This is a genomic window from Streptomyces sp. NPDC004788, from assembly GCF_053601115.1.
Map to the genome: position 1 here is coordinate 1 of NZ_JBSGBF010000041.1, position 55,968 is coordinate 55,968.

The 55,968-nt window shown below is 73.3% G+C and carries 52 protein-coding genes and 1 pseudogene (1 of these 53 only partly in view); 28 read left to right on the forward strand and 25 right to left on the reverse strand.

Translation table 11 applies throughout. From position 1 onward, the window contains the following. Positions 1-248: 248 nt before the first annotated feature. Positions 249-1,829 carry an amidohydrolase gene (locus tag ACWEJX_RS19575; protein WP_451608682.1) on the reverse strand — a complete coding sequence of 527 codons (1,581 nt, stop codon included), beginning with the start codon at positions 1,827-1,829 and terminating at the stop codon, positions 249-251. Beyond that, positions 1,739-3,299, reverse strand: a pseudogene (locus ACWEJX_RS19580) (APC family permease). Before ACWEJX_RS19580 ends, ACWEJX_RS19575 begins: the two are co-directional and overlap by 91 nt. Before the next feature lie 126 nt (positions 3,300-3,425). On the opposite strand from ACWEJX_RS19580, the gene ACWEJX_RS19585 reads away from it, so the two are divergent. After that, the gene (locus tag ACWEJX_RS19585; protein ID WP_451608683.1) at positions 3,426-4,061 is read left to right on the forward strand and encodes a TetR/AcrR family transcriptional regulator C-terminal domain-containing protein; all 636 of its coding nucleotides are present in this window, start codon (positions 3,426-3,428) and stop codon (positions 4,059-4,061) included. Here the strand turns inward: ACWEJX_RS19585 and ACWEJX_RS19590 are convergent. The 4 genes from ACWEJX_RS19590 to ACWEJX_RS19605 all read right to left on the reverse strand — a co-directional run bounded on the left by ACWEJX_RS19590 (position 4,058) and on the right by ACWEJX_RS19605 (position 9,586). Then, the gene (locus ACWEJX_RS19590) at positions 4,058-5,161 is read right to left on the reverse strand and encodes a sensor histidine kinase (RefSeq protein ID WP_451608684.1); all 1,104 of its coding nucleotides are present in this window, start codon (positions 5,159-5,161) and stop codon (positions 4,058-4,060) included. The genes ACWEJX_RS19585 and ACWEJX_RS19590 overlap by 4 nt on opposite strands. Then, positions 5,158-5,841, reverse strand: coding sequence for a response regulator transcription factor (locus ACWEJX_RS19595; protein WP_451608685.1), 684 nt, complete (start codon positions 5,839-5,841; stop codon positions 5,158-5,160). Before ACWEJX_RS19595 ends, ACWEJX_RS19590 begins: the two co-directional genes overlap by 4 nt. Positions 5,842-5,850: 9 nt before the next feature. Next, positions 5,851-6,534, reverse strand: a complete 684-nt coding sequence (locus ACWEJX_RS19600) for a VanZ family protein (RefSeq protein ID WP_451608686.1) — start codon at positions 6,532-6,534, stop codon at positions 5,851-5,853. Positions 6,535-6,598: 64 nt separating this feature from the next. Continuing rightward, entirely contained in the window at positions 6,599-9,586 is a 2,988-nt protein-coding gene (locus ACWEJX_RS19605) for a bifunctional [glutamine synthetase] adenylyltransferase/[glutamine synthetase]-adenylyl-L-tyrosine phosphorylase (RefSeq protein ID WP_451608687.1), read from the reverse strand. A 110-nt stretch (positions 9,587-9,696) separates the two neighbouring features. On the opposite strand from ACWEJX_RS19605, the gene ACWEJX_RS19610 reads away from it, so the two are divergent. Next, on the forward strand, positions 9,697-10,128 hold the full coding sequence (locus ACWEJX_RS19610; RefSeq protein ID WP_451608688.1) for a VOC family protein: 432 nt from the start codon (positions 9,697-9,699) through the stop codon (positions 10,126-10,128). Positions 10,129-10,236: 108 nt separating this feature from the next. Then, positions 10,237-13,788 (forward strand): LamG-like jellyroll fold domain-containing protein, encoded by a 3,552-nt coding sequence (locus ACWEJX_RS19615; RefSeq protein WP_451608689.1) that lies wholly within the window; start codon positions 10,237-10,239, stop codon positions 13,786-13,788. A 16-nt stretch (positions 13,789-13,804) separates the two neighbouring features. Here the strand turns inward: ACWEJX_RS19615 and ACWEJX_RS19620 are convergent, their stop codons facing one another. Both ACWEJX_RS19620 and ACWEJX_RS19625 read right to left on the reverse strand, forming a co-directional pair. Next, complete coding sequence (locus tag ACWEJX_RS19620) at positions 13,805-14,302, reverse strand: GNAT family N-acetyltransferase (protein ID WP_451608690.1); 498 nt, start codon at positions 14,300-14,302, stop codon at positions 13,805-13,807. Between the two features lie 58 nt (positions 14,303-14,360). Beyond that, positions 14,361-14,834, reverse strand: a complete 474-nt coding sequence (locus ACWEJX_RS19625; RefSeq protein ID WP_451608691.1) for a MarR family winged helix-turn-helix transcriptional regulator — start codon at positions 14,832-14,834, stop codon at positions 14,361-14,363. Positions 14,835-14,927: 93 nt separating this feature from the next. Here ACWEJX_RS19625 and ACWEJX_RS19630 point away from each other — a divergent pair, with 93 nt between their 5' ends. Next, positions 14,928-15,434, forward strand: a complete 507-nt coding sequence (locus tag ACWEJX_RS19630; RefSeq protein ID WP_451608692.1) for an SgcJ/EcaC family oxidoreductase — start codon at positions 14,928-14,930, stop codon at positions 15,432-15,434. Here the strand turns inward: ACWEJX_RS19630 and ACWEJX_RS19635 are convergent. Then, the gene (locus tag ACWEJX_RS19635) at positions 15,431-16,792 is read right to left on the reverse strand and encodes a glutamine synthetase family protein (RefSeq protein WP_451608693.1); all 1,362 of its coding nucleotides are present in this window, start codon (positions 16,790-16,792) and stop codon (positions 15,431-15,433) included. The two genes, ACWEJX_RS19630 and ACWEJX_RS19635, sit on opposite strands and share 4 nt — an antisense overlap. Positions 16,793-16,972: 180 nt before the next feature. On the opposite strand from ACWEJX_RS19635, the gene ACWEJX_RS19640 reads away from it, so the two are divergent. The 7 genes from ACWEJX_RS19640 to ACWEJX_RS19670 all read left to right on the forward strand — a co-directional run bounded on the left by ACWEJX_RS19640 (position 16,973) and on the right by ACWEJX_RS19670 (position 23,319). Then, entirely contained in the window at positions 16,973-17,371 is a 399-nt protein-coding gene (locus tag ACWEJX_RS19640; protein ID WP_451608694.1) for a hypothetical protein, read from the forward strand. Between the two features lie 72 nt (positions 17,372-17,443). After that, the gene (locus ACWEJX_RS19645) at positions 17,444-18,121 is read left to right on the forward strand and encodes a DUF3105 domain-containing protein (protein ID WP_451608695.1); all 678 of its coding nucleotides are present in this window, start codon (positions 17,444-17,446) and stop codon (positions 18,119-18,121) included. After that, on the forward strand, positions 18,118-18,753 hold the full coding sequence (locus tag ACWEJX_RS19650) for a DUF305 domain-containing protein (RefSeq protein WP_451608696.1): 636 nt from the start codon (positions 18,118-18,120) through the stop codon (positions 18,751-18,753). The genes ACWEJX_RS19645 and ACWEJX_RS19650 overlap by 4 nt, the downstream gene beginning before the upstream one ends. A gap of 145 nt (positions 18,754-18,898) precedes the next feature. Next, positions 18,899-19,315 carry a CBS domain-containing protein gene (locus tag ACWEJX_RS19655; RefSeq protein WP_451608697.1) on the forward strand — a complete coding sequence of 139 codons (417 nt, stop codon included), beginning with the start codon at positions 18,899-18,901 and terminating at the stop codon, positions 19,313-19,315. 81 nt (positions 19,316-19,396) lie between these two features. After that, complete coding sequence (locus ACWEJX_RS19660) at positions 19,397-19,903, forward strand: hypothetical protein (RefSeq protein WP_451608698.1); 507 nt, start codon at positions 19,397-19,399, stop codon at positions 19,901-19,903. 60 nt (positions 19,904-19,963) lie between these two features. Beyond that, positions 19,964-21,529: a multicopper oxidase family protein gene (locus tag ACWEJX_RS19665; protein ID WP_451608699.1), complete on the forward strand. Its 1,566-nt coding sequence runs from the start codon at positions 19,964-19,966 to the stop codon at positions 21,527-21,529. A gap of 26 nt (positions 21,530-21,555) precedes the next feature. Continuing rightward, positions 21,556-23,319: an NAD+ synthase gene (locus ACWEJX_RS19670; RefSeq protein WP_451608700.1), complete on the forward strand. Its 1,764-nt coding sequence runs from the start codon at positions 21,556-21,558 to the stop codon at positions 23,317-23,319. Between the two features lie 6 nt (positions 23,320-23,325). Here the strand turns inward: ACWEJX_RS19670 and ACWEJX_RS19675 are convergent, their stop codons facing one another. From ACWEJX_RS19675 to ACWEJX_RS19685, 3 genes are all read right to left on the reverse strand, one after another. Continuing rightward, complete coding sequence (locus tag ACWEJX_RS19675) at positions 23,326-24,369, reverse strand: endonuclease/exonuclease/phosphatase family protein (protein ID WP_451608701.1); 1,044 nt, start codon at positions 24,367-24,369, stop codon at positions 23,326-23,328. A 168-nt stretch (positions 24,370-24,537) separates the two neighbouring features. Beyond that, positions 24,538-25,164, reverse strand: coding sequence for a TetR/AcrR family transcriptional regulator (locus tag ACWEJX_RS19680; protein WP_451608702.1), 627 nt, complete (start codon positions 25,162-25,164; stop codon positions 24,538-24,540). A gap of 34 nt (positions 25,165-25,198) precedes the next feature. After that, positions 25,199-26,833 carry an MFS transporter gene (locus ACWEJX_RS19685; RefSeq protein WP_451608703.1) on the reverse strand — a complete coding sequence of 545 codons (1,635 nt, stop codon included), beginning with the start codon at positions 26,831-26,833 and terminating at the stop codon, positions 25,199-25,201. Between the two features lie 229 nt (positions 26,834-27,062). Between ACWEJX_RS19685 and panB the strand changes: the two genes are divergently transcribed. The 3 genes from panB to ACWEJX_RS19700 all read left to right on the forward strand — a co-directional run bounded on the left by panB (position 27,063) and on the right by ACWEJX_RS19700 (position 29,953). Continuing rightward, the gene (panB, locus tag ACWEJX_RS19690; RefSeq protein ID WP_451608704.1) at positions 27,063-27,926 is read left to right on the forward strand and encodes a 3-methyl-2-oxobutanoate hydroxymethyltransferase; all 864 of its coding nucleotides are present in this window, start codon (positions 27,063-27,065) and stop codon (positions 27,924-27,926) included. Between the two features lie 180 nt (positions 27,927-28,106). After that, positions 28,107-29,108, forward strand: coding sequence for an ATP-binding cassette domain-containing protein (locus ACWEJX_RS19695; protein WP_451608705.1), 1,002 nt, complete (start codon positions 28,107-28,109; stop codon positions 29,106-29,108). Then, entirely contained in the window at positions 29,105-29,953 is an 849-nt protein-coding gene (locus ACWEJX_RS19700) for an ABC transporter permease (RefSeq protein ID WP_451608706.1), read from the forward strand. The genes ACWEJX_RS19695 and ACWEJX_RS19700 overlap by 4 nt, the downstream gene beginning before the upstream one ends. A gap of 33 nt (positions 29,954-29,986) precedes the next feature. Here the strand turns inward: ACWEJX_RS19700 and ACWEJX_RS19705 are convergent, their stop codons facing one another. Further along, positions 29,987-33,346: a BTAD domain-containing putative transcriptional regulator gene (locus ACWEJX_RS19705; protein WP_451608707.1), complete on the reverse strand. Its 3,360-nt coding sequence runs from the start codon at positions 33,344-33,346 to the stop codon at positions 29,987-29,989. A 147-nt stretch (positions 33,347-33,493) separates the two neighbouring features. On the opposite strand from ACWEJX_RS19705, the gene ACWEJX_RS19710 reads away from it, so the two are divergent. After that, entirely contained in the window at positions 33,494-34,288 is a 795-nt protein-coding gene (locus tag ACWEJX_RS19710; RefSeq protein ID WP_451608708.1) for a site-2 protease family protein, read from the forward strand. On the opposite strand, the gene ACWEJX_RS19715 is transcribed toward ACWEJX_RS19710, so the two are convergent. After that, on the reverse strand, positions 34,285-34,458 hold the full coding sequence (locus ACWEJX_RS19715) for a hypothetical protein (RefSeq protein WP_451608709.1): 174 nt from the start codon (positions 34,456-34,458) through the stop codon (positions 34,285-34,287). The genes ACWEJX_RS19710 and ACWEJX_RS19715 overlap by 4 nt on opposite strands. A gap of 137 nt (positions 34,459-34,595) precedes the next feature. Beyond that, a complete protein-coding gene (gene npdG / locus ACWEJX_RS19720) occupies positions 34,596-35,297 on the reverse strand; it encodes an NADPH-dependent F420 reductase (RefSeq protein ID WP_403793482.1) in 702 nt (233 codons plus the stop codon). A gap of 101 nt (positions 35,298-35,398) precedes the next feature. On the opposite strand from npdG, the gene ACWEJX_RS19725 reads away from it, so the two are divergent. Together ACWEJX_RS19725 and ACWEJX_RS19730 are read left to right on the forward strand one after the other, a co-directional pair. Continuing rightward, positions 35,399-36,004 (forward strand): hypothetical protein, encoded by a 606-nt coding sequence (locus ACWEJX_RS19725; RefSeq protein WP_451608710.1) that lies wholly within the window; start codon positions 35,399-35,401, stop codon positions 36,002-36,004. Between the two features lie 151 nt (positions 36,005-36,155). Further along, positions 36,156-37,427: an MFS transporter gene (locus tag ACWEJX_RS19730; RefSeq protein ID WP_451608735.1), complete on the forward strand. Its 1,272-nt coding sequence runs from the start codon at positions 36,156-36,158 to the stop codon at positions 37,425-37,427. Here ACWEJX_RS19730 and ACWEJX_RS19735 read toward each other — a convergent pair. Beyond that, a complete protein-coding gene (locus tag ACWEJX_RS19735) occupies positions 37,424-37,891 on the reverse strand; it encodes a hypothetical protein (protein ID WP_451608711.1) in 468 nt (155 codons plus the stop codon). The two genes, ACWEJX_RS19730 and ACWEJX_RS19735, sit on opposite strands and share 4 nt — an antisense overlap. Before the next feature lie 16 nt (positions 37,892-37,907). After that, a complete protein-coding gene (locus ACWEJX_RS19740) occupies positions 37,908-38,411 on the reverse strand; it encodes a plastocyanin/azurin family copper-binding protein (RefSeq protein ID WP_451608712.1) in 504 nt (167 codons plus the stop codon). 171 nt (positions 38,412-38,582) lie between these two features. Here ACWEJX_RS19740 and ACWEJX_RS19745 point away from each other — a divergent pair, with 171 nt between their 5' ends. Beyond that, positions 38,583-39,158 carry an RNA polymerase sigma factor gene (locus ACWEJX_RS19745; protein WP_451608713.1) on the forward strand — a complete coding sequence of 192 codons (576 nt, stop codon included), beginning with the start codon at positions 38,583-38,585 and terminating at the stop codon, positions 39,156-39,158. A 5-nt stretch (positions 39,159-39,163) separates the two neighbouring features. After that, positions 39,164-39,925, forward strand: a complete 762-nt coding sequence (locus ACWEJX_RS19750; protein WP_451608714.1) for a zf-HC2 domain-containing protein — start codon at positions 39,164-39,166, stop codon at positions 39,923-39,925. 136 nt (positions 39,926-40,061) lie between these two features. Here the strand turns inward: ACWEJX_RS19750 and ACWEJX_RS19755 are convergent, their stop codons facing one another. Then, a complete protein-coding gene (locus ACWEJX_RS19755; RefSeq protein WP_451608715.1) occupies positions 40,062-40,292 on the reverse strand; it encodes a hypothetical protein in 231 nt (76 codons plus the stop codon). 58 nt (positions 40,293-40,350) lie between these two features. Between ACWEJX_RS19755 and map the strand changes: the two genes are divergently transcribed. Both map and ACWEJX_RS19765 read left to right on the forward strand, forming a co-directional pair. Continuing rightward, the gene (map, locus tag ACWEJX_RS19760; protein WP_403793468.1) at positions 40,351-41,208 is read left to right on the forward strand and encodes a type I methionyl aminopeptidase; all 858 of its coding nucleotides are present in this window, start codon (positions 40,351-40,353) and stop codon (positions 41,206-41,208) included. A 68-nt stretch (positions 41,209-41,276) separates the two neighbouring features. Then, positions 41,277-41,927, forward strand: coding sequence for a biliverdin-producing heme oxygenase (locus tag ACWEJX_RS19765; RefSeq protein WP_451608716.1), 651 nt, complete (start codon positions 41,277-41,279; stop codon positions 41,925-41,927). A 47-nt stretch (positions 41,928-41,974) separates the two neighbouring features. Here the strand turns inward: ACWEJX_RS19765 and ACWEJX_RS19770 are convergent, their stop codons facing one another. Both ACWEJX_RS19770 and ACWEJX_RS19775 read right to left on the reverse strand, forming a co-directional pair. Next, on the reverse strand, positions 41,975-42,637 hold the full coding sequence (locus ACWEJX_RS19770; protein WP_451608717.1) for a PhzF family phenazine biosynthesis protein: 663 nt from the start codon (positions 42,635-42,637) through the stop codon (positions 41,975-41,977). A gap of 8 nt (positions 42,638-42,645) precedes the next feature. Continuing rightward, positions 42,646-43,458 (reverse strand): hypothetical protein, encoded by an 813-nt coding sequence (locus tag ACWEJX_RS19775; protein WP_451608718.1) that lies wholly within the window; start codon positions 43,456-43,458, stop codon positions 42,646-42,648. A 284-nt stretch (positions 43,459-43,742) separates the two neighbouring features. Between ACWEJX_RS19775 and efeO the strand changes: the two genes are divergently transcribed. From efeO to ACWEJX_RS19795, 4 genes are read left to right on the forward strand one after another with little or no spacing between them, the layout of a single operon-like run. Next, complete coding sequence (gene efeO, locus ACWEJX_RS19780; RefSeq protein ID WP_451608719.1) at positions 43,743-44,894, forward strand: iron uptake system protein EfeO; 1,152 nt, start codon at positions 43,743-43,745, stop codon at positions 44,892-44,894. An 18-nt stretch (positions 44,895-44,912) separates the two neighbouring features. Then, entirely contained in the window at positions 44,913-46,190 is a 1,278-nt protein-coding gene (gene efeB, locus ACWEJX_RS19785; protein WP_451608720.1) for an iron uptake transporter deferrochelatase/peroxidase subunit, read from the forward strand. 35 nt (positions 46,191-46,225) lie between these two features. After that, a complete protein-coding gene (efeU, locus tag ACWEJX_RS19790; protein ID WP_451608721.1) occupies positions 46,226-47,113 on the forward strand; it encodes an iron uptake transporter permease EfeU in 888 nt (295 codons plus the stop codon). After that, positions 47,073-48,116, forward strand: coding sequence for a hypothetical protein (locus ACWEJX_RS19795; RefSeq protein ID WP_451608722.1), 1,044 nt, complete (start codon positions 47,073-47,075; stop codon positions 48,114-48,116). The genes efeU and ACWEJX_RS19795 overlap by 41 nt, the downstream gene beginning before the upstream one ends. 251 nt (positions 48,117-48,367) lie before the next feature. Here the strand turns inward: ACWEJX_RS19795 and ACWEJX_RS19800 are convergent, their stop codons facing one another. Next, complete coding sequence (locus ACWEJX_RS19800) at positions 48,368-49,147, reverse strand: bifunctional DNA primase/polymerase (protein ID WP_451608723.1); 780 nt, start codon at positions 49,145-49,147, stop codon at positions 48,368-48,370. Between the two features lie 350 nt (positions 49,148-49,497). Between ACWEJX_RS19800 and ddaH the strand changes: the two genes are divergently transcribed. Next, a complete protein-coding gene (gene ddaH / locus ACWEJX_RS19805) occupies positions 49,498-50,334 on the forward strand; it encodes a dimethylargininase (RefSeq protein ID WP_451608724.1) in 837 nt (278 codons plus the stop codon). Positions 50,335-50,343: 9 nt separating this feature from the next. Here ddaH and ACWEJX_RS19810 read toward each other — a convergent pair whose 3' ends face one another. The 3 genes from ACWEJX_RS19810 to ACWEJX_RS19820 are packed head-to-tail and all read right to left on the reverse strand — an operon-like array spanning position 50,344 to position 54,278. Then, positions 50,344-51,321, reverse strand: a complete 978-nt coding sequence (locus tag ACWEJX_RS19810) for a small ribosomal subunit Rsm22 family protein (protein ID WP_451608725.1) — start codon at positions 51,319-51,321, stop codon at positions 50,344-50,346. 9 nt (positions 51,322-51,330) lie between these two features. Further along, positions 51,331-52,611 carry a Bcr/CflA family multidrug efflux MFS transporter gene (locus ACWEJX_RS19815; RefSeq protein WP_451608726.1) on the reverse strand — a complete coding sequence of 427 codons (1,281 nt, stop codon included), beginning with the start codon at positions 52,609-52,611 and terminating at the stop codon, positions 51,331-51,333. Between the two features lie 32 nt (positions 52,612-52,643). Then, on the reverse strand, positions 52,644-54,278 hold the full coding sequence (locus ACWEJX_RS19820; RefSeq protein WP_451608727.1) for an alkaline phosphatase D family protein: 1,635 nt from the start codon (positions 54,276-54,278) through the stop codon (positions 52,644-52,646). A 135-nt stretch (positions 54,279-54,413) separates the two neighbouring features. Between ACWEJX_RS19820 and ACWEJX_RS19825 the strand changes: the two genes are divergently transcribed. Continuing rightward, complete coding sequence (locus tag ACWEJX_RS19825) at positions 54,414-55,166, forward strand: SDR family oxidoreductase (RefSeq protein WP_451608728.1); 753 nt, start codon at positions 54,414-54,416, stop codon at positions 55,164-55,166. Positions 55,167-55,300: 134 nt separating this feature from the next. Here ACWEJX_RS19825 and ACWEJX_RS19830 read toward each other — a convergent pair whose 3' ends face one another. Beyond that, positions 55,301-55,633, reverse strand: coding sequence for a nuclear transport factor 2 family protein (locus tag ACWEJX_RS19830; RefSeq protein ID WP_451608729.1), 333 nt, complete (start codon positions 55,631-55,633; stop codon positions 55,301-55,303). 178 nt (positions 55,634-55,811) lie between these two features. On the opposite strand from ACWEJX_RS19830, the gene ACWEJX_RS19835 reads away from it, so the two are divergent. After that, on the forward strand, positions 55,812-55,968 hold the 5' end (the start) of the coding sequence (locus tag ACWEJX_RS19835; RefSeq protein ID WP_403793443.1) for a MazG-like family protein. 158 nt of this gene lie beyond the right edge of the window; only the first 157 of its 315 coding nucleotides appear in the window; it begins with the start codon at positions 55,812-55,814; its stop codon lies beyond the right edge, outside the window.

A 55,968-nucleotide genomic window follows, 5' to 3' on the forward strand; every position in this document is an offset into this window, starting at 1 on the left:
CGACGGGGGTGCCGCCGCCCCCCCCGGCCCGGCTGGGCGGGCCGCGGGGGGGTCCGCCCCCGGCGGAGGGGGCGGACCGGGACCCGGCGGGCGCCGGGGCCCAGGACTCCCCGGAGCGCGTCGGCTCCGGAAGGTGATCCTCCCGGAGTGGGTCAGCTCCGGTAGGTGATCCTCCTGGAGCGCGTCGGCTCCGGAAGGTGATCCTCCCGAGGTGCGTCAGCTCCGGTACGTGATCCTCCCGAGGTGCGTCAGCTCCGGTACGTGATCCTCCCGCCCGCGACCGTGAGCCGGATCGGCGCGGTCGCGGTCTCGTCGGCCGCGGCCAGGACCGGGTCGACGGTGAAGGCGGTGAGGTCGGCCCGGTAGCCGGGCGCGATGCGGCCCGCGATCCGCTCCTCCCCCGCGGCGAGCGCCGCGTGCGTGGTCATGCCCTCCAGGGCCATCCGCCCGGTGAGCCCGGCGCGGACCGAGGCCGCGCCGCGCGGGGCCCGGGCGGTCGCGAGGACCTGGCGGGCGTCGTGGTGGGCGATCGGCCAGTCCGAGCCGAGCGCGAGCGTGGCGCCCGCGTCGCGCAGGTCCCGGCAGCGCCAGGCCCGGGCGGCCCGTTCCTCGCCGAGCCGCTTCGACCACTCGTCGGTGCGGTCGGCGCGGGTGTACGCGGTGTGCGGGGGCTGCATGGAGGCGGCGACACCGAGCGCGGCGAACCGGGGGAGCTGGTCGTCGGGCACGGTCTCGATGTGCTCGATCCGGTGCCGGGGACCGGTCCGGGGGCCGGCTGTGCCCAGGGCTTCGACGGTGTCGAGCACATGGCGCACCGCCGCGTCGCCGATGGCGTGGGTGGCGGTGCCGACGCCCGCGCGGTGCAGGTGCCGTACGGCCGCGGAGTAGGCGGCCGGGTCGGGCCAGAAGGCGTCGGTGCCCTGGCCGTGGCAGTCGGCGTGCTCCAGCCAGGCGGTGCCGCCCTCGACGGTGCCGTCCATGAAGAACTTCACCCCGCCGACCCGCCAGAGCCGCCCGGCCCGCTCCTGGAGCCGTACGAGCGCGTCGAGCTCATCGGCGCCGGCCCCGGGCATGCACCAGGGCGCGAGGCGGAGCCGCAGCGGCAGGTCGCCGTCCGCCTCGATGGCGGTGAGCAGGCCGGGCACGTCATGGCCGCCGAGGTCCATGACGTGGGCGCCGGTCAGTCCGGTGGCGGCCATCTCCGCGAGCAGTGCGACGAGCCGGTCGCGGCGCTCCGCGTACGGCTGGGCGGGCAGCACCGGGGCCATCAGCTCCATGGCGGCGTGCTCGACCAGGTGCCCGGTGGGGCGTCCCGCGGCGTCGCAGACGATCTCGGAGCGCTGGGTGAAGGCACGCGGTCCGTCGATGCCGGCGGCCTTGAGGGCGGTGGCGCTGACGAGGACGGAGTGGCCGTCGTAGAGGCGGAGGTGGGCGGGGGCGCCGTCGAGGACGTCGTCGATCAGCTCGTGGTGGACCGGCCGGCCGGCGAAGACGTTGTGGTCGAGGCCGAAGCCGAGGACCCAGCCGGCCTGCCGCTCGGCGGTCCGCAGCGCGGCGCGCAGTCCGTCGAGGTCGGTGACGGCGGAGAGGTCGGTGCCGGTGTACATCTCCAGGCCCCACACGGGATGGCTGTGGGAGTCGGTGAGGCCGGGGGTGAGGGTGGCGCCGCCGAGGTCGACGACCTCGGTGCCGGGGCCGGGCCAGTCGCGGGCGTCGGTGTCGTCGCCGAGGGCGGTGATCAGTCCGTCGTGGACGGCGACAGCGGTGTGGTGGGAGGGGTCGGGGGTGCGCAGACGGGCGTTGCGGAGGACGAGGTCGGGTGCGGACACGGGGCTTCTCCGGATGCGTCGGGGTCGGTGGGCGGCTCGGCGGCGAAGCGGGCGTAGACCTCGGGGCGGGTGCGGCGCAGCCGGTACGCGAGGAGGAGCCCGAGGACGAGGACGGCCGGGACGACGGCCACGAGGACCGCGTTGACGGTGCTGGAGGCGCCGGTGAACAGGGCCACCTTGGAGGCGACCAGCCAGAGCGCGACGGCCAGCAGGACGGCGGCGGTGACCGGTGCGACGAGGGTGCGCAGGGCGCCCTCCTGGTGCGGGACGCGGCGGAAGTAGCGCACGACGGCGACGGCGGCGAGCAGCATCATCGCCATGAGTCCGAGCATGCCGGGCGTGTTCACCCACAGCAGCAGCTGGGTGTACGGGTCGGCGCCGGCGGCCGCGAAGCCGAGGACGATCACGGCGCCGAGCACGGTCTGGACGACGCCCGCGAGGTACGGGGAGCGGTGACGGGGGTGGATCCGGCCGAGCGCGGCGGGCAGCACGCCCTCCTCGGCGAGGGCGAGGCCGTAGCGGTTGATCGCGTTGTGGAAGGCGAGAAGCGAGGCGATGATGCTGGTCACGATGAAGAGGTGCATCAGGTCGGCGGCCCAGGCGCCCACGTAGGTGGTGATGGCGGTGAAGAAGAGCCCGCCGGTGTCGCCGGCGGCGGCCGCGACGACCTTGTCGTCGCCGAAGGCCTGGATCACGGTCCACACGACGAAGGCGTAGAAGAGGCCGAGGAAGCCGACCGCGATGTAGGTGGCGCGCGGGATGGTGCGGGCCGGGTCGCGGGCCTCGCGGCGGTAGATCACGGTGGACTCGAAGCCGGTGAAGGCCGAGAACGCGAAGGCGAGCACGGGCGGCGGTGCCGGGGACGAGCACATGGCCGGGGGCGAAGGAGGCGAGCGAGAGCCCGTGCGCGCCGCCCTTGAGCAGCACCCCGCCGGCGAGGAGCACGAGGATGCCGGTCTCGGCGACGAGCAGGACGCCGAGGACCTTGGCGCCGAAGTCGATGGAGCGGTAGCCGCCGTACCAGATGAGCAGCAGGCCGGCGAGGGCGATCGGCAGCCAGGGCAGGTCGACGCCCCACAGGGCGTGCGCGGTGTCGGCGGTGGCGGAGCCGAGGAGTCCGTAGACGCCGATCTCCATGCCGTTGTAGCCGACCATGGCGATGAGCGCGGCGGCGATGCCGAGGGGTTTGCCGAGGCCCTGGGCGATGTACGCGTAGAAGGCGCCGGCGCTGCGGACGTGGCGGCTCATGGTGGTGAAGCCGACGGCGAAGACCGCGAGGGTGATGCCGGCGACGAGGTAGCCGGCGGGGGCGCCGATGCCGCCGAGGACGAGGGCGATGGGGGCGACGCCGGCCATCACGGTGAGCGGGGCGGCGGCGGAGACGACGAAGAAGGAGATGTCGGCGGTGGTGAGGGTGCCGGTTCTCAGTCCGGGTGCGCCGGGTGGCGTGTCGGAGGTGCTGGAGGACATGGCTGGGGAGGCCCTTCCGCGACAGGTGCAGGCTGGGACACGAGCGAAAACCTAAAGCCTTTCGGTTGGCGCAATGTAGCCTCGGGTCCGACGATTCGGGAAGACCTGAACTGGGGGAAAACCTTCATGGGCCGGCCGCGCACGCCCCTCCTCGACCGGGAGCGCATCACCACCACGGCGCTCGAACTCGTCGACGAGCAGGGGGACTTCAGCGTCCCGCAGATCGCTCGGCGGCTCGGGGTGCAGACGGCGTCGGTGTACCACCATGTGGACGGCCGGGACGGCATCGTGGAGCTGCTGCGGGAGCGGGTCTGCGACGCCATCGACGACGGCGCCCTGGACCGTGAGCCCTGGGACGCGGCCGTGGCCGCCTACGCCCGCTCCTACCGGGCCGCCTTCGCCGCCCACCGGCGCGCGATCTCGCTCCTGACGACGTCGCCGGTCCGCGCGCCGAAGGTGCTCCTGCAGTACGAGAAGGTCGTCGCCCGGCTGCTCGACGCGGGCTTCCCGCTGCGGGACGTGATGCCGGTGCTCATCGGCATGGAGAACCTGGTCCTCGGCTCGGCCCTCGACATGACGGCCCCGGCCTCGATGTGGGAGCTCCCCGACGAGACGACGACCCCGCTGCTCGCCCGCGCGCTCACGGAGATGACGGAGGACCGGGCGGACGAGGCATTCGAGCTGGCGCTCGCCGGGTACCTGGAGCACTGCCGGCGGCGGCTGCTGGAGGCGGACCGGGAGGCCCCGGGCAACCGGGCCTAAGAGCCTCCCGCCAACCGGACCCAGGAGCCTCCCGGCAACCGGACCGTGACGCGCAGACCGCCGGCCGGACGCGGGACGAGGTCGAGGGTCCCCTCGTGGGCGCGGACGATGCTGTGCACGAGGGCGAGGCCGAGGCCGACACCGGCGTGCTCGTCGGTGCGTACGCGTTCCGCTCCGCGCTGGAAGGGTTCGGTGAGGGTCGGCACCAGGTCCGGTGGGACGGTTCGGCCCGTGTTCTCGACCCGCAGCACGCTCCCGCCGTCCCGCGCCTCGGTGTGGACGGTCACGGTGCCGCCGGCGGGCAGGTTGTGGACGATCGCGTTCTGGACGAGATTCGTCACCAGCCGCAGCAGCAGCTCCGCAGAGCCGCTGGTCAGGGCCGCTCCCCCGGTGACGACGAGGGTGAGCCCGCGCCGCTCGGCGAGCGGCAGCAGGGTCTCGGCGGCCTCCTCGGCGAGGAGGGAGAGGTCGACGGACTCGCGGCCGAAGGTGCCGCGGTCGCTGCGGCTGAGCAGCAGCAGGGCCTCGGTGAGGTCGATCGCGCGCGTGTTGGCGGCCTGGAGGCGGGCGAGGACCTCCTCGCGGTCGCGGGTCGGATCCTTGCGGGCGACGTCGAGCAGCGCCTGCGAGACGGCGAGCGGGGTGCGCAGTTCGTGGGAGGCGTTCGCCGCGAAGCGCCGCTGCTCGGCGACGTGCGCCTCCAGCTGGTCCAGCATGGTGTCGAAGGTGTCGGCGAGCTCCCGGAACTCGTCCCGGCGGCCCGGCATCCGGATGCGGTGGGACAGCGATCCCTCGCCGGCCAGCCGGGCCGCGGCCGTGATCCGGTCGAGCGGCGCGAGCATCCGCCCGGCCAGGAGCCAGCCGCCGAGGAGGCCGAAGACGAGCAGGAGGCCCAGGGCGACGGCCGCGGCGGGCGCGAAGGTGTGCACGAGCAGGTAGCGGTTGGGCGAGATCCCGAGCAGGCCCTGCTCGTTGTCGGGCACGTACCGCAGCAGGTAGGCCCACACGACGGCGAGGAGCAGACCGCCGGTGACGGCGAGAAAGCCGGCGTAACTGAGGGTGAGCTTGAGCCGGGCGCTGAGCCCGGGACGTCTGGTCACGCCTCGCCCGTACGGTCGGGGCACGCGTCGATGCGGTAGCCGACGCCCGGCACCGTGGCGATGAGCCAGGGTTCGCCGAGTCGTTTGCGCAGGGCGGAGACGGTGATGCGGACGGCGTTGGTGAAGGGGTCGGCGTTCTCGTCCCAGGCCCGTTCGAGCAGCTCCTCGGCGCTGACGACCCCGCCCTCGGCCGCGACGAGGACGTCGAGGACGGCGAACTGCTTGCGGGTGAGCGCGACCCGGCTCCCGTCGCGGAAGACCTCCCGGCGGAAGGGGTCGAGGCGCAGGCCCGCGATCTCGCGGACCGGGGGCCGGGCGTACGCCCGCCTGCGGTCGAGCGCCCGGAGCCGCAGGACGAGCTCCCGCAGCTCGAACGGTTTCGTCAGGTAGTCGTCGGCGCCCAGCTCGAAACCGGAGGCCTTGTCGTCGATCCGGTCGGCGGCGGTGAGCATGAGGATCGGGATGCCGCTGCCGGAGGCGACGAGGTGCCGGGCGATCTCGTCGCCGGACGGGCCGGGGATGTCACGGTCGAGCACCGCGAGGTCGTAGGAGTGGACGCCGAGGAGCGCCAGGGCGGTGTCCCCGTCACCCGCGATGTCGGCGGCGATCGCCTCCAGCCGGAGGCCGTCCCGGACGGCCTCCGCCAGATGCGGCTCGTCCTCCACGATCAGTACGCGCATGCCCGCAGCCTAGGCAACGGGACATATCGGCGGCGTATGCGCCGGAGCCGCCTCCGTCGTGCGCCACCAGCGGCGCGAGGCGAGCCCGGCCAGGACCGCGCCGGTGGCGTTGACCAGGACGTCGTCCACGGAGGTGACCCGGTCGAGGCGCAGCACGTACTGTGCGGTCTCGACCAGGGCCGAGCAGCCCGCGCCGAGCGCCAGGATCCGCGGCAGGGACGCCATCGCCGTCCACCGCATCGGCGCGAAGAAGCCGAGCGACGCGAAGACCAGGAGGTTGCCGACGATCCCGAGCGTCCCCATGGTGGCCAGGTCCCGCAGCGGTACGAGGCTCACCCGGGCGGGTGCGACGCCGGGCGCCGCGCCCGGCATCAGGGTCATCCCCAGGAACGGCACCGTCCCGTGGACCATGCCCACCTCGGCCAGCGACAGCCGCCACGGCGACGCGACACCGGCGGCCCGGCGGCGCCACGCGAGGGCCCACGCCACCAGTACGGCGAGCGGCAAGGCGACCAGCGTCATGAGCACCACGCCGTTGAAGGTGTCGTAGCAGCCGTGCCACCGCCCGGCCAGGCACCTCGGCGCGGCCATCATGAGCGGACCGCGCAGGGCGTAACCGGCGCCCGCGAGGCCGAGGAGCGCCAGACCGGGGATCACGAGACGGCGGGCGTTCAGGGGTGCGTAGTGGTTCATGCGCCCATCGGACACGAGGGGGTGTTGCGCCGGCGTATGCGTTTTCCGCCCGTCCACACCCTGCCTACGCGCCGTAGAACAGCTCCTCCATCACCGCCCGCGCCCGCCGGGTGATCCGGCGGTAGTCGTCGACCATCTCACCGACATGGCCGGGGGCGTAACCCAGGAAGCGGCCGACGGCGGCCAGTTCGCGCGGCTCGGAGGGGAAGGTGTCGCCGGCGCGGCCGCGGACCAGCATCACCGCGTTGCGCACCCGGGTGGCGAGCACCCAGGCCTCGTCCAGGGTCTGCGCCTCGTCCGTGCCGATGAGCCCGGCCGCGTGGGCGGCGGCGAGGGCCTCGCGGGTACGGGTGGTGCGCAGGCCGGGTTCGGCCCAGCCGTGCCGCATCTGGAGCAGCTGGACGGTCCACTCGACGTCGCTGAGGCCGCCGCGGCCCAGCTTGGCGTGCAGCGTCGGGTCGGCGCCGCGCGGCAGGCGTTCGGTCTCCATGCGGGCCTTGAGGCGGCGGATCTCGCGGACCGCGTCCTCGCCGAGCCCCTCCATGGGGTAGCGCAGCGGGTCGACGAGCTCGATGAAGCGCTGCCCGAGCTCCCGGTCGCCGGCCATCGGCTCGGCCCGCAGCAGCGCCTGGGCCTCCCAGACGAGCGACCAGCGGCGGTAGTAGGCCTCGTAGGACTTCAGGGTGCGCACCATCGGGCCGCTCTTGCCCTCCGGGCGCAGGTCGGCGTCGATGAGCAGCGGCGGGTCGGCGGTGGGCAGCTGGAGCAGCCGGCGCATCTCGGTGACGACCCGGTTGGCGGCCTTCGCCGCCTCCTGCTCGTCGACGCCCTCGCGCGGCTCGTGCACGAAGAGGACGTCGGCGTCGGAGCCGTAGCCGAGTTCGTGGCCGCCGAAGCGGCCGACGCCGATGACGGCGAACCTGGTCGGCAGCTCGTCGCCCCATTCGGCGCGCACGGCGGCTCTGAGCGCGCCCGAGATCGTCGCCGCGTTGAGGTCGGTGACGGCGCGGCCGACGCGGTCGACGAGGGCGCCGGGGTCGGCCTCGCGGGGGTTGTCCTCGGTGCCGTAGGAGGCGATGAGGTCGGCCGCGGCGGTACGGAACAGCTCCCGGCGGCGCACGCCGCGGGCCGCGGCCACCGCCTGCTCGGGGCCGTCGGCGCGGCCGACGGCGGCGAGCACCTCCTGCTCCAGGTGGTCCCGGCCACGCGGCTTCAGGCCCTCCGGGTCGCCGAGGATGGCGACCGCCTCGGGGGCGCGGAGCAGCAGGTCGGGGGCGAGCCGGCCGGCGGAGAGGACCCGGGCGAGGTTCTCGGCGGCGGCGCCCTCGTCGCGCAGCAGGCGCAGGTACCAGGGCGTCCTGCCGAGCGCGTCGGACACCTTGCGGAAGCCGAGCAGGCCCGCGTCCGGGTCGGCCGAGTCGGCGAACCAGCCGAGCAGCACCGGCAGCAGCGTGCGCTGAATGGCGGCCTTGCGGCTGACGCCGGAGGACAGCGCCTCCAGATGGCGCAGGGCGGCGGCGGGGTCCGCGTACCCGAGCGCTTCGAGCCGCTGCCCGGCCGCCTTCGGACTGAGCCGGATCTCGCCGGGGGCGAGCTGGGCGACGGCGTCGAGCAGCGGCCGGTAGAACAGCTTCTCGTGCAGCCGGCGCACCACCGCCGCGTGCCGCTTCCACTCCCGGTTGAGCTCGGTGACCGGGTCGGTGCGCAGGCCGAGCGAGCGGCCGAGGCGGCGCAGATCGGCCTCGCCCTCGGGGACGAGGTGGGTGCGGCGCAGCCGGTGGAGCTGGATGCGGTGCTCCATGGCGCGCAGGAAGCGGTAGGCGTCGTCGAGCTGGGCGGCGTCCGCGCGGCCCACGTAGCCGCCCGCGGCGAGGGCGGCGAGCGCGTCGAGGGTGGTGCCGCTGTGCAGCGTGGCGTCGCTGCGGCCGTGCACCAACTGCAGGAGCTGGACGGCGAACTCGACGTCCCTGAGGCCGCCGGGGCCGAGCTTCAGCTCGCGGTCGACGTGGCCGGCCGGGATGTTGTCGACGACCCTGCGGCGCATCTTCTGCACGTCGGGCACGAAGTTCTCGCGCTCTGCGGCCTGCCACACCAGCGGGGAGACGGCGTCGACGTACGCGGCGCCGAGCTCGGCGTCGCCGGCCACCGGACGCGCCTTCAGCAGGGCCTGGAACTCCCAGGTCTTGGCCCAGCGCTGGTAGTAGGCGAGGTGCGAGGAGAGGGTGCGGACCAGTGGCCCGTTGCGGCCCTCGGGGCGCAGGTTGGCGTCGACGGGCCAGATGCTGCCCTCGACCGTGGTCTCCGAGCAGATCCGCATGAGGTGGGAGGCGAGCCGGGTCGCGGCCTGCAGTGCCTTGGACTCGTCGGCGCCGTCCGCCGCCTCGCCGACGAAGATGACGTCGACGTCGGAGACGTAGTTCAGTTCGTGGCCGCCGCACTTGCCCATGGCGATCACGGCGAGCCGGCACTGCGCCGCGTCCTCGGGCGCGGCGGCCCTGGCGATGCGGAGCGCGGCGCGCAGGGTGGCGGTGGCGAGGTCGGCGAGTTCGGCGGCGGTCTGGGCGACGTGGGTGGTGCCGCACACGTCACGGGCCGCGATGGCGAGCAGACAGCGCCGGTAGGCGACCCGCAGCGTCACCGGGTCGACGGCCTCGGCGAGCCCGCGCTCGAACTCGGCGACGCCCGGGTGCAGGTCGGCCGCCTCGTACGTGACGAGCGCCTGCCAGTCGTGCGGATGACGGGCCAGGTGGTCGGCGAGCGCCTCGGACGCGCCGAGCACCCCGAGCAGCCGGTCCCGGAACGGCTTCGCGGACAGCAGCGTGGTGGTGAGGGCCGGCCGCTCGGCCGGCGGCTGCGCCTCGACGAGCCGGACCAGGCCGCGCAGCGCGAGGTCGGGGTCGGCGGTGGCGCCGAGGGCGTCGAGCAGCACGGAGTCGCCGCGCAGCGGGGCCAGGTCGTCCAGGTCGAGCAGCCGCTCGGCGGCGGACGGGTCGGTGAACCCGTGCCGCAGCAGCCGGGTGAACGTACTGCTCCTGCGTCCCGGCGCCGTCATCCCGCCGCTCCCTCCACCGGTCGATTGAGTGCCCGGTCGAGCCTATCCCCGGCGGGGCGCCGGGTCGCCCCGGGGAGCGCGCGGCGGGGCGCGGCGGCAGAATCGGGGGCATGAACTGGACACTGGAAGTGGTCCCCGTACCCGTCAGCGACCTGGACCGGGCGAAGGAGTTCTACGGAGGGCGGCTCGGCTTCAAGGTCGACCTGGACCAGGAGGTCGCCCCGGGCGTCCGCGTCATCCAGATCACCCCACCGGGCTCGCGCTGCTCGCTCTCCCTCGTCCAGGGCATGCCGCCCTTCCCCGGCGCCCGCCAGATGGAACCCGGCACCCTGCACGGGCTCCAGCTGTGCGTCACCGACATCGACGGGGCGCGCGCCACGCTCGCCGCCGCGGGCGTGGAGATCTCGCCGGTGGTGCACGTGGGCGCGTCGGGCTGGGAGGAGGGCCGGGGTCAGCCGTGGAACTCGTTCCTGACCTTCTCCGACCCGGACGGCAATGGGTGGGTGGTGCAGGAGGCGCCGTCGGAGCTGTCCGAGCGCTGACCTCCGGGCGAACGCCCGGCGTCGCCATTTCGGCCCGAAGCATGGCAGAGCGGATGCGCCAAGGGGCCTGTAGCCACGGGGATCTGACGGCTGGTTAGCGTCCGGTGCATGTGGAGAACACGATCACGGCCCCGGTCGCGCACCGGGGCGTTCCTGGCCTCGCTCACGTCCCTCGCCTCCCTCGCCGCCCTCGTCGGCCTCGCCGCCGCCCCGCCCGCCGCGGCGAGCGGCACCGCCCTGTCCGGCGCGAACCGCATCGGCACCCAGCAGGCGCTCTTCCGCTCCGGAACGGCCGGATACGGCTGCTTCCGCATCCCCACCCTGGTGCGGACGAAGTCCGGAGCGCTGCTCGCCTTCGCAGAGGCGCGCACCTCGCCGTCCTGCGCCGATCGCGGCCCCATCGACACGGTCGTGCGCCGCTCGACCAACGACGGGCGCACCTGGGGCCCGATACGGGTGGTGCTCTCGGGCAGCGAGACCGATCCCGAGGCACCGTACGTCCGGGGCAACGCCTCCCCGGTCGCCGACCTGGTCACCGGTGACGTCTTCCTGCTCTCCAACGCCGAGGACGCGGTCGCCACCACCGGCGACGCCCGCACGTCGTGGGTGCAGAAGAGCACCGACGACGGCCTGACCTGGGGTGCTCCGCAGCCGGCTCCGAGGCTGACCGCGACCGGCACCGGCTGGTTCGGCACCGGCCCGGGCCACGGCATCCAGCTGAAGGAGGGCCCGCACGCCGGGCGGCTGCTCGTCGGCGCGTACGAGCGGGTCAGCGGGACCGACGCCCGCGCCGGCGTGCTCTACAGCGACGACCACGGGGCGACGTGGCAGGCCGGCGCCACCGTCAACTCGTACGCCGAGGACGCCGGCGGCACCCCGGTCGCCAAGCCCGGCGAGCCGACCGTCGCCGAGCTGCCCGGCGGCCGGGTGTACGTCAGCGCCCGCAGCCCGTACGACGCCGGGCACCGGATGCACGCCGTCAGCGAGGACGGCGGCACGACCGTGCCGAAGCTGTCCCTCACCGCCGGCTGGACCGGCCCGGACGTCGACGCCTCGGTGCTCGCACCGGCCCGCACCTACCGCTCGGTGCCGGGCGACCTGCTGCTGATGTCCGCCCCGGCCCATCCCACCAACCGCCAGGAGATGCGGATCCGCTACTCCACGGACGACGGCGCCACCTGGACGAACGCGACCGGCGGCCTGCTGAGCGCCGCGGCCACCGACCGGGCCGGCTACTCCGACCTCGCCGAACTGTCCGAGGGCGAGTTCGGGCTGCTCTACGAGGGCGGGCCCAGCTTCTCCGCCGAGTACATCTACTTCAACCGCTTCCGCGCCGCCGACCTGCAGCTGCCGGCGTCCGTCACCCATCTCGGCTCCGCGCTCCCCCAGCCCACCCCGGCCGCCGGGCGCACCACCCCGGACCTGACCGCCGAGGCCAACGACGGCTATCTCTCCTCCGGCGCCTCCCTCGGCTCCGGCGCCGTCTACCCGCCGACCGGCACCACGACCTCCTTCGGCCAGGGCCTGGCCCTCGACGGCGTCGACGGCCACGCCGACCTGCCGTACACCCCGTCCCTCGACCCGGGCGCCGGAGACGTCACGTACTCGCTGTTCTTCAAGTACGACGCGACGACGAGCACCCCGCAGCAGGCGCTGTTCTGGGCGTACGGGGTGGGCTCGGCCAAGCCGCAGGTGTGGGTGCGGGCGCAGCCCGGCCAGAACCGGGTCTACGCCTGGGTGCAGGGCACCGGCGGCACCGCGACGGCCACGCTCCTCGGCCCGGACCCGGCGCGACCCGCCTTCGGCGACGGCCAGTGGCACCACCTCACCCTGGTCCGCGCCGGCGGCACGGTCACCCTGGACGTCGACGGGCGGACCGGCACCCAGCAGGGCACCGTCTCGGGCGCGCTCGCCGGCCCGCGCACCGACAACACCACCGGGCTCGGCGTCGAGATCGGCGACAAGCCGGTCGTGGACCCGGCGGGCGCGCCCGCCGACGGCTTCACCGGCGTCGTCGACGAGTTCCGGCTCTACCAGGCCGCGCTCCCCGCGGACCAGCGCGCCCTGCTGCGCGGCTCCGGCGCCGCCGCGGTGGCGCCGGACCGGCTCGCCGCGCACCTGCCGTTCCAGGTCGTCGACACCGCCGACCCTGCGGCGCTGCGCACCGTCCGGATCCAGGACGACGTGTCCGGCCACTGCGCCGACGGCACCCTGCTCGGCACGACGTCCTCCGAGAGCGCCCAGACCGGCGGGCGGATCGGGAGCGGCGCGCTGGTCGTGAACAGCGGCCTGCCGGGCGTGGAGGTGCCGTACCTGCCCGCGCTCGACACCGGCGCCGGCGACTTCACCTTCACCCTGTGGTTCCGCTACGCCGCCACCACGAGCACCCCGGACGCGGCGCTGATGTGGGCGTACGGCTCCACCTCGGGCAAGCCGTCGCTGTGGGTGCGCGCGAAACCCTCGCTCGACCGGCTGACCGTACGGGCCGAGACGGCGGCCGGCGCGGTCACGCTCGACCTGCCGGACAGCCAGGCGGCCGGCGAGAGCGACCGGCGGGCCTTCGGCGACGACCGGTGGCACCTGCTCACCGTGACCCGGAGCGCCGGCCAGGCGCCCGGCTCCCGACTGACCGTGGGCGTCGACGGCGTCGACCCGGCCGCGCCGGGCGCCCGCGTCGCCACGGCGGACGGCCTGGCCGGTTCCTTCACGGACGGCATCGCCACGCCCGAGGGCTTCCGGATCGGTTCGAAGCCGACCGGCACGGACGTCCTGACCGGCGCCCTCGACGACTTCCGCTTCTACGGGCGGGCGCTGTCCGCCGCGGACGTCGCCGACCTGGCCGACACGCCCGTGGGCGGCTGGGCCCCGCCGAAGGACCCGGCCCTGTGGTGGTCCATGGAACCGGGCAACACCGAACAGCACCTGGTGATGCGGCCCGTCGACGACGCGACGACCCGGGCCACGCCCGACGCCGGCGCGCACTGCTCGCACGGGTACGTACGGGGCGGGGCGACGGTCTCGGCCACGGGCGCCAAGTACGGGCGGGCGCTCGACTTCGACGGCGTCGACGACGCCGTCGAGCTGCCGTACGGCGACGCGAAGGCGCTCGGCGCGGGCGACTTCACGCTGGCGGCGTGGGTGCGCTACCAGGACGGGCTCAACACCACTCCGGTGCTCGCCTGGGCGTACGGCGTCGGTGGCGGCGAGCGCCAGGTGTGGCTGCGGGCGGTGCCCGCGCAGAACAAGGTCACGGCCCTGCTCCAGACGGACGCGGCGACCACCACGCTCGACGTCGTCGCCCCGTCGGGCACGGTCTTCGGCGACGACACCTGGCGCCTGGTGGTGCTGCGCCGCCAGGGCGGCGCGCTGACCCTGTCGGTCGACGGCACGAGCGCCACGAAGCAGGCGCCGGCGGGCGCGGTGACGTACGACGACGGCTTCGACGTCCGCGGCTTCCTGCTCGGCGCCCGGCCCGACGGCGCCTCGGCGGACCGCTTCCACGGCTCGATGGACGACTTCCGGCTGGTCCGCCGGGCCCTGTCGGACGCCGAACTGACCGCGCTGCGATCGGCGGACACGCCGGTCCCGGCGGACTCGGCCACCGCGGTCCGGCTGCCGTTCGACACGTTGACGGCGGCGGGCGCGTACGCCCGGATGTGACGGCCCCGGACGGGCCTCAGAGGACCAGGCGGTAGTTCCGCACCTTCTCGTCCTCGCCCTCGTACGCCATCCCCGCCGCCTCCATCACCCGCTGCGAGGCGATGTTGTCGAGGTCGGCGTCGCCGCGCACGGCGGTGGCGCCGGCCTCGCGGGCCCGGGCGATCAGGGCGCGCAGCGACTCGGAGGCGTAGCCCTTGCCGCGGGCGCCGGGCACGAGGCCGTAGCCGATGGTCACGACACCGTCGGCGTCCGGCGGCCCGTGGAAGCCGATACCGCCGACGGTGGTGCCGTCCGCGAGCAGCCGTATCGCGTACGGCCGGTAGGCCCCCGGGTCGCCGCGCTCGGCGACCCCGTTGAGGAAGCCCTGCGCGCTTCGCCCGTCGCCCGCGCTCGGGTACTCTTCGGCCCAGCGGTCGCCGGGGGCGGGCCGGGCGTCGACGATGCGCCGGGCGTCGTCGACGGAGAGCGGGTGGAGGAGCAGCCGCTCCGTCTCGATGATCTTCACGTTGGTCACGGGCGGCAGTCTCGGCCCCGCCGCGGGCGGGCCGCAACGGGTTTCTCGGCCCGGTCGGTCAGCCCTCCTGCTGGAGCTCCTCGGCGGACTCGCGGTACGCCTCGGCGGCGCGGGTGAAGTAGTCGAAGAGGACGGCGAGTTGCTCGGGCGGGTAGCCGACGAGGAGCTCGGCGATCCGGCGCCGGGCGGGGGCGAGGGCCTGATCGAGGTCGGCGGGGCGGTCGACCGGTTCGACGATGACCTTGCGCCGGTCGCCGGGGTCGGCGGCCCGGCGGACGTACCCGGCCTTCTCCAGGCGGTCGACGAGCCGGGTGGTCGGGCCGGTGGTGAGCCCGGTGCGGGCGCCGAGTTCGCCGGGGGTCATGGGTCCGGCCAGGTCGAGGATGTTCAGCGCGTAGAGGTCGGTGGCGCCGAGGTCGACGGCGCGGGCGCCGGCGTGGCCGTGCAGCATCACGGCACTCAGGTAACGGCGATAGATCGCGCTCGCGTCGTGCGGCATCGACGCCTTCGAGGGCTGCGCGGGCGTTGACACGGGGTGCCTCCCGACCTAATCTCTTCCTCAAAGAAGAGAGTTCCTGGACGAAGCTACTTCCTTACGGAAGATACCACTGAAAGGAGCACCGCCATGGACACCACCATGAACACCGGAGTCCCCGGGGACACCGCCGCGATCCACACCCTCCTGCAGTCCAGCGCCGACGCCTGGGGCCGCGGCGACGGCGCCGCCTACGGCGCGCACTTCACGGACGACGCCACCGACGTCACCTTCGTCGGCACCACCTATCACGGCGGCCACGAGATCGGCCGCGCCCACCAGGCGCTCTTCGACGGCTTCCTCAAGGGCACCAGGCTCGTCGTCGACATCGTCGACCTGCGCTTCTACGGCCCCGACACGGCCGTCGCCGTCACCCACGGCGAGGTCACCAAGGGCGCCGCCCGCCCCCGCCGCCTCGGCAAGCGCGCCACGTACACCCTGGTCCGCACGTCCGGCGACGGCAGCAGCAACGACGGCGGCGGCGGCGGCGAATGGCGCATCGCCGCCGTCCAGAAGACCAAGCATGCCCGCCTCATGGAGGCGTTCTCCTTCCGCGCCCAGCCGAAGACCGTCCCGGCGGCGCGACCGGCCGCCTAGAGAACCGGCAGGTTCTTCCTCAGCTCGAAGGCCGTGACCTCCGAGCGGTACTCCTCCCACTCCTGCTTCTTGTTGCGCAGGAAGAAGTCGAAGACGTGCTCGCCGAGCGTCTCCGCCACCAGCTCGCTGCGCTCCATCAGGGTGATCGCCTCGCCCAGGTTCTGCGGCAGCGGCTCGATGCCCATCGCGCGGCGCTCGGCGTCGCTGAGGGCCCAGACGTCGTCGTCGGCGCCGGCCGGGAGCTCGTAGCCCTCCTCGATGCCCTTGAGGCCGGCGGCGAGGAGGACGGCGTAGGTCAGGTACGGGTTGGCGCCGGAGTCGATGGAGCGGACCTCGACCCGGGAGGAGCCCATCTTGCCCGGCTTGTACATGGGCACGCGGATCAGCGCGGAGCGGTTGTTGTGGCCCCAGCAGATGTACGCGGGGGCCTCGCCGCCGGAGCCCGCGGTGCGGCCGGAGCCGCCCCAGATGCGCTTGTACGAGTTGACCCACTGGTTCGTGACGGCCGAGATCTCGCCCGCGTGCTTGAGCAGGCCCGCGATGAAGGAACGTCCCACCTTGGAGAGCTGGTACTCGGCGCCCGACTCGTAGAACGCGTTCCGGTCGCCCTCGAAGAGCGAGAGGTGGGTGTGCATGCCGGAGCCCGGGAACTCGGAGAACGGCTTCGGCATGAACGTGGCCTGCACGCCCTGTTCGAGCGCCACCTGCTTCATGACCAGGCGGAAGGTCATGATGTTGTCGGCCGTGGAGAGCGCGTCCGCGTAGCGCAGGTCGATCTCCTGCTGGCCCGGCGCGCCCTCGTGGTGCGAGAACTCGACCGAGATGCCCATCGACTCCAGCATCGTGATGGCCTGGCGCCGGAAGTCCATGCCCACGTTCTGCGGGGTGTGGTCGAAGTAGCCGGACTCGTCGGCCGGGGTGGGCCGGGAGCCGTCCAGCGGCTTGTCCTTGAGCAGGAAGAACTCGATCTCGGGGTGGGTGTAGAAGGTGAAGCCCAGGTCCGAGGTCTTGGCGAGGGCCCGCTTGAGGACGTAGCGCGGGTCGGCGAAGGACGGCGAGCCGTCCGGCATCAGGATGTCGCAGAACATCCGGGCGGTGCCCGGGGCCTCGGCGCGCCAGGGCAGGATCTGGAAGGTGCCCGGGTCCGGCTTGGCGATCATGTCGGACTCGTAGACCCGGGCGAAGCCCTCGATCGCGGAGCCGTCGAAGCCGATGCCCTCGTCGAAGGCCTGCTCCAGCTCGGCGGGGGCGACCGCGACCGACTTCAGGAAGCCGAGCACGTCGGTGAACCACAGACGCACGAAGCGGATGTCGCGCTCCTCGAGCGTACGGAGCACAAATTCCTGCTGCTTGTCCATTTCCACACCCATCCTCGCCGGTCAGGCCGCCTGCTCCCGGACCCGAGCATCCCACCACATGGTTTCGTTCACGTTGCACACCCATACTGCCTGCTCGGCTGTGACTCAGGTAACGGGGGACGGCCGGCTTCGTACCCCGTTCGGCCCACGGGGCCCCTTCTGCCACTACGATCTGCGCCCATGGGAGCCTCCCGGCTCGACGGCCCGCCGCGACACGCGCGTCCCCTGGCACTGGCGAGTGCCGTGGCGACGCTCCTCGGCGCGCTCTTCCTCTGCCTCGCGGTGACCGCCGAACCCGGCGACCCGGACCCGCACGACCGGCACCCGGCCGCGCGGACCGTGCAGGCCGCCGACGGGATCACGGGCGACCGGTACGGCTGCCCGTACGAGCCGGGCGGCTGCTCGCTCTTCCCGGCCCTCTCGCCGGCCGTGCTCAGCGCGCCGCCGATGGATCCGCCGCTGCACGCGGCCGGCCGGCTCCCGCACATCGGCGTCCCGCACCGCTCGGGCCGGGCGCCCCGCACCGACGCACGGCCTCGTGCGCCGGACCTCCACGTCCTTCAAGTACTGCGGACGTAAGCCGCCGGTTCTTCCGACGCGATCCCCCTCCGTACACCTTTTTCTCTCACTTCACGAAGGACGACATTCCACATGGCCGCGAACCGCACCGCCACCGCCGAACGCCGCGCCCGAATAGAGGAGATGCGCCGCGCCGAGCAGGCCCGTGAGCGTCGCAACCGCTTCCTGACGATCGGCGTCTCCGCCGTCGTCGTGCTCGGCCTCGTCGGCTTCGGCGGCTGGGTGATCAACAAGCAGAGCAACGAGAAGGACCAGGCGGCGGCCGCCGCCAAGGCCCCCATCAAGGGCGAGAAGGACTGGGACGCCAAGAAGCTCGGCCGGAACCACGTCACCACCCCGGTGAAGTACCCGATGAACCCGCCGGTCGGCGGCGACCACAACCCGGTCTGGCAGAACTGCAACGGCGACGTCTACGACAAGCCGGTCGCCGACGTGAACGCCGTGCACTCCCTGGAGCACGGCGCCGTCTGGGTGACGTACAACAAGAAGGCCGCCCAGGGCGACCTCGACAAGCTCCGCGCCAAGGTCAAGAAGACCCCGTACTCGCTGATGAGCCCCATCGACAGCCAGTCCGGCGCGATCATGCTGAGCGCCTGGGGCAAGCAGGTGACCGTGGACGGCGCCGACGACCCGCGCGTCGACGCCTTCTTCACCAAGTACGTCAACGGCCCGCAGACCCCGGAGCCGGGCGCCGCCTGCACCGGTGGCATCGACGCGAGCGGCCAGGGCGGCGCCGGGATGGGCCAGTGAGGCTGAACCGGACGCAGTGGGCGTCCGTCACCGCCGTCGCCCTCGCGGTGCTCTTCGCCGGCGGCGCGGTCACCGTCGCCTCGGCGGACCGCGACGAGGCGCCGCGGACGCCGACCGCCGAGTCGGCGGACGCCGGTTTCGCCCGTGACATGGCGGTCCATCACCAGCAGGCCGTCGAGATGTCGTTCATCGTCCGCGACCGGACGAAGGACGAGGCGGTGCGCCGCCTCGCCTACGACATCGCCAACACGCAGGCCAACCAGCGCGGCATGATGCTGGGCTGGCTGGACATGTGGGGGCTGCCGAAGGTGCAGTCCGGTGTGGCGCCGATGACCTGGATGGGCATGGGTGACATGCCCGGCATGGACATGGGCGGCGAGGACGGCGAGCTGATGCCGGGCATGGCCACCCGCGCCGAGCTCGACCAGCTGCGCAAGGCGTCCGGCCGGGACGCCGAGGTGCTCTATCTGAAGCTGATGACGAAGCACCACAAGGGCGGCATCCACATGGCCCAGGGCTGTGTGGAGAAGTGCACGCCCGGCGTCGAGCGGGACCTGGCGCAGGGCATGGTCGACGCCCAGACGTCCGAGATCAAGCTGATGTCCGACATGCTGAAGGCGCGGGGAGCGTAGCTCTCCGTCACGGCCACGCCGGCCCCCGTGACCGCTGCGGTCGCGGGGGCCGCGTCGTGCCGGGACAATTGAGGGTGCTCGGGGACGCACGTGTGCAAGGCAGTACGCAGGAGTACGACGACGTTCTACGAAAGGCACGCACCCCATGACCACGGCGAAGGACATCATGCACCCCGGGGCCAAGTGGATCCCGGAACACGAGACGCTCGACCGCGCCGCCCAGATGATGCGCAACGAAAACGTGGGCGCGCTGCCCGTCGCCGACGAGAACGAACGGCTCTGCGGGATCATCACGGACCGCGACATAGTCGTCGGCTGTGTGGCGCTGGGTCACGACCCCGCGCAGGTCACCTGCGGGGACATGGCCAAGGGCACCCCTCGCTGGATCAAGACCGACGCGGACGTCGACGAGGTCCTCACGGAGATGGAGGGCCACCAGATCCGGCGGCTGCCCGTCATCGACAACGACAAGCGGCTGGTCGGCATGATCAGTGAGGCCGATCTGGCCAAGCACCTGACGGACGAGCAGCTGAAGGAGTTCTGCGCGAACGTCTACGCCTGATCCCCCTCGCGCGAAACGGCACCGCCCGGACCACCCGTGTCCGGGCGGTCCGCTATACGGGGCGGGGGTATGCTGCCCGGTATGGCGGAGACCAGGCGGGTGCGGAGGGGCGCGGAGCGGCTGCTGCTGCTCGCGGCACTGCTGCTCGGCCTGGTGACGATGCACACGCTGGGCCACGAGCCCCTGGGGCAGCACGGTGCCACGCCGGGCCACGCACTCCTGGGACAGCACGGTGCCACGCCGGGCCGCGAGCCCCTGGGGCGGCACGGTGCCACGCCGGCCCAGGCGGGGCAGCCGGCGCCGGTGGCGCAGATGGCACAGATGGCGCCCATGGCGGTGGAAGACCATGACCACGCCGGCCGGCACACCGGTCCCCGCACCCCGGCCCACCACTCCGGCGACTCCGGCGACCCGCTCGCCGTCTGTCTCGCCGTGCTCGGCGCGCTGGTCGTCGTGGTCGGCGGAGCGGCGCTGCGGCGGGCCGGGGCGGCCCGGGTGCGTACGGCCGGAGTGCGGTGGCGCGCCGCGCGCCGTGCGCCCCCCGCGCCGATAACGGTTCTCGACCGGGTGGCGGCACTGCGGATCTAGGAGGAACGGGCAGCAGACGCGTTCCCGTTTTCTTCCTCCTCCCCGAGAGGTGTCTTCGTCATGTCTCCACAGTTCAACCGCCGGTTCGACCGCCGTTCCGTCCTGGGCGCCGGGCTCGCCGTCGCCGGCACCGGCCTGCTCGCCGCCTGCTCCGACACGCCCGCCCCGGCCAAGGGCGGCGCCGGTTACGTCTCCCCCACCGGCGCCGAGGTCGGCGCCGCCGAGCGGATGCGGCCCGGCGGCGGCCGGGTCCGCGACGTCAGGCTGACCGCCACGCCCACCACCCTGGACCTCGGCGCCGGGCGGACGGTGCGGTCGTGGGCGTACGGGGACTCGCTGCCCGGCAGGGAGGTGCGGGTCACCGCGGGCGACACCCTGGCCCTCACCCTCGCCAACCATCTGCCGCAGCCCACCTCGCTGCACTGGCACGGCCTCGCGCTGCGCAACGACATGGACGGCGTCCCGGGCCTCACCCAGCCGGAGATCAGGGCGGGCGGCGAGTTCGCGTACCGCTTCAAGGTCCCGCACCCCGGCACGTACTGGTTCCACCCGCACTCGGGCGTCCAGCAGGACCGCGGACTGTACGCGCCGCTGATCGTCGAGGACCCGAAGGAGCCGCTGGCGTACGACGAGGAGTGGGTCGTCGTCCTGGACGACTGGGTCGACGGGGTGGACGGCTCGACGCCGGACGCCGTGCTCGCCGAACTCCGCGCGGGCATGGGCGGCATGGGCCACGACATGGGTGACATGCCGGGCATGGACCACTCCATGCCCGGGAGCGCGGCCCCCTCCGCCGGACCCTCGCGCATGATGATGGGCGCCGTCAGCGAGCTCCTGGGCGGTGACGCGGGCGATGTGGCCTACCCGTACTACCTGGTCAACGGCCGGGTCCCGGAGGCGCCGAGCGAGTTCCGGGCCAGGCCCGGCGACCGGGTCCGGATCCGCTTCGTCAACGCGGGCGGCGACACCGCCTTCCGGGTCGCGCTCGGCGGCCACGAGATGACCGTGACGCACACCGACGGCTTCCCGGTCGTGCACACGAAGACCGACGCGCTGCTGCTCGGCATGGGCGAGCGGTACGACGTGCTGGTCACCGTCGAGGACGGCGTCTTCCCGCTCACCGCGCTCGCCGAGGGCAAGCGGGCGACGGGGCTCGCCGTGCTGCGTACGGGGAAGGGGGCGGCCCCCGCCGCCTCCGTACGGCCCAAGGAGCTGGACCGGCGCGTGCTGACGGCCGACAGGCTGAAGCCGGCGCCCGGCTCGGCCCTGGCGGCGCGGAAGCCCGACCGGACGATCACCTCGAAGCTCACCGGCGGGATGATGAAGTACGACTGGGCCTTCGACGGCACGCCGTACGACCCGGCGCGGCGCTTCGGCGTGCGGGCGGGCGAACGGGTCCGGATGGAGTTCACCAACACCACGGACATGTGGCACCCGCTGCATCTGCACGGCCACACCTTCGCGCTGGCGAACGGGGTGCGGAAGGACACGGCGGTGGTCCTGCCGAAGAGCACGCTCACGATGGACTTCGACGCCGACAACCCGGGCCTGTGGATGATCCACTGCCACAACGTCTACCACTCGGAGTCCGGGATGATGACCGTCCTCGGATACCAGAGGACATAGCGTCGAGTTGACGATAAACTGAGCGGGTGCCTCAACTACGCCTCGCTCTGAATCAGATCGACTCCACCGTCGGCGATCTCACCGGGAACGCCGAGGCCGTCGTCCTCTGGACCCGGCACGCCGCCGAGCAGGGTGCGCACCTCGTCGCGTTCCCCGAGATGGTGCTCACCGGCTATCCGGTCGAGGACCTGGCGCTGCGCTCCTCGTTCGTCGAAGCCTCCCGGGACGCCCTGCGGGGTCTGGCCCGGCGGCTCGCCGACGAGGGACTCGGCGAGCTGCCCGTCGTCCTCGGCTACCTGGACCGCTCCGAGCGGGCCGTGGCCCGGCTCGGGCGGCCCGCCGGGTCGCCGGAGAACGCGGCGGCGGTGCTGCACCGCGGCGAGGTGGTGCTCCGCTTCGCCAAGCACCACCTGCCCAACTACGGGGTCTTCGACGAGTACCGCTACTTCGTGCAGGGCGACACCCTGCCCGTCGTCCGCGTGCACGGCGTCGACGTGGCCCTCGCCATCTGCGAGGACCTGTGGCAGGAGGGCGGCCGGGTGCCGGCCACCCGCACCGCCCGCGCCGGACTGCTGCTCTCGATCAACGCCTCGCCGTACGAGCGGAACAAGGACGACACCCGGCTCGAACTGGTCCGCAAGCGGGCCCAGGAGGCCGGCTGCACCACGGCGTACGTGGCCATGATGGGCGGTCAGGACGAGCTGGTCTTCGACGGCGACTCGATCGTCGTGGACGCGGCGGGCGAGGTGGTGGCGCGCGCCCCGCAGTTCGCCGAGGGCAGCGTCGTCCTCGACCTCGAGCTGCCGGCCGCCGACCCGGGGGCGCCCGAGACCGGCAGCGTCATCGACGACGGGCTGCGGGTCGACCGGGTCGTGCTCTCCGCCGATCCGCTGCCCGCGTACGAGCCGGAGGTCACCGGCGGTTACGCGGACCGGCTCGACGACGACGAGGAGGTCTACTCGGCGCTCGTCGTGGGCCTGCGGGCGTACGTGAACAAGAACGGCTTCTCGTCCGTCCTCATCGGCCTGTCCGGCGGCATCGACTCGGCGCTCGTCGCCGCCATCGCCTGCGACGCGCTCGGCGCGCGGAACGTGTACGGCGTGTCGATGCCGTCCAAGTACTCCTCCGACCACTCGCGCCACGACGCCGCCGAGCTGGCCCGGCGCACCGGCCTCAACTTCCGCACGGTGTCGATCGAGCCGATGTTCGACGCCTACATGGGCGCGACCGCCCTGACCGGGCTCGCCGAGGAGAACCTCCAGTCGCGGCTGCGCGGCACGCTCCTGATGGCGCTCTCCAACGAGGAGGGCCACATCGTCCTCGCCCCCGGCAACAAGTCGGAGCTGGCGGTGGGTTACTCGACCCTGTACGGCGACTCCGTCGGCGCGTACGGCCCCATCAAGGACGTCTACAAGACCGACATCTTCCGGCTGGCCCGCTGGCGCAACCGGGCCGCCGAGGAGCGCGGCCAGACCCCGCCGATCCCGGAGAACACGATCACCAAGCCGCCGAGCGCCGAACTGCGCCCGGGCCAGGTCGACACGGACTCGCTGCCGGACTACGACGTCCTGGACCGGCTCCTGGAGCTGTACGTCGACCGGGACCGCGGCAAGGAGGCCATCGTGGCGGCGGGCTTCGACGAGGAGCTGGTCACCCGCACCCTGCGGATGGTCGACATCGCCGAGTACAAGCGGCGCCAGTACCCGCCGGGCACGAAGATCTCCGCGAAGGGCTTCGGCAAGGACCGTCGGCTGCCGATCACCAACAGGTGGCGGGAGACGCGCTCCTGAGACCTCTCAGAGCTTGACGCGAGCGGCCACCGGGAGGTGGTCGCTGTTCGTCTCCGGCAGCGTCCACGAAGACATCGGCTCGACGCCGCGCACCAGGATCTGGTCGATCCGGGCCATCGGGAACGCGGCCGGCCAGCTGAAGCCGAAGCCGTCCCCGGCCGCGCCCTGGGTGGAGCGCAGCTGGGAGGTGACGCCGTTCAGGGAGCGGTCGTTCATGGTGCCGTTGAGGTCGCCGAGCAGGACGATCCGCCGGTGCGGGTCGCGCGAGATGGCCTCGCCGAGGGCGCCCGCGCTGGCGTCGCGCTGGTTGGCGGTGAAGCCGGCGTTCATCTTGACCCGCACCGAGGGCAGATGGGCGACGTAGACGGCGACCTCGCCCGCCGGGGCGGCGACGGTGGCGCGCATCGCGCGGGTCCAGCCGAGCCGGATGTCGACCGGCTGGGCGCCGCGCAGCGGGTACTTGCTCCACAGGCCGACGGTGCCCTGCACGGAGTGGTACGTGTACGTGCCGGCCAGGCCGCGCTCGTACACCGGGACCATGTCGCCCTTGAGCTCCTCCAGGGCCACCACGTCCGCTCCGGAGGCGGCGATCTGACGGGCCGTGCCCTCGGGGTCCGGGTTGTCGGCGTTGACGTTGTGCGACACGACGGTGAGGTCGCCGCCGGCCCGCGCCTTGTCGACGACCAGGCCACCGAAGAGGTTGAGCCAGACCACGGCCGGGAGCACCAGCGCGATCAGCGCGGTCGCGGAACGGCGCAGCAGCGCCAGGACCAGGAGCAGCGGCACGCAGAGGCCGAACCAGGGCAGGAAGGTCTCGCCGAGGCTGCCGAGGTTGCCGATCCGGTTGGGCACGTCGGAGTGAAAGCCCATCAGGAGCGTGAGCAGCACGGCGCAGAGGGCGAGGAGGATGCCGCGCCGCCAGATCCCGCGGTCGCCGCGGAGTCTGGCGAGTCTGCCGCCGAGGCCGGGCCGGGAGCCGGGCCGGACCGCGGAACCCTGCTCGTCCGGCGTTCCGCCGTGCTCGGTCCCCGTCATGTCCACCCGCGCCATCACTGTCGTCCTCACTGCCTTGCCGTGCGACCCGGTTCCGACACTAGGCGATTCCGGGTCGGTCGTACGCATCGAGGGACGACACACGCCCGTGGCGGGTTCCTGCAGGTGGCGCGGGGCGGACGGCTGTGACAGAACGCGCACATTCGTACGAGACGGGGGCAAGCCTCACCCGGCGGGCCGCAGGCCCTCCAGGACGGCGTCGACGATCTGCTCGGCGAGGCCGGGCTCCAGGGGGGCGCCGGGACGGATGACCGTACGCATCAGGAGGGGGCCGATGAACATGTCGCTGACGAGTTCGGGGCCGAGGTCGGCCCGGATCTCGCCGCGCTCCATGCCGCACCGGATGGCGTCGGCGATCGTCTGACGGCGCGGCTCGATGACGGTCCGCTGGTAGCTGTCCCACAGCTTGGGATACATCTGCATCTGCGAGAACACGTTGTGCAGCAGCGCCGAGGTCCGCTTGATCAGACCGCGCCGCCGCATCGACTCCAGCATGGTGACGAGGTCCTCCCGGACCGAGGTGCCGGGCAGCACCGGGTCCGGGGGCTCGACGGACCGGATGACGTCGATGAGCAGCTCTTCCTTGCCGGTCCAGCGACGGTAGATGGTCGCCTTGCCGACCCCGGCGGTGCGGGCGATCCGCTCGATGGACAGGTCGGTGAGCGGGACTCCGTTCTCCAGGAGTCCGATCACCGCGTCCAGGATCGCCTGGTCCGCCGCCTCGCTGCGGGGCCGCCCGCGCCGTGCGGTGCCTGCGCACGGCGACTGGGCCTGGGCCTCGGCCTGGGACACGTCCGTTCCGCCTCTCCTGTCGCGCCGCTGTCCGTTACCTCGGTACTGATTCTCCCGCCTCCGCGCGGCTGCCCGGAACGACCGCGTCCGCGTCCGCGTCCGGGGCGGCCGGCGGGCGGCCCGGAAGGAAGACGGCGACGACGATCGCGCCGAGGACGGCCACGGAGGCGGAGCCGATGGCGGTGATGTGCATGGCGTCGAGGAAGGCGTCGTACGCCGGGGCGACGAGGCCGCGGCCGGCCGGGCCGAGCTTCTCGGCGACGGCGAGGGTGGCCTCGATGGACTCGCCGGCCGCGTCGCGGACGCCCGCCGGGAGCGCGCCGAGGTGGTTCTCGATCTCACCGCGGTACGTGGTGGACAGGACGGAGCCGAGGACGGCCACGCCGAGCGCGCCGCCGACCTGCCGGAAGGTGTTGTTGATGGCGGAGCCGGAGCCGGCCTTCTCCCGGGGCAGCGTCTGCATCACGGCGACGGTGACCGGGGTCATGATGTGCGCCATGCCCGCGCCCTGGAGGAAGAAGACGACCTCCAGGATCCAGATCGGGCTGTCGGCGCCGAAGAAGGCGAAGGAGCCCAGGCCGACGGCGACGGCCAGCATGCCGGCGGTGCACACCGCCTTGGCGCCGAAGCGCTCGACGACGAGCCGGGCCCGGGGCGCGAACACCATCTGGGCGATGGCCAGCGGCAGGATCAGCAGGCCGGACTGGAGGGCGCTGTAGCCGCGGACGCTCTGCAGGTAGAACGCCGAGAAGAAGGTCACGCCCATGAGGGCGAAGAAGGTCAGCGCGATGGCGGCGACGGCGGCCGAGAAGGCGGGCTTGCGGAAGTACGAGACGTCGAGCGCCGGGTGCTTGCTGCGCTTCTCGTACGCGACGAAGCCGGCCAGGACGGCGAGGCCGGCGAGCGCCGGGGCGAGCACGCTGGCGTCGGTGAAGCTGGCCAGCTCGCCGCCGCGGATGATGCCGTACACGAGCAGGACGAGACCGAGGACGGAGAGCAGCACGCCGGGCAGGTCGATGCGGCCCGGCTTGGGGTCCTTGGAGTCGGGGACCAGCCACAGCATGAGGGCGAGGGCGAGCAGCCCGATCGGCACGTTGACCAGGAAGATCGATCCCCACCAGAAGTGCTCCAGGAGCAGGCCGCCGGTGATCGGGCCGATGGCGATGGCGAGGCCGACGCCGCCGGCCCATATGCCGATGGCCTTGGGCTGCTCCTCGCGCTCGAAGACGTTCATGAGCACGGCGAGCGTGGCCGGCATGACGAACGCGGCGCCGAAGCCCATCACGGCGCGGTAGGCGATGAGCTCGCCCGGCGAGCCGGAGTGGGCGGCGAGCGCGGAGCCGAGGCCGAAGACGACGATGCCGAAGAGCAGGATCTTCTTGCGGCCGAGCCGGTCGCCGAGCAGACCGGAGGTGAAGAGCAGGCCGGCGAAGACGAGCGTGTAGGAGTTGATGGCCCACTCCAGCTCGCTCTGGGTGGCGCCGATGCCGGTGGGGGCGGGGCTGGCGATGGTCTTGACGGCGACGTTCAGGATCGAGTTGTCGAGGACGACGATCAGCAGGCTGAGCATGAGCACGCCGAGGATCGCCCAGCGGCGGCGGTGCACGGCCTCCGGGACGCGGGGCGCGCCCGGGCCGCCGGCGGCGGAAACAGGTGACGGCTGAGACATGGTCCCCAGCCTAGCCTCATTTCGATACGAGACCGTCTCGTATCGAAAGCCGTGACGGACTCTTTACGTCGCGTCTCCCCGCCGTCCCGTCACATTGCGGGGATGTGAACAGCGCCACTTCGCCCCGCGCCCGCGCCCGACTTCCCCGTCGGCCCGGCGAAGTGCCACCATGGATGTGGTCCGGGGACGCCACAGGGCGCCTCGAGATGACACAGAGGAGCCGTTCACCATGACGCTTCAGGCTGCCCAGAAACCGCCCGCCGACAGCAGCAAGGCGCTGTACGGGGGGAAGGGCACCCGCCGCATCACCGTCCACGACATCGCCGCCGCCAAGGTCCGCGGCGAGAAGTGGCCCATGCTCACCGCCTACGACGCGATGACCGCCTCCGTCTTCGACGAGGCCGGCATCCCGGTGATCCTCGTCGGCGACTCCATGGGCAACTGTCACCTCGGCTACGACACCACCGTGCCCGTCACGATGGACGAGATGACGCTGCTCTCCGCCGCCGTCGTACGGGGCACCAGGCGCGCCCTCGTCGTCGGCGACCTGCCCTTCGGCTCGTACCAGGAAGGGCCCGTCCAGGCCCTGCGCAACGCCACCCGGCTGGTCAAGGACGCCGGCGTCGGCGCGATCAAGCTGGAGGGCGGCGAGCGCTCGCTGCCGCAGACCGAACTGCTCGTCCAGGCCGGCATCCCGGTCATGTCCCACCTCGGCCTGACCCCGCAGTCCGTCAACACCATGGGCTACCGGGTGCAGGGCCGCAGCGACGAGGCCGCGCACCAGCTGCTGCGCGACGCCAAGGCGGCCCAGGACGCCGGCGCCTTCGCCGTCGTCCTGGAACTGGTCCCGGCCGAACTCGCCGCCGAGGTGACCCGCTCCCTGCACATCCCCACCATCGGCATCGGCGCCGGCGCCGGCACGGACGCCCAGGTCCTCGTCTGGACCGACATGGCCGGCCTGACGGGCGGCAAGGTGCCGCGCTTCACCAAGCAGTACGCCAACCTGCGCGAGACCCTCGGCGACGCCGCCCGGGCCTTCGCGGAGGACGTCAGCGGCGGGGCGTTCCCCGCCGAGGAGCACACGTTCCACTAGTCACGTGTAGCCACATCCCACTGGCCACATCCGGCACCACACGACAGCCCGCCGACCGTCCCCCGTCGGCGGGCTGTCGGCGTACGCGGGCACCTCTGTCGGTGACCGTCGGCGGCTGTCGGTGGCTGTAGGCGGCCCTGTCGGTCGGCTGTCGGTGCGCTGTCGGTGGCCGCCTGTTCCATGGTGGACATGACGCGATCACACACCAACGCCGTCGAGGTACGGGGCCTCGTGAAGCACTTCGGCGAGACCAAGGCCCTCGACGGGGTCGACCTGGATGTCCGCGAGGGCACGGTGCTCGGGGTCCTCGGCCCCAACGGCGCCGGCAAGACCACCCTCGTCCGCTGTCTCTCCACCCTGATCGTCCCGGACGCCGGGACCGCCACCGTGGCCGGCTACGACGTGGTGCGCCAGCCCCGCCAGCTGCGCCGCACCATCGGCCTCACCGGCCAGTACGCCTCGGTCGACGAGAAGCTGTCCGGCTGGGAGAACCTCTACATGATCGGGCGGCTGCTCGACCTCTCCCGCAAGGACGCCCGCGCCCGCGCCGACGAGCTGCTCGAACGCTTCTCGCTCACCGAGGCCGCCAAGCGCCCGGCCATGAACTACTCCGGCGGCATGCGGCGCCGGCTCGACCTGGCCGCGTCCATGATCGGCCGGCCCGCCGTGCTCTACCTGGACGAGCCCACCACCGGTCTCGACCCGCGCACCCGCAACGAGGTGTGGGACGAGGTCCAGCGGATGGTCGCCGAGGGCGCGACCGTGCTCCTCACCACCCAGTACATGGAGGAGGCGGAGCAGCTCGCGAGCGAGCTGACCGTCATCGACCGCGGCCGGGTCATCGCCCGGGGCGGGGTCGACGAGCTGAAGGCGAAGGTCGGCGGCCGCACCCTCCAGGTCCGCCCGACCGACCCGGCCGACCTGACCGCGATGGCCGCGGCGCTGCGCGAGTCGGGCCTCGACGGCGTCGCCGGCGCGACCGTCGTACCCGACGAGGGCGTGCTGTACGTGCCGATCCTCAGCGACAGCCAGCTGACCGCCGTCGTGGGCCTGTTCGGCGCCCGCGGCTTCGGCATCGCCCACATCGGCACCCATCTGCCCAGCCTGGACGAGGTGTTCCTCGCCATCACCGGGCAGAAGACGACTGCTTCCGACACGATCCACGAGGAGGTCGCCGCATGAGCACGACCACGGCCACCCGTACGTCCGCCCCCGCGCCGGCCCCCGTGAAGCGGGCCGCCACCGCCGAGGGCCGGATCGGTCTGCGGGCCAACCTCCGCCACATCGGGGCCCTCGTCCGGCGCAACGCGCTGCAGATCAAGCAGGACCCGGAGTCGATGTTCGACGCGGTCCTGATGCCGGTCATCTTCATCCTGCTGTTCGTGTACGTCTTCGGCGGTGCGATCGCCGGCAAGGGCAACAACGACGCGTACGTGAACTACGTCGTGCCCGGCCTGATGGCCATGATGGGCATGAACATCGCGATGGCCGTCGGCACCGGCATCAACGACGACTTCAAGAAGGGCGTCATGGACCGGTTCCGGACCATGCCGATCGCCCGCTCCTCGGTCCTCATCGCGAAGATCGTCGTCGAGGTCGGCCGCATGCTGGTCGCCACCGCGATCCTGCTGGCCATGGGCTTCCTGCTCGGCCTGGAGATCAAGACCTCGGTCCTCGACCTCTTCGCGGCCGTCGGCCTGTCGATGGTCTTCGGCGCCTCCCTGATGTGGATCTTCATTCTGCTGGGACTCACCATGAAGACGGCCCAGGCCGTCCAGGGAGTGGCCATGCTCGTCCTGATGCCGCTGCAGTTCGGCTCCTCGATCTTCGCGCCGCCGACGACGATGCCGGGCTGGCTGCAGTCCTTCACCGACTACAACCCGCTGTCCAACCTCGCCGACGCCGCCCGCGGCCTGATCAACGGCGGCCCGGTCGCCCACTCGGTGTGGATGACGCTCGGCTGGGCGGTGGCCATCACCGTGATCACGGCGCCGCTCGCGGTCGCCAAGTTCCGCAAGAAGACCTGATCCGCCGACGCGGGGGGAATGACTCGGCGCGCCTCAGATCGCGTCGGCGCGTTCGAGCAGGGCGGCGGCCTCCTCAAGGGAGAGGCCGCCGCCCTCGGCGTACGCGGCCTCGAAGACGGCGTCGTCGCCGAGCGCCGTCCGGGTCAGCTCGGTCGCCCGCGCCACGTTCTCCCGCTCCATCGGCGGGGACAGATGACCGGGCGGCAGCAGCCCCTCGTACGCGCCGAGCAGCACGGCCGCGGTCCGGGCCCGCTTCGGCTCGCCGGGGCCGGCGAGCGCCCAGGCGGCGGTGACCAGGTGGATCGGCGGCATCTGCGGGGCGACCATCATCGACAGCGCCCCGAGGGAGCGGTGGTACGCGCGCCGGGACAGCTCGAAGGCCGAGGCGTACCGCCCGTCGAGGTTGTCGACCCAGCCCAGGCTGCCGAGGGTGAAGCCCTCGAAGATGGAGTACGTCTCGGAGCGGAACTCGTCGAGCAGCCGCAGCAGATGGACGCGGGCCTCGGCCGTACGGCCGGTGCGGCCGAGCAGCAGCGCCAGGAAGATCCGGGCCGCGAGCATCGGCTCGTGGCCGCGCCCGTGCTCGCCCTCCACGACCTCCCGCAGGATGCGCTCCGCCTCCTCGCTCCGGCCGGTCTCGATGAGCATGTCGGCGTACCGGGCGCGCAGCAGCGCCATCTGCGACTGGGCGCCGATCCGCTGCGCGTAGCCGATGGCGGCCTCGAAGTCCTCCGCGGCGCCCTCGAACTCCAGCCGCCGCTCCCGTGCCTCGGCCCGCGAGGACAGCGCCTCGGCCGCGCCCCAGGCGTCGTCGAGGCGGACGAAGATCTCCAGGCTCTCCTCGGCGTCCGCGGCGGCCTGCCCGGCCAGGTCGGCGCGGTTGGCCAGCATGTTGGCGCGCAGCTGGAGGGCGTTGCCGAGCTCCCAGTCGTAGCCGTAGCGGCGGCAGGCCGCCACGTGGGCCTCCAGGGCCTCGCCCATCCGGCCGGGTTCGCCGATGAGAAGGACGGCGAAGACGGTGAAGGAGCCGGGCAGCCGGCAGGTCTGCGGCAGCCCCGGCCCGTACACCCCGGTGATCTGCCGCAGCCGCTCGACGCCCTCCGGACTCGTCCACCGCCCGGTGTCGTGGTCCATGTTGAGCAGCTCGATCATCCGCACCCCGCGCCTGGCCTCCCACAGCTGCTCCTCGCTCAGCGGCGGCGGCGCGGCCGTGATCGACTCGTACAGCGGCACGACGGGAGCCGGCGGCGGCCCGAACGGGTCGGGCCCGAGCGCCGACACCGCCTCGGCCCACTGCAGCGCGTCGCCCCGCAGGTCGCGCATGTTCCAGTACCAGAGCAGCGAGTGCACGAGGACGAGCCCCTCGTGCTCGTCCCGCAGCCGTACGGCGGTCCGCAGCGCGGTCCGCAGGTTCCCGTACTCCACCGCGAACCGGTTCACGGCCGCCACCTGCCGCCCACCGCGCAGCTCGGGATCGGTCAGCCGCGCCAGCTCCCGGTAGTGCGTGAGATGCCGCCGCTCGGCGGCCGCCCGGTCCCCCGCCTCGTCGAGCCGCTCGGCGGCGTACTCGGCGACGGTCTCCAGCAGCCGGTAGCGCATGCCGGCGCCGTCGGCACCGTCGGAGGCGGCCTGGGTGGCGACGACGAGCGACTTGTCGACGAGCGAACCGAGCAGGTCGAGCACGTCACCGGGAGCGGGCCCTCGCGGACCCTGCGCGCTCGGCGTGGACGGCGGCTCGCCGCACACCGCCTCCGCCGCCTCCAGGTCGCAGCCGCCCGTGAAGACGGCGAGGCGGCGCAGGACGGCTCGTTCGGGCTCGTCGAGGAGGTCCCAGGACCAGTCGACGACCGCGCGGAGGGTCTGCTGGCGCGGGAGCACGGTCCGCGCGCCCGAGGTGAGGAGGCGGAAGCGGTCGTCGAGGCGGTCGGCGATCTGGCGCGGGGTGAGCATCCGCAAGCGGGCGGCGGCGAGTTCGATGGCGAGGGGCAGACCGTCGAGGCGGCGGACGATCTCCGCGGCCGCGTCCGGGTCGTCGGCGACCAGGAAGCCGGGGCGGACGGCGGCGCCCCGTTCGGCGAAGAGCCGGATCGCCGTCTCCTCGGGCAGCGGGCCGACGGGGTGCAGGACCTCGCCGGGGACGCCGAGGGGTTCGCGGCTGGTCGCGAGGACGGTGACGCCGGGGCAGCGGGCGAGGAGGACCTCGGCCAACTCGGCGGCGGCGCCCACGACGTGCTCGCAGTTGTCGAGGAGGAGCAGCAGACGGCGGTCCGCGCAGTGCTCGACGAGGCGGCCGGTGCGGTCCTGGTCCTCGCCGAAGCGGAGTTCGTCGGCGCCGGCGCCGCGCAGGACGGTCTCGCGGGCGCCGAGGGCGGTGAGGACGGCCTCGGTGACGGCCTCCGGGTCGGTGACGGGGGCCAGTTCGACGAGCCAGACGCCGTCGGGCCACGACTCGCGCCCGGCGACGCCTTCGGCGACGCGTTCGGCCGCCTCCTGCGAGAGGCGGGTCTTGCCGGCGCCGCCGGGGCCGAGGAGGGTGACCAGGCGCGTGGTGCGCAGGCCGTCCTGGAGGGCGGAGATGTCGTCCTCGCGGCCGACGAAGCTGGTGAGGCGGGCGCGCAGATTGCCGGCCGCGGGCCCGCTGCCGCGACGGGCGGGCGGCGCGGTCGCCGCCGCCGGCGCGGCCAGCAACCCGGCGTGCAGGGCCTGCAGTTCGGGTGCCGGGTCGGCGCCGAGCCGCTCGGCGAGCCCCCGTCGTACCGCCTCGTACGCGGCCAGCGCCTCGGACGGCCGCCCCGTGTCGCGCAGCGCCCGGATCCGCAGGGCCTGCAGCGGCTCGTCCAGCGGGTGGGCGGCGCACAGCGCGTCCAGTTCGGGCAGCACCGCGGCGGCCTCGCCCAGCGCGAGCGCGGCCGCGAGCCTGCTCCGGCGGGCGTCGAGCCGGCGGGCCTCCCAGCGGGCGGCCTCGGCCTCCCGGTCGGGCAGGTCGGCGAGGGCCGGGCCCTTCCACAGCGCGAGCGCCTCGTCGAGGAGCCCGGCCGCGCGCCCCGGCCGGCCCGCGTCCAGCTCCCGTACGCCCTCGGCCGCGAGCCGTACGAACCGGTGCGCGTCGACGTCGTCGGGCTCGGCCGCGAGGCGGTAGCCGCCGTCCGTGGAGAGCACCCGGTCGTGGCCGAGGGCCCGGCGCAGCCGGCCCACCAGGGCCTGGAGCGCGGCGACGGCGTCGGCCGGCGGCTCGGCGCCCCACACCTCGTCGACGAGCACGCCCACCGGCACCGCCCGCCCGGCGCGCAGCGCGAGCACGGTGAGCAGCGCGCGCACCCGCGGGCCGCCGGGAGCGACGGCGGTGCCTTCTGACGTGTGGGCCCGCGCCGGGCCGAGGACGGAGTAGCGCACGGGCCCATTCTCCGTGAGGAACCGGAGGAGTGATCAGCCGCCGCCCGGACCCGCGTCAGGAACCCGCGCCCCCGCCCGGTACGTTTCCCGCACACAACAGACCGTCACCGCAGACCGTCACCACGGACCGTCATCCCGGGAGCAGGCATGTCCACGACCACCCATCGCCACGACGAGCGGCGGATCAGCCCCGTCTTCCTGGCGATCCTCGCGGTCATGGCCGTCACCGGCTGGGCCGTGTGGACCGGCTTCGCCACCTCCACGGGGCTCGCGGTCTTCCTCTTCGTGACCTCGGCGTGGATCGTCTCGCTCTGTCTGCACGAGTACGCGCACGCCCGCACCGCCCTGCACGGCGGCGACATCACCGTGGGCGCCCGCGGCTATCTGACGCTCAACCCGCTCGCCTACACCCACGCCGTGCTGAGCATCGTCCTGCCGGTGCTCTTCGTGATGCTCGGCGGCATCGGCCTGCCCGGCGGCGCCGTCTTCATCGACCGCAGCCGGGTGCACGGCCGCTGGAAGCACAGCCTCATCTCGGCCGCGGGCCCGCTGTCGAACGTCCTGTTCGCCGTCGTCTGCACGGCCCCGTTCTGGCTGCACGCCCTCGACGGGGTGCCGCGCGCCTTCCAGTACGCGCTCGCGTTCCTGGCGTTCCTCCAGATCACCGCGGCGCTCCTGAACCTGCTCCCGGTGCCGGGCCTGGACGGCTACGGCGTGGTCGAGCCCTGGCTGTCGTACAGCATCAAGCGGCAGATCGAGCCGTACGCGCCCTACGGCTTCTTCGTCGTGATCGCGCTGCTGTTCATCCCGGCGCTCAACAACGCGTTCTTCGACGGGATCGATGCCCTGATGCAGACGCTGGGCGTGCCGGAGTCGTCCCGCTACTGCGGCTCGACGCTCTACCGCTTCTGGGAGTCGGCCCCGGACTTCTGCGAGGTCTAGCCCTGGTGCTGGGTGCGGCCGCGCTTGATGTAGTACCAGGCCATGTTGGAGGAGAGGCCGGCCAGCAGCACCCAGACGATGCCGAGGAAGCTGCCCTGGGCGAAGGAGACGACCGCCGCGGCGACGGCGAGCGCGCAGACGACCAGGGCGTAGAGGGCGAGGCGGGGCATGGGGGTCGGCTCCTGTCCGGTTACGGGCGATGTGCCCGTCCAGTGTCCCCCATGCCCCTGCGGTACCCGGGACCGGCTCGGCCCTCGGCCCGGACGTCGGCCCGGACGTCGGCCCGGCCCTCGGCCCGTACGTCGGCTCAGACGTCGGTGACGCGCAGGCCCGCGTGGGCCTTGTAGCGGCGGTTCACCGAGATCAGGTTGGCGACGAGCGACTCGACCTGGTGGGCGTTGCGCAGCCGGCCGGCGAAGACGCCGCGCATGCCGGGGATGCGGCCGGCCAGCGCCTGGACGATCTCGACGTCGGCCCGGACCTCGCCGAGGACCATCACGTCGGTGTCGATCTCGGCGATCGAGGCGTCCTGCAGGAGCACCGCCGACAGATGGTGGAAGGCGGCGGTGACCCGCGACTCGGGGAGCAGCGCGGCGGCCTGCTCGGCGGCCGAGCCCTCCTCCGGCTTGAGCGCGTAGGCGCCCTTCTTGTCGAAGCCGAGCGGGTTCACACAGTCGACGACGAGCTTGCCTGCCAGTTCCTCGCGCAGCGACTCCAGGGTCTTGGCGTGGCCGTCCCACGGCACGGCGACGATCACGACGTCGCTGCGCCGGGCGCACTCGGCGTTGTCGGCGCCCTCGACGCCGAGGCCGAGCTCGGCCGCCGCGGCCTGGGCGCGGTCGGCGGCGCGGGAGCCGATGATCACCTGCTGGCCGGCCTTGGCCAGCCGGTAGGCGAGGCCGCGGCCCTGGTCGCCGGTGCCGCCGAGGACGCCGACGACGAGCCCGGAGACGTCCGGGAGGTCCCACGGGTCCTTGGGTGCCGGGCTGGAAGTGGTGGAGGAAGTCATGGCCTCGACATTACTGGCCGGTCGGGCCGGGGGTACCCGTCCGGGTGAGTCCGTGCCGAACCGCTCGCGGGCCGCGCGGGGCCCGGGCACCATCCGGGGCCATGGACGCCGTACGTGTCGCGCTGCTGCGCGAAGTGCTCGCCGGTACGCAGTGGCCGGCGGCCGCCCGCCGCTTCGCCGGTTCGCTCCGCTCCTCGGTCGTGTCGCACGGCGGTGGGCTGCTCCTGGTCGGCACGGCGGAGTACGAGCCGTGGCACCTGGCCGCGCACCTGGTCGACGAGTCCGCCTGGTCCGGCCGCCCGGAGCTCGCGCCCACCCTCGTACGGCACCGGGCGCGGCCCGGCGACCCGCCGCACCTGGCGGCCGGGCTCGGCCGGATCGAGTCGGCGGGGCGCGGGGCGACGCTGCTGATGGTGGCGCCGTCGCGGCCGGAGGCGGGGCTGCTCGAACGGGTCCACGACGCGCGCCGGGCGGGGGCGACGGTGCTGTCCCTGGACAGCGGCGACCCGGAGCTGGGCGGGCTGGCGCACGAGACGCTGACGGTGGCGGCGGGCGCGGAGGTCGACCTGGACACGGTGCAGCACTTGGTGAGCGCGGCGGCCGGCGAGAACTGCCTGCCGCCGGCGCCCCGTGGCCGGCTGCGCTTCCGCGACCGGCTGTCCCGGCTCGCGGACCAGCTGACGGCGCCCCCGCCGCCGAGGTGGTGACCGGCCACCTGCCCCGGCTCACCGCACCCCCGCCGCCGAGCTGGTGACCGCCCGCCTGCCCCGGCTCACCGCACCCCCGCCGCCGGGACGGCGACACGGTAATTCGGTTGCCCGGGCGCGGGCGGGCTCCGGAGCATGGCCCTTCGTGACCCTGGTGAAACGCCTCCTCCCCGATCTCGCCCCCTGGCGCTCCTCCCGCGACTTCCGGCTGCTCTGGGTCCAGGGAACCGTCACCGTCTTCGCGAGCTTCATGGCGATGATCGCGCTGCCGCTGCAGATCAAGGACCTCACCGACTCACCGCTCGCCGTCGGCGCGATGGGCGCGGTGGAGCTCGTCCCGCTGGTGGTGTTCGGGCTGTACGGCGGGGCGCTCGCCGACGCCGTAGACCGGCGCAGGGTGATCGTGGCGACGGAGGCCGGGCTCGGCCTGCTCGCGCTGCTGCTCCTGCTGAACGCCCTGCTGCCGCAGCCGCTGCTGTGGCCGCTGTACGTGGTCGCCGCCGGCGTGTCCGCGCTGTCCGGGCTGCAGCGGCCGGCGCTCGACTCGATGCTCTCCCGGATCGTGCCGCACGAGCAGCAGACGGCGGCGGCCGCCCTGAACGGGCTGCGCTGGCAGATCGGCTCCATCGCGGGCCCGGCGCTCGCGGGCCTGGTCGTGGCGTACGCGGGGCACGCCGCCGCGTACGGGGTGACCGCGGCCGGCTACGCGGTGTCCGTGCTGATGTGCCGGGGGCTCTCGCCCGCGCCGGCCGCGCACGACGCCGACAGGCCCTCGCTGCGCGGGATCGCGGAGGGCGCGCGGTACGCGTGGTCGCGGCCGGTGCTGCTCGGCACGTACGCGATCGACCTGGCCGCGATGTTCTTCGCGTTCCCGAACACGATCTTCCCGTTCCTCGCGGACGAGCTGCACGCCGAGTGGTCGCTCGGCCTGATGTACGCGGCCGGTTCGGTCGGCTCGCTCGTCCTCGGCCTGACCAGCGGCTGGACCTCGAAGCTGCGGCGGCACGGGCTCCTGGTGGTGGCCGGGGCGACGGTGTGGGGCGCGGCGATCGCGGCGGCCGGCTGGTTCGGGAACGTGTGGCCGGTGCTGCTGTGCCTCGCCGTCGCGGGCGCGGGCGACATGCTGAGCGGACTGGGACGCTCCACCATCTGGAACCAGACCATCCCGGAGGAGCTGCGCGGCCGGCTGGCGGGCATCGAGCTCATCTCGTACGGCGTGGGCCCGCAGCTGGGCCAGGTCCGGGCGGGCACGCTGGCCGGCTGGACCGGCACCCGGGCGGCGATCTGGTCGGGCGGTGTCGCCTGCGTGGCCTCGGTGGGGCTGCTGTGCCTGGCGCTGCCGAGGCTGCTCGCCTACGACGCCGCGACGGACGAGGACGCGCTGGCGCGCAGGGCACAGCAGGAGGCCGTCACCGCGGCCTAGCGTTCCCGCCGGTCGTCCTCGGGGTGAGGGTGATCGTGGTGATGCCGGTGGGGGCGAGGGTGATGGTGGAGGTGGTGGTGGCTGAGGGAGGCCACCGCCAGGGTGGTCAGGACCGCGGCGCCCGCCGTCTCGACGTAGAGGGTCGGGCGGACCAGCTCCGCGCCGATCGACTCCTCGAAGCCGAACAGACCGGTGGTGAGGCTCAGGAACAGCGCGCCGAGCGTGCCGGCCGTGAACAGCGCGGTGACGGCGGCGACCGGCCCGAGCCAGCGCTCCGGCGTGACGAGCAGCGCCACGGCGAGCAGGATGCCGACGATGCCGTTGAGCAGGAAGAGCGGGCCGATGGTGGCGAGGTGCTGGTAGCCCTCGGCCCACAGCCGCAGGTGGATCGCGGCCATGGTCGCCGTCAGGCCCGCTCCGGCCAGGCGCAGGACGAGCCGCGCGGCCGCTCCGTTCGTGGTCATGGCAGGCTCGGCGGGCTCAGTAGCCGGTGCCCGGGGACTGGTTGTCGTTCGACGGGTTCGACGGGTTGTTCGTGGCCGGTGCCGGGGCTCCGCCGACCGTGATGTCGGTCTTCATGCCGAGGTCCTTGTGTCCGTCGACCGGGCAGTAGACCTCGTACGTACCGGACTTCAGCGTCACCGTGAGGGTGGTGGACTCGCCGGGCGAGACGTTCGGGCTGCGGTGCTCGTCGCTCTCGCCGCCGCTGCCCTCGACCACCAGGGCGTGCTCGACCTTGCCCGTGTTCTTCGCGGTGAAGGTGTAGGTGCCGGCCGTGAACTTCTCCGTCGACAGCTTGATGTGGAAGTCGGACAGCTCCGCCGTGACCTGGGTCGCCGAGGTGCCGGACTTCGGCGGGGGCGGCGGGGGCGTGCTGCCTCCCCCGTTGCCGTTGTCACTGCTGCCGCAGGCGGCGAGCAGGGCGGTCAGTCCGCCGGCGGCCACGCCGAGCACCAGGCGCTTGCCGGTTCGTACGGTTGCCATGAGTCGGTCCTCCAGATCGTCCCCGGAAGGGGATACGGAGCCGGAGGGGTGAGGGATTGCGGCGCGGGGCTCCGGGGGCTCCGGGGGCTCCATGGGCGTCGCGGGCGGACAATGAATGCCGGGGGGGGCACGGAGCGCAATCCCTTCCGGGCGGCGGAACGTAACCCTGACATGTGGCGCATGGGCCTTTCCCTCGGGCGGGTACCCGACGAGGCACTGCTCACCGGTCTGACGACGGGCGATCCCGAACTCGCGGTCGCCTTCGTGCGCCGTTTCCAGCGCACGGTCTTCGGTGTGGCCGTGGCCGTCGTCGGCGATCCCCAGCTCGCCGAGGACGTCGCCCAGCAGACCTTCGAACGGGCCTGGCGGCACGCGCAGGTGTACGACCCGCGGCGCGGCTCGGTACGGACCTGGCTGACGACGATCGCGCACAACCTGGCGATCGACGCGGTCCGGGCCCGGCGGGCGAGCCCGGTGGCCCCGGAGGACCTGGAGACGCTGCTCGGCGCCGTGACCGAGACGCCCGAGCGGCGCGCGCTCGCCGACGACAGCGCGGAGCGGGTCCGGCGGGCGGTGGCGGAGCTGCCCCGGGAGCAGGCGCGGGCGCTGGTGATGGCCGGGATCTACGGGATGACGGCGCGCGAGATCGCGGAGGCCGAGGGCGTGCCGCTGGGCACGGCGAAGACCCGGATCCGGACCGGGACGATCAAGGTGCGGGCGCTGCTCGAACCGGCGGAGGGGAGGTGACGGCGGTGGGCGGCACGAGCGACATGAACGGCATGGGCGGCATGAGCGGCGGGAGCGGCGGTGGCGGCATGAACGGCGGGAGCGGCCGGGGCGGCATGGAGTGCGAGCGGCTGCGGGAGCTGGCCGCCGAGCTGGCGCTCGGGGTCCTGCCGGCCCGCGAGCGGGCCGAGGCCGTCGCGCATCTCGACCGCTGCCCCGAGTGCCGTGAGCACGTCGAGCGGCTGACGGCCGTCGGCGACGGGCTGCTCGCGCTGCTGCCGGGTGCCGAACCGCCGGTCGGTTTCGAGTCCCGGGTGGTACGGGCGCTGGGCGCGGCGCCCGTACGGAAGCCGCGCCGGTACCGGCTGCGGCTGGCGGCGGCCGGCGCGGCCGCGGCGGTGGCCTGCGGGTTCGGCGGCTGGGCGGTCGGCTCGGCGGTCGTCGAGGGCGCGCCGCCGGCGGTGTCGCAGCGGACGGGGCTCGTGGAGGCGGCGCTGGTGTCCGGGACGGGGGCGGGCGGCCACGAGGTCGGCCGGATCTACGCGCACCCGGGCGGCGGCGGCTGGGTGTACATGTCCGTGGACCTGGACGGGGCGGGCGCCGGACCGGTCCGCTGTGTGCTCGTCCATGCCGACGGGTCGACGGTTCCGGTGGGCTCGTTCCCGCTCAGGGACGGCTACGGGTACTGGGGTGCGCCGGCCGGCGCCGATCCGACGACGGTGACCGGCGCCAGGCTGCTGGGCCCGGACGGGAACGTCCTGGCGACGGCGCGCTTCCCGGGCGCCTAAGCCGTTTCTTCCGGATCAGGCCGGATCAGGTCGGATCAGCTCGGATCAGGCCGGATCAGCGAGCGGCGGGCGCCGGGCGCCGGGCGCCGGGCGCCCGGCAAGATCCGGAAGAGACGGCCTCGGGCCCCGACATGCACTAGTCGGCGGACTCGTCCTTGCCGGCCCGGTCGTGCCACTTCGGGTCGGTGTCCCACTCCAGGTTCCGCTCCTGCGCCGTCTGCATGGCGCGGGTGGCCTCCTCCCGGCTGGAGTAGGGGCCGAAACGGTCCTTCGCCGGGCACTCGGGGCCCTCCTCGACCTTCTTGTGCTCCAGGCAGTAGTACCACTCGCCCGGCTTGCCGGCCGTGCGCTTCTTGAACAGGGCCATCCTCGGCTCCTTCCTCCGTCACCATGCTGCCCCAGACGCGGTCGTTAGACTCGCTGACATGTCTGGCCAGTCGCTTCTCGTACCGGGGGAGCTCTCCCCCCACCGTTCCGTTCCGGGGTCCATCCGCCGCCCCGAGTACGTCGGCAAGCCCGCGCCCACCCCGTACTCGGGGCCCGAGGTGCAGGACGCCGACACGATCGAGCGGATGCGGATCGCCGGCCGCATCGCCGCGCAGGCGATGGAGGAGGCCGCCAAGCACATCGCGCCGGGCGTGACCACGGACGAGCTGGACCGGGTCGCCCACGAGTACATGTGCGACCACGGCGCCTACCCCTCGACGCTCGGCTACCGCGGCTTCCCCAAGTCGCTGTGTTCGTCGGTCAACGAGGTCATCTGCCACGGCATCCCCGACTCGACCGTCCTGAAGGACGGCGACATCGTGAACCTGGACGTGACCGCGTACATCAACGGCGTCCACGGCGACAACAACGCCACCTACCTCTGCGGTGACGTCGACGAGGAGTCCCGGCTGCTCGTCGAACGCACCCGGGAGTCGCTGAACCGGGCGATCAAGGCGGTCAAGCCGGGCCGCCAGGTGAACATCATCGGCCGGGTCATCGAGTCGTACGCCAAGCGCTTCGGCTATGGCGTCGTCCGGGACTTCACGGGGCACGGCATCAACTCGTCCTTCCACTCCGGGCTGATCATTCCGCACTATGACTCGCCGCACCACACGACCGTCATGCAGCCGGGCATGACGTTCACGATCGAGCCGATGCTGACGCTGGGCACGCACGAGTACGACATGTGGGACGACGGCTGGACCGTGGTCACGAAGGACCGGAAGCGGACGGCGCAGTTCGAGCACACGCTGGTGGTGACGGAGACCGGGGCGGACATTCTTACGTTGCCCTGACCCGTCGGATGGGTAGCGTTTTACCGACAGGATGTCGGGAACGAGATGACCCCTTCCGGAGGCCCGCCTTGGACACGCCCTTCTCGACGCTGATCCGCACGGCCTCGCACGAGCAGCACACGCAGGCGGAGACGTCGACGTTCATGAGCGACCTCCTCGGCGGCCGCCTGGCCGTCGACGCGTACGCGCGGTACACGGAGCAGTTGTGGTTCGTGTACCGCGCGCTGGAGGACGGCGCGGCGGCCCTGGCGTCCGACCCGGTCGCGGGGCCGTTCATACGGCCGGAGCTGTTCCGCACGGCCGCCCTGGAGCAGGACCTCGCGCATCTGCGGGGCGCGGGATGGCGGGCGGGGCTCTCGCCGCTGCCGGCGACGGAGGCGTACGCGGCGCGGGTCGCCGAATGCGCCCGCGACTGGCCCGCGGGCTATGTGGCCCACCACTACACGCGTTATCTGGGCGACCTGTCGGGCGGTCAGATCATCCGCGACAAGGCGGAGCGGACCTGGGGCTTCGCGCGCAAGGGCGACGGCGTGCGGTTCTACGTCTTCGAGGCGATCGACAACCCGGCGGCCTTCAAGCGGACGTACCGGGGACTGCTCGACGCGGTGCGCGCGGACGACCTGGAGAAGCAGCGGATCGTCGACGAGTGCAAGCGGGCGTTCGACTTCAACGGCGCGGTGTTCCGGGAGCTGGCCCGGGAGTTCCCGCTCAGCGCGTGACGCCCGGGGCAGGTCCTGGACGGGGCAGGTCCTAGACGGGGCAGGTCCTAGACGGCGAGGGTGTTCTCGATCCGTACCCGTCCGCCGAGTTCCACGATGCCGTCGGGCCCGGGTGCGGTGAGCAGCTGCGAGCCGCGGCCCTGGGTGATGTTGAGCGCCCGCCCCAGCTCGGCGGTGAGCAGCAGCGCCGCCGCGCCCGTGGCCTCGTCCTCATCGATCCCGTCCCCGCGCCCGGGGAACGCCCGCGCCCGGACCCGTCCGGCGGCCTCGTCCTCCCACGCCCAGGCGTAGACCCACTCCCCCGGCTCCGGCACCTCCAGGGCCTCCACCTCGGCGGCCGTCGCGTACCGCTTCAGCGTCCGCGGCGGCGCCCACTCGGCCCGCGCCTCGATCCACGTGAACTCCCCGTCCCCGCGCACCCACACCTCCCCGGCCGGCGGATTGACGACCTCCAGATCGAGCAGCCAGGCGGCCCCCACGAGCGGATGCCCGGCGAACGGCAGCCGCAGCCCGGGCGTGTAGATGTCGACGACCCCCCGCTCCGGATCGTCCACGAACACCGTCTCACTGAACCCGAGCTCCTTGGCCAGCGCCTGCCGCACCGCCTCATCGGGATACCCGCGCCCGTCCCGTACGACCCCGAGCCTGTTGCCGTACCGGCCGTCGCCCGCACAGAAGACCCGCAGGACGTCGATATCAGTCGTGTTCATGCCGGAATTCAACCATCCAGTCCTCCCACTCCGCGGGGCCTCTGGGAACGGGCCAGGTGAGACCGGGGGCCCCGTCGTACGCGACGGAGGCGAGCGCTCCGGCGTACGTCCGGGTCAGCGCCCGCCGCCGATTCCCCCTCGGGCGGGAGTTGCGCGAGGCGCTGCTCGAAGTGGGCCACGACGCCGTCGCGGACGAGGGCGTCGCCCGCCTCCCGCGCCAGCACCACCGCCTCGGGATCCCGTCCTTCCGCGAGCGCCGCCACCGCCCGGTCGTGCCCGTCGAGCAGCAGCCATCCGTCGAACGCCTCGTACCACCAGAGCAGTACGGGCGGCAGCACGCCCTCGCGGGCCTGGCGGCGGTACGCCTTGACGCGCGGGGCGTCGGGACCGGACAGCGGCCGCAACGGCAGCACGCCGTTCCATCCCTCGACCTCCCAGTCGAGGCGGGCCGTGGGCCAGTCGCGGACGAAGTCACCGGCCCAGACGTACGGGGGAAAGGCGCTCCGGTACGTGAGGAGCAGGCGGTCGGCGTAGAGCGGGCCCCGGTCGGAGGCCTCCAGAGCGCTCGCGAACCGGTGGAGCCGGTCGGGCCCGCGCCGGGCCTCGTCGGCCCGGAGCGGCGGGAGCGGCGAGCGGTAGCCGGCGCGACGGTGGACGGTGGCGCCGTGTCCGTTCTCGTCGACCCGGGCGAGCAGCACCGGGCGGCCGGCCTGGCGGAGCAGCATCCGGCGGCCGGCCGTCACCTCCAGGCGCAGGGGCGGGGGTTCCGCCGGGCCGCGGCCGGTGAGGACGAGGGCTCCGGGCAGGTTCTCTCGGCGCATGCGCGGCACGCTAGCGGCGCCCGCCGCCGGCTCGCACCGCTGTTTCGGACCCGGCCCCGACCCACCTACTCACGCGTAGCCGAAAGCCGGACAAACTCCCCCTCTTGACCATTCCTTGACCAAGCCATAAGGCCCTCGTGGGTCCACCGTGACCGCCCCGTGTCCCTCCGGGCCGCCCTGAGAGCTGAATCACTGGACGGGCGGGTATTGCTGAGGTAAGCCTCGGTTAAGTTAGGTCCGCCTCACCCCGTCCCCTCCGTACCGTCCCCCGAGTGGAGCACCGCATGCGAGCCGTCCGTCTGTCCGTCGTCACCGCCGCCGCTGCCGCGGCGAGCCTGGCCGCCGTCACGGGCTGCACGCAGAAGAGCGACGCCAAGGCGGACGACGGGGCGATCAAGGTCGTCGCCAAGGACGACGCCTGCGAGGTGTCGAAGACGAGCTTCCCGGCCGGGCACGTGAAGCTGGACGTGGAGAACCGCGGCGGCAAGGTCACCGAGGTCTACGTGCTGTTCCCGGACGAGCGGATCGTGACCGAGCGCGAGAACATCGGGCCGGGCACCAAGGCGACCATCACCGCCGAGATCAAGGCCGGTGACTACGAGATCGCCTGCAAGCCCGGCATGAAGGGCGACGGCATCAAGCAGAAGGTCACCGCCACCGGCAAGGGCGCCGCCAAGCGCTCGCCGGAGCTGGACGCGGCCGTCGCCGCGTACCGCCAGTACGTGGAGGCGCAGGCCGAGCAGACGCTGCCGAAGGTGAAGGTGTTCACCGACGCCGTCCGCGCCGGTGACGTCGAGGCCGCCAAGAAGGCGTACGCCGAGTCCCGCATCGGCTGGGAGCGCACCGAGCCGGTCGCCGAGTCCTTCGGCGACATCGACCCGAAGGTCGACGTCCGCGAGGACGGCCTGGAGGCCGGCCAGGACCCGGTGAAGGACTGGACCGGCTGGCACCGCCTGGAGAAGGCGCTGTGGCAGGACAAGAAGATCACCGACCGCGAGAAGCAGCTCGCCGACCTCCTCGACAAGGACCTGGCGGACTGGGAGGAGCGGGTCGGCAAGGCCGAGATCACCCCGACCTCCATGGCCAACGGCGCCAAGGAGCTCCTCGACGAGGTCGCCACCGGCAAGGTCACCGGTGAGGAGGAGCGCTACTCCCACACCGACCTCGTCGACTTCAAGGCCAACGTCGAGGGCGCCCAGAAGTCCTTCGAGCTGCTCAAGCCGGTCGCGCAGAAGAACGACCCCAAGCTGGTCGCCGAGCTCGACAAGCAGTTCGCCGCCCTCAACACGCTGCTCGACAAGTACCGCACCGACAAGAACGCGTACGTCTTCACCTCGTACGAGAAGGTCGGCAAGGAGCAGCGCAAGGAGCTCTCGGACGGCGTCAACGCGCTCGCCGAGCCGCTCTCCAAGCTCGCCGCCGCGGTCGCGAAGTAAGCAAGGGGGTACACCGACATGAGCGAGAACGAGCAGGTCTCCGAGGACACCACCGGCGCCACGTCGCCGTCCCGCCGCGCCGTCATCGGCTGGGGCGGTGCCGGGCTCGCGCTCGGCGCGGCCGCGGCCGGCGGCGCCGTCGCCCTGACCCGGGGCCACGACGACGCCACCGCGCCCGTCGCCGACACCGGCTCCGCCGTGCCCTTCCACGGCGCCCACCAGGCCGGCATCGCCACCGCCGTCCAGGACCGGCTGCACTTCGCCGCCTTCGACGTGAAGACGACGGACCGCGCCGAGCTGATCCAGCTCCTCAAGGACTGGACCCGCGCCGCCGAGCGCATGACGGCCGGTCACGAGGTCGGCGAGGGCGCCTACGGCGGCCTCCCGGAGGCCCCGCCGGACGACACCGGCGAGGCCCTCGGCCTCAAGCCGTCCCGGCTCACCCTCACCATCGGCTTCGGCCCGTCCCTCTTCGACGGCCGCTTCGGCCTCGCCGGCAAGCGCCCCGGCGCCCTGGTCGACCTGCCGAAGTTCCCCGGCGACAACCTGGACCCGGCCCGCAGTGGCGGCGACCTGTGCGTGCAGGCGTGCGCCGACGACCCGCAGGTCGCCGTGCACGCCATCCGCAACCTGGCCCGCATCGGCTTCGGCAAGGTCGCGGTGCGCTGGTCCCAGCTCGGCTTCGGCAAGACGTCGTCGACGACCCCCGACGCCCAGACCCCGCGCAACATGATGGGCTTCAAGGACGGCACCCGGAACATCGCGGGCACCGACACCGAACGCCTCGACAAGCACGTGTGGGTGTCCGCCAAGGACGCCCCGGGCGCGGCGGCCTGGATGACGGGTGGCTCGTACCTCGTCGCCCGCCGGATCCGCATGAACATCGAGACCTGGGACCGCACCTCGCTCGCGGAGCAGGAGGACGTCTTCGGCCGGGACAAGAAGGAAGGCGCCCCGGTCGGCAAGGCCAAGGAGCACGACGAGCCGTTCCTCAAGGCGATGAAGCCGGACGCGCACGTGCGCCTGGCGCACCCCGACTCCAACGGCGGAGTGACGATCCTGCGCCGCGGCTACTCCTTCACGGACGGTTCCGACGGCCTGGGCCGCCTCGACGCGGGCCTGTTCTTCCTCGCGTACCAGCGCGACGTCCGCAACGGCTTCATCCCGCTGCAGACCTCGCTGTCCCGCCACGACGCGCTCAACGAGTACATCCAGCACGTGAGTTCCGCGATCTTCGCGGTTCCGCCGGGCGTCCGCGACAAGGACGACTGGTGGGGCCGGGAGCTGTTCGCCTGATCGCGTAGCCAAGTAGGAGCAAGAAGGAGTCCGACGTGTTCGGCAACTATCTGATCGGCCTGCGCGAAGGTCTCGAGGCCAGCCTCGTCGTCTGCATCCTCATCGCCTACCTGGTGAAGACCGGCCGCAAGGACGCCCTGCGGCCGATCTGGATCGGCATCGGCGTCGCCGTCGGGCTCGCGCTCGCCTTCGGCGCCGGCCTGGAGTTCGGCTCGCAGGAGCTGACCTTCGAGGCGCAGGAGGCGCTCGGCGGCTCGCTGTCGATCCTCGCCGTGGGCCTGGTGACCTGGATGGTCTTCTGGATGCGGCGCACCGCGCGGCACCTGAAGGCCGAGCTGCACGGCAAGCTGGACGCGGCCCTGCAGATGGGCACGGGCGCGCTGGTGGCGACCGCGTTCCTCGCGGTCGGCCGCGAGGGTCTGGAGACGGCGCTGTTCGTGTGGGCGTCGGTGCGGGCCTCCTCGGACGGCACGTACGCGCCGCTGGTCGGCGTGGTCCTGGGCCTGCTCACGGCGGTGTTCCTGGGCTGGCTGTTCTACCGGGGCGCGCTGAAGATCAACCTGGCGAAGTTCTTCACCTGGACCGGCGGCATGCTGGTCGTGGTGGCGGCGGGCGTGCTCGCGTACGGCGTGCACGACCTCCAGGAGGCGGACTTCCTGCCCGGCCTGGCGAGCAAGGCCTTCGACATCTCGGCGACCATCCCGCCGGACAGCTGGTACGGCACCCTCCTCAAGGGCGTGTTCAACTTCCAGCCCGACCCGACCGTCGTCCAGGTCACGGTGTGGGCGCTCTATCTGATCCCGACGCTCGCGATCTTCCTGGCCCCGATAGGGTCGGGTCCGTCCAAGCGGCTGGCGAAGCAGAAGGCGACGACCGAGACCGATGAGAAGGCTCAGGCGAACCGGTCCCAGGCGACCGGCTGACACCCTCGTCCGCGCGTCGGGCCGACCGGGACTCCCGGCCGGCCCGCGCACGTTCCTGGCGGCGACGACGGCCGCTCTCCTCGCGCTCACCGCGAGCGGCTGTGTGACCGTGCACGGCGAGCAGGCGCTGATCCCGGCCGCCTCCCCGGCCGAGGCACGGCAGGCGCTCAAGGACTTCACGACCGCCTTCAACGCCGCCGACCAGGCGTACGACCCGACCCGCGACGCGGACCGGGTCACCGGCGCGTTCGGGGAGATCAACCAGGCGGGCCTGCGGTCGCGTCACCTGACGAACCCGGGCGGCAACCCGAACCACCGCCCGCTGGAGCTCACCGACGCGAAGTTCGCGATACCCAGGAAGGCCGGCTGGCCGCGCTGGTTCGTCGCCGACACCGACTCCAACCGGGACACCGACAGCGGTGCGGCCGACACCCGCTGGGTGCTGGTCTTCGTGCGTGGCGCCGCCGCCGAGCCGTGGCGGGCCGCCTATCTGTCGATCCTGAGCCCGGACCGCATCCCCGCCTTCAAGCGGGAGGCGGGGTACGCGGTGCCGGTCGCCGCCGACGCCGGCGGGCTCGCGGTCGCGCCGAAGAACCTGGGCGAGCGGTACGTGTCGTTCCTCAAGGACGGGCGGCCGGGGCCGTTCGCACCCGGCCCGCACACCACCGAGTGGCGCGCCGAGCGCAAGAAGGCAGCCAACCGGCCCGGACTCGCCACCCAGTACGCCGACCAGGCCGAGTCCCGCGGCGACTTCGCGCCCCTCGGACTGGCCACGGAGGACGGCGGCGCCCTCGTCTTCTTCGCCACCCGCTACTTCGAGCGGCAGACGGCCGCGCCCGGCTACCGGCCGAAGGTCGGCCCGGACGTGAAGGCGATGCTGACCGGCGAGGTGAAGAGCACGGTCACCAAGCGGTGGGTGTCCAGCCAGACGGTCCTCGTGAACGGCGACAGGGCCGAGGTCCTGAGCCGGCTCCAGGGCGTGACGGCGGCCGAAGGGTCGTGACCCCGGGGGGGCGGTGGCCCCGGGGGCGGTGGCCCCGGGGGCGATGACCGCGGGCCGGTTCGCCCTCGGCGGCTACCCCTGGGCGGTCGCCCCGGGCGGGCGGTGACCCCGGGGCGGTGACCGGGGGGGCAGTGACCCCCCGGGGCGGTGGCCCCGGGCCGGTGGCCCCAGGCCGGTTCGCTCGGGCGGCTACCCCGGGGCGGTCGCCCGAGCCGGCGTTCCCGGGCGGTCGCGTCCGACCAGGGGGACTCTCAACGGCTGAGCGGCCAGGCGATCTCGTGGTCCCCCGGGGCGCCCTGCTCCGCCCGTGCGGCCGCGTGCCGGCCGCAGGCGTCGGTGAGGGCCTCCAGGAGGCTCAGCGGCTCGGGCAGCGGGTGTTCGGGGCCGCGCAGCCAGGAGAGGACGGGCTGGGCGCCTTCGTCACCGGGCAGCCGGGACGGCGGTACCAGGACGTAGGAGCCGCGGCAGTGCCAGCGCAGGCCCGGATGCTCGTCCATGGTCTCCGGATGGCAGTCCAGCTCGCACGGCCACCATTCGTCCTCGTCCTCGGGGGTGCCGCGGGTGGCGGTGAAGAAGAGCATGCGGCCCGCCTCGGGCCGGTCCTCGGCGGCGTCGGAGACGACGACCGGGCCGACGTCCACGCCCTCGGCGAGCAGCCGCTCCAGGGCGGCGCGGCCGGCGGGCAGCGGCACGTCGAGCACGTCGTGGACCATGCCGGTGGCGGTGATGAAGTTCGCCTCGGGCTGGGTGCGGGCCCAGCGCTCGATCTGGGCGCGGTCGGTGGTCGACTGGGTCTGCCAGGCGAAGGAGACCGGGTGCCGGGCGGGCGTGGGACAGCCGATCCGCTCACAGGAACACCGGTAACCGACGGGGTACGCGGCGGGGGCGAGCGGCAGCCCTGCGGCGGCGACGGCCAGGAGCAGCTTCTCGCGTTCGTTCTCGGCGTCGGCCTTGGTCCGCTTGGGGCGCCTGCGCAGCCACTGCGCGAGTTTGCTCTCCGTGCCGCGGTAGCGGCCGATGCCGTCGCCCATCTATCCCCTCACACCTCATGCGTGCCCGGTCGGCCGGGGTTCGCCCGGCTGGCCCTCCATGGTCCCACCATCCTGCGCCCCGGGTGACCGGAGTCGGGAACCGGGGTCGGGAACCGGGCTCGGAACCGGCTCGGCCGGCGGTGGTGGAGGGGGCCGGCGAGGAGTTCGAGGGCGATCCGCGGTCGGGTGTCGGCGATCTCACGCCGGTCGTCACCGCCCACCGCCCCGGCGGTCCGCTCCTGCGGCGACATCCGAACCACCCGAACGGTCCACTGCGCAAGGCGCCAAGAGAGCGGACCATGTCCTCAACGATCTGCGCTCAGCGATCAGCGACCGTAGAGGAGCCCCCTTTGCGCCACACCCCGCGCGATGCCTCGCCCCGCCGTTATCTGATGTGCCCACCCGCGCACTTCAAGGTGACGTACTCCATCAACCCGTGGATGGATCCCACGAAGCCGGTCGACCTGCCGCTCGCCCTCGCGCAGTGGGAGGACCTGCGCGACCGGTACCGCACGCTCGGCCACACCGTGGAACTGCTCGAACCGGCCCCGGAACTGCCGGACATGGTCTTCGCCGCGAACGGCGCGACCGTGGTCGACGGCCGGGTGCTCGGCGCCAGGTTCGCCTACCCGGAGCGCTCGGACGAGGCCGCGGCACACCTGGACTGGTTCCGCAGGAACGGTTATCCGGACGCGGACGTCCGGGTCCCCGAGCACGTCAACGAGGGCGAGGGCGACTTCGCCGTGACCGCGTCCTGGATCCTGGCCGGCCGCGGCTTCCGGTCCAGCCCGCTCGCGCTCGCCGAGGCCCAGGAGTTCTTCGGCCGCCCGGTGATCGGCCTGGAACTGGTGGACCCGCGCTACTACCACCTGGACACGGCGCTGTGCGTCCTGGACGACGCCCGCGACGAGATCATGTACTACCCCGCCGCCTTCTCCCCCGGCAGCCGCGCCGTCCTGGAGCGGCTCTTCCCCGACGCACTGGTCGTCGAGGAGCCGGAGGCCGCCGTGCTCGGTCTGAACGCGGTGAGCGACGGCCGGCACGTGCTGCTCCCGCAGGCGGCCGTGGGCCTCTTCGAGCCGTTGCGGGCGCGCGGCTTCGAGCCGATCGGGATGGACCTGAGCGAGCTGCTCAAGGGCGGCGGCAGCGTGAAGTGCTGCACCCAGGAGCTGCGGCCGGCGGTCTAGCCGGCCGGCCTAGTCCTCGCCGGGAGGCCAGGCGTCGCCCCACTCGGCGTCCCTGGCCTCCTTGTAGAGCGCGCCGTGCCGCTTGGTCACCGTCTCCCGGGCGAGGCCGTCGGGCCCGCAGAGGTCGAGCAGCACCTGGCCCTTGCGGATCTGCGGCCTGCGGGTGATCCGGGCCGGGGCCGGGGTCACCGGGAACCGGGTGGCGGCGACGTACGCGTACTTCTCGTCCTCGTACGGCAGCGACCCGCCCTTCACCTGCCGGTGCAGCGAGGAGCGGCTGACCCGGGCGGCGAAGTGGCACCAGTCGGTGCCGGGCACGATCGGGCAGGCGCCGCTGTGCGGGCAGGGCGCGGCGACGGTGAAGCCCGCGTCGATCAGCAGGGTGCGGGCGGCGATGATCCGCTCGTAGCCGTCGGGGGTGCCCGGCTCGACGATCACCACCGCCTGCGCGGTGCGCGCGGCCTCGGTGACGAGGGCGGTGCGGTCGGACTCGGTCAGCTCGTTGAGGACGTACGAGACGGTCACCAGGTCCGCGTCGGGGAGCCGCAGCGCCGCGCCGATCCGCTCCCGGCGCCACTCGGCGTCGAAGACGCCCCCGGCGAGCTCCTTGCCGAGGGCGAGGGCCGGCTCGGCCCAGTCGAGGACGGTGGTGCGCGCCGCGCCCTCCCAGGTCTCGGCGACGGCCCAGCTCGCCGCGCCGGTGCCGCCGCCGACGTCCGTGTGCGTGGCGGGCGCCCAGTCGGGCGCCGCGTCCGCGAGGGCGTACAGGGCGGCCCGTACCGCCTCGAAGGTGGCGGGCATGCGGTACGCGGCGTAGGCGGCGACGTCGGACCGGTCGCGCAGCACGGGCGCGTGGGTCGGGGTGGCTCCCCGGTAGTTCGCGATCAGCCGCTCGACGGCCTGGGCGGCCTGGCGCGGCGGCAGTCCGTCGAGGACGGCGGCGAGCGCGGCGCGCAGGGTGTCGGCGGAGGGGAGGGAGGCGTTCACCGCCACATTTTAGGCGGCTTCCGACTCCGTCCGGCCGGCCCGGCGCCAGGGGCGGCACAGGAGCAGGAAGCAGGCGACGGCGGCGAGCGCGCAGCAGACCTGGACGACGGCCATCGGGACTGCGGTGGTCTCGCCGGCGATGCCGACGAGCGGGGAGGCGACGGCGCCGATGAGGAAGGACGAGGTGCCGAGGAGCGCGGAGGCGGAGCCGGCGGCGTGCGGGGTGCGCATGAGGGCCTGGGCGTTGGTGTTCGGCAGGGTGAGGCCCATCGCCGACATCAGCACGAAGAGCCCGCCCGCGATCGGCGCGAGGCCGGGGTCGCCGAGGACGCCGCTGGTCATCACGAGCAGCGCGAGGGACGCGGTGAGGATGACCGCGAGGCCGCAGCCGAGCGCCTTGTCGAGGCTGACCCGGCCGACGAGCAGCTTGCCGTTGACCTGGCCCATGACGACGAGCCCGACCGAGTTGATCCCGAAGAGCAGGCTGAAGGTCTGCGGGGAGGCGCCGTAGATCTCCTGCATGACGTAGGGCGAGGCGGTGATGTACGCGAAGAGCGCGGCGAAGGCGAGTCCGCCGGCCAGCACGTAGCCGGTGAAGACGCGGTCCGCGAGGAGTCCGCGCATGGTGCGCAGGGCCTCGCCGACGCCGCCCGCGTGGCGCCGCTCGGGCGGCAGGGTCTCGTGCAGGAAGCGCCAGACGACGAGGGTGAGCAGGACGCCGACGCCGGTGAGGACGCAGAAGACGCCCCGCCAGTCGGTGAGCCGCAGGATCTGGCCGCCGATGAGCGGGGCGACGATCGGCGCGACGCCGGAGATCAGCATGAGCGTGGAGAAGAACCGGGCCATCTCGACGCCGTCGTACAGGTCGCGGACGACGGCCCGGGCGATGACGATGCCGGCGGCGCCCGCGAGGCCCTGCAGCAGCCGGAAGCCGACGAGCAGCCCGGCGGTGGGCGCGAGGGCGCAGACGGCGGTGGCGAGGACGTACACGACCATGCCGACGAGCAGCGGCCGCCGCCGGCCCCACTTGTCGCTCATGGGGCCGACGACGAGCTGGCCGAGCGCCATGCCGGCGAGGCAGGCGGTCAGCGTGAGCTGGACGGTGGCGGCGGGTGACCGCAGCGCCTCGGTGACCTGCGGCAGTGCCGGCAGGTACATGTCCATGGAGAGCGGCGGGAGGGCGGTGAGCCCGCCGAGGACGAGGGTGACGAGCAGCCCGGCTCTGCGGGCGGAGGCGGCCGGTGCGCCGGCTATGTGGGGCTTGGTGGTGGTCCGGCCGCTCTCCGGCATCGCTGCTCCGTTTCGTTGAAAGCTTCCCTATGTTAGGCGGGCCGGAGCCCGGGGTGGCCCGCCTCGGTGACGAAGGACGCCGCCGTGACGACCGGCGCGCCCGGCGTCGTCACGTGGGAGACCGTACGGAAGTCGGCGCGGGCCTCACGCTCGCCGAGGGTGACGGTGACGTAGCCGCGGCGCCCGTTGTAGAAGTGCATGTGCGGGTTGGCGCGGGTGAGGGTGGCGTGGTTGGCGGGCTTGTCGGCGCCGTTGCGGCCGCTGCTGACGGAGGTGGCGACGATCTCGGTGCCGATGGTGAGGGAGGCCGGGTCGCGGAAGTCGGCCTTGATGTCGAGGGCGAAGGCGACGTGGACGTCGCCGGTGAGCACCATCAGGTTCTCGACGCCGGCCGCCTGGGCGCCGGCGAGGACGCGCTGCCGGGAGGCCGGGTAGCCGTCCCAGGCGTCCATGGAGAGCTTGAAGGCGCTGCCGGGGACGTTGCGGCGCTCGGAGAAGAGGACCTGCTGGGGCACCACGTTCCAGCGGGCGCGGGACGCCTTCCAGCCGTCGATGAGCCAGCGCTCCTGCTCGGCGCCGGTGAGGGTGCGGCCCGGGTCCTCGGACTCGGGCCCGGGGGTCTGCCAGCCGTCGCCGTACGCCTGGTCGGAGCGGTACTGGCGGGTGTCGAGGATGTCGAACTGGGCGAGCCGCCCGAAGCTCAGCCGCCGGTAGAGCTTCATGTCGGGGCCGGTGGGCCGCTGCGGGCGGCGCAGCGGCTGGTTCTCCCAGTACGCGCGGTAGGCGGCGGCCCGGCGGATCAGGAACTCCTCGGGCGGGACGTCGTCCTCGGAGGTGGCGTCCGCGTAGTTGTCCTCGGTCTCGTGGTCGTCCCAGGTGACGACGAAGGGGTGGGCGGCGTGCGCGGCTCTCAGGTCGGGGTCCGACTTGTAGAGGGCGTAGCGCAGCCGGTAGTCCGCCAGGGTCGTCGTCTCGTGGTTGAAGACGTCCGGCAGGGTGCCGGGCTTGTAGGCGCGGTCGCCGGCGGTGGAGTCGACGGGGTACTCGTAGATGTAGTCGCCGAGGTGGAAGACGACGTCGAGGTCCTCGTCGGCGAGGTGGCGGTGGGCCGTGAAGTAGCCGTCCGGGTAGGCCTGGCAGGAGACGGCGGCGAGCTTCAGGCGGGTGTTGTGGGCGCCGGGCGCGGGTGCGGTACGGGTGCGGCCGACCGGGCTGGTCCAGGCGCCGGCGCGGAAGCGGTAGAAGTAGTCGCGGCCGGGCGCGAGTCCGTCGACCTCGACGTGCACGGTGTGGTCGAACTCGGCGTGCGCGGGCGCGGTGCCGTGTCGTACGCCCTTGGTGAAGCGCTCGTCGCGGGCCAGCTCCCAGCTGACGGTGACGCGGGTGCCGGCAGGCAGGCCGCCGCCGGGCTCGTACGGGCGCGGGGCCAGCTTCGTCCACAGCAGCACGGAGCCGGGCTGGGGGTCGCCGGATGCCACCCCGAGGGTGAACGGGTCGTCGGATATGAGGCGGCCGTCGAGCTCGGCGGCCGCGGCCGTGCCGGCGGCCGGGAGGTTCACGGCGAAGGCGAGCGCGGCTGCGGCGCCGGTGGCGGTGAGGAAGCGGCGGCGGCCCAGGTGGCGGGCCATCGCGCGGAGTTCGTCGGCGTGGGTCGGTACGGGTGTCATGAGCCCCTCCCCTGACGGATGCTGTCCATCCGCTATTGCAGGGGGGCGGGACGACCTAGGTTTGTCGGGTACAGAACATCCACGTGTCGGACGGATGAGTTCACGGGGCAGCGGTCTGCCGTACGCTGCGCGCCCATGAGCAACGCACGTGTCGCAGTGGTGACAGGAGCCGGTTCGGGCATCGGCCGGAGCGTGGCCCGGGCCCTCGCGGCGGCCGGCTGGTCGGTGGCGCTCGCGGGCCGGCGCCTGCCCGCACTCGAGGAGACGGCGGCCGGCCTGCCGGAGGGTCAGGCCCTGTGCGTACCGACGGACGTGACGTCCGAGGAGCAGGTCGCGGCCCTCTTCACGGCGGTACGCGACCGCTTCGGCCGGGTCGACCTGCTCTTCAACAACGCGGGTTCGTTCGCGGGCGGCGGCACCCCGGTCGAGGACCTGGACCCGGCGACCTGGCGGGCGGTCGTGGACGTCAACCTGACGGGCGCGTTCCTGTGCGCGCAGGCCGCCTACCGCGCGATGAAGGAGCAGTCGCCACAGGGCGGCCGCATCATCAACAACGGCTCCATCTCGGCGCACGTGCCGCGCCCGCACTCCGTCGCGTACACGGCGACGAAGCACGCGATGACCGGCCTCACCAAGTCCCTGTCCCTGGACGGGCGTCCGTACCGCATCGCCTGCGGCCAGATCGACATCGGCAACGCGGCCACGGAGATGACCGCCCGCATGCAGACCGGCATCCTCCAGGCCAACGGTCAGCTGGCGGTGGAGCCGGTGATGGACGCGGCGGACGTGGCGGCGACGGTGGTGCACATGGCGGCGCTGCCGCTGGAGGCGAACGTGCAGTTCGCGACGGTGATGGCGACGGCGATGCCATACATCGGGCGGGGCTGAGGCCTCCGTACGGACGGGCTGGTCGGCCGGCGCCTGCCCGGTGTCCGGGCGGGGCTGAGGCCTCCGTACGGACGGGCTGGTCGGCCGGCGCCTGCCCGGTGTCCGGGCGGGGCTGAGGCCTCCGTACGGACGGGCTAGTCGGTCGGCGCCTGCCCGGTGTCGAAGCGGGAGACCTTGCCGCCGTCGACGGTGAAGCGCCAGACGGTCCGCATCGAGCCCCAGGTGTCGTTGGTGTAGGTCGCGACGAGCGTGCGTCCGCCGTCGGTCTCCTCCTCCACCTCCATGCGCCCGTTCGAGGAGAAGATCTCCCGCTCGGTCCAGTCGTCGAGGTCCCGGTTCGAACCGTCGTCGGACATGCTGGCACCGGGCGCGAGGGCGGCCTGGAAGGCGGCCCGGTCGTTGGCGTTGAGCGCGGCCACGAAGGCGCGTACGGCGGGATCGCTGAGCTGCTCCACGGGAACGGTCACGCCCCGGACCGTACGGCGACCGCGCCGGACCCGCCGCTCAACACACCGGCGGGGTCACCCGGGCGGACAGGAAGAGCGGGCGGGGAGAACGGGCGGGGAGAACGGGCGGGGGGGAGCGGGCGGCACGGTGGCCTCCGCCCCGTTTCACCGGTGACCCGGAAGGGGCAGGCTGCCGACCATGACCGATCCCGTCTGGCCGACCATCGCCCGTCTGCAGGAATGGCTCGCGGCCCATCAGCAGCTCCCGCCCGGCCAGGAGATCCTGCTGCGCGTCCTCAAACTCTCCGAGGAGGTCGGCGAGGCGGCCCAGGCGGTGATCGGCGCCACCGGCCAGA

Coding starts and splice junctions, on each gene's coding strand:
- ACWEJX_RS19585 (WP_451608683.1), top strand. CDS start 3,426: ATGGGCCGGCCGCGCACGCCCCTCCTCGACCGGGAGCGCATCACCACC.
- ACWEJX_RS19595 (WP_451608685.1), bottom strand. CDS start 5,841: ATGCGCGTACTGATCGTGGAGGACGAGCCGCATCTGGCGGAGGCCGTC.
- ACWEJX_RS19600 (WP_451608686.1), bottom strand. CDS start 6,534: ATGAACCACTACGCACCCCTGAACGCCCGCCGTCTCGTGATCCCCGGT.
- ACWEJX_RS19605 (WP_451608687.1), bottom strand. CDS start 9,586: ATGACGGCGCCGGGACGCAGGAGCAGTACGTTCACCCGGCTGCTGCGG.
- ACWEJX_RS19610 (WP_451608688.1), top strand. CDS start 9,697: ATGAACTGGACACTGGAAGTGGTCCCCGTACCCGTCAGCGACCTGGAC.
- ACWEJX_RS19615 (WP_451608689.1), top strand. CDS start 10,237: ATGTGGAGAACACGATCACGGCCCCGGTCGCGCACCGGGGCGTTCCTG.
- ACWEJX_RS19630 (WP_451608692.1), top strand. CDS start 14,928: ATGGACACCACCATGAACACCGGAGTCCCCGGGGACACCGCCGCGATC.
- ACWEJX_RS19635 (WP_451608693.1), bottom strand. CDS start 16,792: ATGGACAAGCAGCAGGAATTTGTGCTCCGTACGCTCGAGGAGCGCGAC.
- ACWEJX_RS19640 (WP_451608694.1), top strand. CDS start 16,973: ATGGGAGCCTCCCGGCTCGACGGCCCGCCGCGACACGCGCGTCCCCTG.
- ACWEJX_RS19645 (WP_451608695.1), top strand. CDS start 17,444: ATGGCCGCGAACCGCACCGCCACCGCCGAACGCCGCGCCCGAATAGAG.
- ACWEJX_RS19655 (WP_451608697.1), top strand. CDS start 18,899: ATGACCACGGCGAAGGACATCATGCACCCCGGGGCCAAGTGGATCCCG.
- ACWEJX_RS19660 (WP_451608698.1), top strand. CDS start 19,397: ATGGCGGAGACCAGGCGGGTGCGGAGGGGCGCGGAGCGGCTGCTGCTG.
- ACWEJX_RS19665 (WP_451608699.1), top strand. CDS start 19,964: ATGTCTCCACAGTTCAACCGCCGGTTCGACCGCCGTTCCGTCCTGGGC.
- ACWEJX_RS19675 (WP_451608701.1), bottom strand. CDS start 24,369: ATGGCGCGGGTGGACATGACGGGGACCGAGCACGGCGGAACGCCGGAC.
- ACWEJX_RS19685 (WP_451608703.1), bottom strand. CDS start 26,833: ATGTCTCAGCCGTCACCTGTTTCCGCCGCCGGCGGCCCGGGCGCGCCC.
- panB (WP_451608704.1), top strand. CDS start 27,063: ATGACGCTTCAGGCTGCCCAGAAACCGCCCGCCGACAGCAGCAAGGCG.
- ACWEJX_RS19695 (WP_451608705.1), top strand. CDS start 28,107: ATGGTGGACATGACGCGATCACACACCAACGCCGTCGAGGTACGGGGC.
- ACWEJX_RS19700 (WP_451608706.1), top strand. CDS start 29,105: ATGAGCACGACCACGGCCACCCGTACGTCCGCCCCCGCGCCGGCCCCC.
- ACWEJX_RS19710 (WP_451608708.1), top strand. CDS start 33,494: ATGTCCACGACCACCCATCGCCACGACGAGCGGCGGATCAGCCCCGTC.
- ACWEJX_RS19715 (WP_451608709.1), bottom strand. CDS start 34,458: ATGCCCCGCCTCGCCCTCTACGCCCTGGTCGTCTGCGCGCTCGCCGTC.
- npdG (WP_403793482.1), bottom strand. CDS start 35,297: ATGACTTCCTCCACCACTTCCAGCCCGGCACCCAAGGACCCGTGGGAC.
- ACWEJX_RS19725 (WP_451608710.1), top strand. CDS start 35,399: ATGGACGCCGTACGTGTCGCGCTGCTGCGCGAAGTGCTCGCCGGTACG.
- ACWEJX_RS19735 (WP_451608711.1), bottom strand. CDS start 37,891: ATGACCACGAACGGAGCGGCCGCGCGGCTCGTCCTGCGCCTGGCCGGA.
- ACWEJX_RS19740 (WP_451608712.1), bottom strand. CDS start 38,411: ATGGCAACCGTACGAACCGGCAAGCGCCTGGTGCTCGGCGTGGCCGCC.
- ACWEJX_RS19745 (WP_451608713.1), top strand. CDS start 38,583: ATGTGGCGCATGGGCCTTTCCCTCGGGCGGGTACCCGACGAGGCACTG.
- ACWEJX_RS19755 (WP_451608715.1), bottom strand. CDS start 40,292: ATGGCCCTGTTCAAGAAGCGCACGGCCGGCAAGCCGGGCGAGTGGTAC.
- map (WP_403793468.1), top strand. CDS start 40,351: ATGTCTGGCCAGTCGCTTCTCGTACCGGGGGAGCTCTCCCCCCACCGT.
- ACWEJX_RS19770 (WP_451608717.1), bottom strand. CDS start 42,637: ATGAACACGACTGATATCGACGTCCTGCGGGTCTTCTGTGCGGGCGAC.
- ACWEJX_RS19775 (WP_451608718.1), bottom strand. CDS start 43,458: ATGCGCCGAGAGAACCTGCCCGGAGCCCTCGTCCTCACCGGCCGCGGC.
- efeO (WP_451608719.1), top strand. CDS start 43,743: ATGCGAGCCGTCCGTCTGTCCGTCGTCACCGCCGCCGCTGCCGCGGCG.
- efeB (WP_451608720.1), top strand. CDS start 44,913: ATGAGCGAGAACGAGCAGGTCTCCGAGGACACCACCGGCGCCACGTCG.
- ACWEJX_RS19795 (WP_451608722.1), top strand. CDS start 47,073: ATGAGAAGGCTCAGGCGAACCGGTCCCAGGCGACCGGCTGACACCCTC.
- ACWEJX_RS19800 (WP_451608723.1), bottom strand. CDS start 49,147: ATGGGCGACGGCATCGGCCGCTACCGCGGCACGGAGAGCAAACTCGCG.
- ACWEJX_RS19815 (WP_451608726.1), bottom strand. CDS start 52,611: ATGCCGGAGAGCGGCCGGACCACCACCAAGCCCCACATAGCCGGCGCA.
- ACWEJX_RS19820 (WP_451608727.1), bottom strand. CDS start 54,278: ATGACACCCGTACCGACCCACGCCGACGAACTCCGCGCGATGGCCCGC.
- ACWEJX_RS19825 (WP_451608728.1), top strand. CDS start 54,414: ATGAGCAACGCACGTGTCGCAGTGGTGACAGGAGCCGGTTCGGGCATC.